At 69.2% G+C, this 56,683-nt stretch carries 50 protein-coding genes; 27 read left to right on the top strand and 23 right to left on the bottom strand.

Annotated elements, in window-relative coordinates:
• The first annotated feature begins 214 nt into the window (after positions 1–214).
• Genes ELQ94_RS00245 through ELQ94_RS00225 form a run of 5 tightly spaced genes read left to right on the top strand, consistent with a single transcriptional unit; the run spans position 215 to position 5,445 of the window.
• Positions 215–1,801 carry an ABC transporter substrate-binding protein gene (locus ELQ94_RS00245; protein WP_127046033.1) on the top strand — a complete coding sequence of 529 codons (1,587 nt, stop codon included), beginning with the start codon at positions 215–217 and terminating at the stop codon, positions 1,799–1,801.
• Positions 1,802–1,806: 5 nt separating this feature from the next.
• Positions 1,807–2,904, top strand: coding sequence for an ABC transporter permease (locus tag ELQ94_RS00240; protein ID WP_127046031.1), 1,098 nt, complete (start codon positions 1,807–1,809; stop codon positions 2,902–2,904).
• Positions 2,901–3,824: an ABC transporter permease gene (locus ELQ94_RS00235; RefSeq protein ID WP_243696797.1), complete on the top strand. Its 924-nt coding sequence runs from the start codon at positions 2,901–2,903 to the stop codon at positions 3,822–3,824. Before ELQ94_RS00240 ends, ELQ94_RS00235 begins: the two co-directional genes overlap by 4 nt.
• The gene (locus ELQ94_RS00230; protein WP_127046029.1) at positions 3,821–4,609 is read left to right on the top strand and encodes an ABC transporter ATP-binding protein; all 789 of its coding nucleotides are present in this window, start codon (positions 3,821–3,823) and stop codon (positions 4,607–4,609) included. The genes ELQ94_RS00235 and ELQ94_RS00230 overlap by 4 nt, the downstream gene beginning before the upstream one ends.
• Positions 4,606–5,445 (top strand): ABC transporter ATP-binding protein, encoded by an 840-nt coding sequence (locus tag ELQ94_RS00225; protein ID WP_127046027.1) that lies wholly within the window; start codon positions 4,606–4,608, stop codon positions 5,443–5,445. Before ELQ94_RS00230 ends, ELQ94_RS00225 begins: the two co-directional genes overlap by 4 nt.
• Before the next feature lie 131 nt (positions 5,446–5,576).
• On the opposite strand, the gene ELQ94_RS00220 is transcribed toward ELQ94_RS00225, so the two are convergent.
• Positions 5,577–6,035 (bottom strand): DoxX family protein, encoded by a 459-nt coding sequence (locus ELQ94_RS00220; protein WP_243696796.1) that lies wholly within the window; start codon positions 6,033–6,035, stop codon positions 5,577–5,579.
• Between the two features lie 85 nt (positions 6,036–6,120).
• Positions 6,121–6,795, bottom strand: coding sequence for a GntR family transcriptional regulator (locus tag ELQ94_RS00215; protein ID WP_127046025.1), 675 nt, complete (start codon positions 6,793–6,795; stop codon positions 6,121–6,123).
• Positions 6,796–6,996: 201 nt separating this feature from the next.
• On the opposite strand from ELQ94_RS00215, the gene ELQ94_RS00210 reads away from it, so the two are divergent.
• From ELQ94_RS00210 to ELQ94_RS00195, 4 genes are all read left to right on the top strand, one after another.
• Positions 6,997–8,247: an NRAMP family divalent metal transporter gene (locus ELQ94_RS00210; RefSeq protein WP_127046023.1), complete on the top strand. Its 1,251-nt coding sequence runs from the start codon at positions 6,997–6,999 to the stop codon at positions 8,245–8,247.
• An 87-nt stretch (positions 8,248–8,334) separates the two neighbouring features.
• Positions 8,335–9,144: a LamB/YcsF family protein gene (locus tag ELQ94_RS00205; RefSeq protein ID WP_127046021.1), complete on the top strand. Its 810-nt coding sequence runs from the start codon at positions 8,335–8,337 to the stop codon at positions 9,142–9,144.
• The gene (locus tag ELQ94_RS00200) at positions 9,141–10,886 is read left to right on the top strand and encodes a 5-oxoprolinase subunit B/C family protein (RefSeq protein ID WP_243696795.1); all 1,746 of its coding nucleotides are present in this window, start codon (positions 9,141–9,143) and stop codon (positions 10,884–10,886) included. Before ELQ94_RS00205 ends, ELQ94_RS00200 begins: the two co-directional genes overlap by 4 nt.
• Positions 10,883–12,646 carry an acetyl/propionyl/methylcrotonyl-CoA carboxylase subunit alpha gene (locus ELQ94_RS00195; RefSeq protein WP_127046018.1) on the top strand — a complete coding sequence of 588 codons (1,764 nt, stop codon included), beginning with the start codon at positions 10,883–10,885 and terminating at the stop codon, positions 12,644–12,646. Before ELQ94_RS00200 ends, ELQ94_RS00195 begins: the two co-directional genes overlap by 4 nt.
• A 130-nt stretch (positions 12,647–12,776) precedes the next feature.
• On the opposite strand, the gene ELQ94_RS00190 is transcribed toward ELQ94_RS00195, so the two are convergent.
• Together ELQ94_RS00190 and ELQ94_RS00185 are read right to left on the bottom strand one after the other, a co-directional pair.
• Positions 12,777–13,814 carry a Gfo/Idh/MocA family protein gene (locus ELQ94_RS00190; protein WP_127046016.1) on the bottom strand — a complete coding sequence of 346 codons (1,038 nt, stop codon included), beginning with the start codon at positions 13,812–13,814 and terminating at the stop codon, positions 12,777–12,779.
• Between the two features lie 209 nt (positions 13,815–14,023).
• Positions 14,024–14,842 (bottom strand): SDR family oxidoreductase, encoded by an 819-nt coding sequence (locus ELQ94_RS00185; RefSeq protein WP_127046014.1) that lies wholly within the window; start codon positions 14,840–14,842, stop codon positions 14,024–14,026.
• A gap of 48 nt (positions 14,843–14,890) precedes the next feature.
• On the opposite strand from ELQ94_RS00185, the gene ELQ94_RS00180 reads away from it, so the two are divergent.
• The 3 genes from ELQ94_RS00180 (at position 14,891) to ELQ94_RS00170 (ending at position 18,159) form a co-directional block, all read left to right on the top strand.
• Positions 14,891–15,565 carry a TetR family transcriptional regulator gene (locus ELQ94_RS00180; protein ID WP_127046012.1) on the top strand — a complete coding sequence of 225 codons (675 nt, stop codon included), beginning with the start codon at positions 14,891–14,893 and terminating at the stop codon, positions 15,563–15,565.
• A gap of 286 nt (positions 15,566–15,851) precedes the next feature.
• Positions 15,852–16,874, top strand: a complete 1,023-nt coding sequence (locus ELQ94_RS00175; protein ID WP_127046010.1) for a LacI family DNA-binding transcriptional regulator — start codon at positions 15,852–15,854, stop codon at positions 16,872–16,874.
• 154 nt (positions 16,875–17,028) lie between these two features.
• Positions 17,029–18,159 carry an N-acetyltransferase DgcN family protein gene (locus tag ELQ94_RS00170; protein WP_127046008.1) on the top strand — a complete coding sequence of 377 codons (1,131 nt, stop codon included), beginning with the start codon at positions 17,029–17,031 and terminating at the stop codon, positions 18,157–18,159.
• Positions 18,160–18,296: 137 nt separating this feature from the next.
• On the opposite strand, the gene ELQ94_RS00165 is transcribed toward ELQ94_RS00170, so the two are convergent.
• From ELQ94_RS00165 to ELQ94_RS00140, 6 genes are all read right to left on the bottom strand, one after another.
• Complete coding sequence (locus tag ELQ94_RS00165) at positions 18,297–18,566, bottom strand: hypothetical protein (protein WP_127046006.1); 270 nt, start codon at positions 18,564–18,566, stop codon at positions 18,297–18,299.
• An 82-nt stretch (positions 18,567–18,648) separates the two neighbouring features.
• Positions 18,649–19,446 carry a sugar phosphate isomerase/epimerase family protein gene (locus ELQ94_RS00160; RefSeq protein ID WP_127046004.1) on the bottom strand — a complete coding sequence of 266 codons (798 nt, stop codon included), beginning with the start codon at positions 19,444–19,446 and terminating at the stop codon, positions 18,649–18,651.
• A 2-nt stretch (positions 19,447–19,448) separates the two neighbouring features.
• Positions 19,449–20,492 (bottom strand): zinc-dependent alcohol dehydrogenase, encoded by a 1,044-nt coding sequence (locus ELQ94_RS00155; RefSeq protein ID WP_127046002.1) that lies wholly within the window; start codon positions 20,490–20,492, stop codon positions 19,449–19,451.
• 101 nt (positions 20,493–20,593) lie between these two features.
• Positions 20,594–21,514 (bottom strand): carbohydrate ABC transporter permease, encoded by a 921-nt coding sequence (locus tag ELQ94_RS00150; protein WP_127046000.1) that lies wholly within the window; start codon positions 21,512–21,514, stop codon positions 20,594–20,596.
• On the bottom strand, positions 21,514–22,497 hold the full coding sequence (locus ELQ94_RS00145; protein ID WP_127045997.1) for a carbohydrate ABC transporter permease: 984 nt from the start codon (positions 22,495–22,497) through the stop codon (positions 21,514–21,516). The genes ELQ94_RS00150 and ELQ94_RS00145 overlap by 1 nt, the downstream gene beginning before the upstream one ends.
• A 3-nt stretch (positions 22,498–22,500) precedes the next feature.
• Complete coding sequence (locus ELQ94_RS00140) at positions 22,501–23,754, bottom strand: ABC transporter substrate-binding protein (RefSeq protein WP_127045995.1); 1,254 nt, start codon at positions 23,752–23,754, stop codon at positions 22,501–22,503.
• Between the two features lie 189 nt (positions 23,755–23,943).
• Here ELQ94_RS00140 and ELQ94_RS00135 point away from each other — a divergent pair, with 189 nt between their 5' ends.
• A complete protein-coding gene (locus tag ELQ94_RS00135; RefSeq protein WP_127045994.1) occupies positions 23,944–24,963 on the top strand; it encodes a LacI family DNA-binding transcriptional regulator in 1,020 nt (339 codons plus the stop codon).
• Positions 24,964–25,233: 270 nt separating this feature from the next.
• On the opposite strand, the gene ELQ94_RS00130 is transcribed toward ELQ94_RS00135, so the two are convergent.
• Positions 25,234–26,490, bottom strand: a complete 1,257-nt coding sequence (locus ELQ94_RS00130; protein WP_127045992.1) for an NAD(P)/FAD-dependent oxidoreductase — start codon at positions 26,488–26,490, stop codon at positions 25,234–25,236.
• Between the two features lie 352 nt (positions 26,491–26,842).
• Positions 26,843–29,356 (bottom strand): ATP-binding cassette domain-containing protein, encoded by a 2,514-nt coding sequence (locus tag ELQ94_RS00125; protein ID WP_127045990.1) that lies wholly within the window; start codon positions 29,354–29,356, stop codon positions 26,843–26,845.
• Positions 29,357–29,436: 80 nt separating this feature from the next.
• On the opposite strand from ELQ94_RS00125, the gene ELQ94_RS00120 reads away from it, so the two are divergent.
• On the top strand, positions 29,437–29,646 hold the full coding sequence (locus ELQ94_RS00120) for a TetR-like C-terminal domain-containing protein (protein ID WP_127045988.1): 210 nt from the start codon (positions 29,437–29,439) through the stop codon (positions 29,644–29,646).
• Between the two features lie 362 nt (positions 29,647–30,008).
• Here the strand turns inward: ELQ94_RS00120 and ELQ94_RS00115 are convergent, their stop codons facing one another.
• Together ELQ94_RS00115 and ELQ94_RS00110 are read right to left on the bottom strand one after the other, a co-directional pair.
• Positions 30,009–30,452: a helix-turn-helix domain-containing protein gene (locus ELQ94_RS00115; RefSeq protein ID WP_166404604.1), complete on the bottom strand. Its 444-nt coding sequence runs from the start codon at positions 30,450–30,452 to the stop codon at positions 30,009–30,011.
• On the bottom strand, positions 30,449–30,658 hold the full coding sequence (locus ELQ94_RS00110; RefSeq protein WP_127045984.1) for a type II toxin-antitoxin system HicA family toxin: 210 nt from the start codon (positions 30,656–30,658) through the stop codon (positions 30,449–30,451). The genes ELQ94_RS00115 and ELQ94_RS00110 overlap by 4 nt, the downstream gene beginning before the upstream one ends.
• 117 nt (positions 30,659–30,775) lie before the next feature.
• On the opposite strand from ELQ94_RS00110, the gene ELQ94_RS00105 reads away from it, so the two are divergent.
• Together ELQ94_RS00105 and ELQ94_RS00100 are read left to right on the top strand one after the other, a co-directional pair.
• The gene (locus ELQ94_RS00105) at positions 30,776–31,603 is read left to right on the top strand and encodes a MerR family transcriptional regulator (protein WP_127045982.1); all 828 of its coding nucleotides are present in this window, start codon (positions 30,776–30,778) and stop codon (positions 31,601–31,603) included.
• Positions 31,604–31,674: 71 nt separating this feature from the next.
• Positions 31,675–31,998 carry a nucleotidyltransferase family protein gene (locus ELQ94_RS00100; protein WP_127045980.1) on the top strand — a complete coding sequence of 108 codons (324 nt, stop codon included), beginning with the start codon at positions 31,675–31,677 and terminating at the stop codon, positions 31,996–31,998.
• A gap of 16 nt (positions 31,999–32,014) precedes the next feature.
• Here ELQ94_RS00100 and ELQ94_RS00095 read toward each other — a convergent pair whose 3' ends face one another.
• Both ELQ94_RS00095 and ELQ94_RS00090 read right to left on the bottom strand, forming a co-directional pair.
• Positions 32,015–33,373: an SNIPE associated domain-containing protein gene (locus ELQ94_RS00095; RefSeq protein WP_127045978.1), complete on the bottom strand. Its 1,359-nt coding sequence runs from the start codon at positions 33,371–33,373 to the stop codon at positions 32,015–32,017.
• Entirely contained in the window at positions 33,370–34,614 is a 1,245-nt protein-coding gene (locus tag ELQ94_RS00090; RefSeq protein WP_208007471.1) for a hypothetical protein, read from the bottom strand. Before ELQ94_RS00090 ends, ELQ94_RS00095 begins: the two co-directional genes overlap by 4 nt.
• 172 nt (positions 34,615–34,786) lie before the next feature.
• On the opposite strand from ELQ94_RS00090, the gene ELQ94_RS00085 reads away from it, so the two are divergent.
• The 5 genes from ELQ94_RS00085 (at position 34,787) to arfA (ending at position 40,673) form a co-directional block, all read left to right on the top strand.
• Complete coding sequence (locus tag ELQ94_RS00085) at positions 34,787–35,671, top strand: exonuclease domain-containing protein (RefSeq protein ID WP_166404603.1); 885 nt, start codon at positions 34,787–34,789, stop codon at positions 35,669–35,671.
• 137 nt (positions 35,672–35,808) lie between these two features.
• Positions 35,809–37,149 (top strand): extracellular solute-binding protein, encoded by a 1,341-nt coding sequence (locus ELQ94_RS00080; RefSeq protein ID WP_127045974.1) that lies wholly within the window; start codon positions 35,809–35,811, stop codon positions 37,147–37,149.
• On the top strand, positions 37,146–38,126 hold the full coding sequence (locus tag ELQ94_RS00075) for a carbohydrate ABC transporter permease (RefSeq protein WP_127045972.1): 981 nt from the start codon (positions 37,146–37,148) through the stop codon (positions 38,124–38,126). The genes ELQ94_RS00080 and ELQ94_RS00075 overlap by 4 nt, the downstream gene beginning before the upstream one ends.
• Positions 38,123–39,025 carry a carbohydrate ABC transporter permease gene (locus ELQ94_RS00070; protein ID WP_127045970.1) on the top strand — a complete coding sequence of 301 codons (903 nt, stop codon included), beginning with the start codon at positions 38,123–38,125 and terminating at the stop codon, positions 39,023–39,025. The genes ELQ94_RS00075 and ELQ94_RS00070 overlap by 4 nt, the downstream gene beginning before the upstream one ends.
• Before the next feature lie 112 nt (positions 39,026–39,137).
• Complete coding sequence (arfA, locus tag ELQ94_RS00065) at positions 39,138–40,673, top strand: arabinosylfuranosidase ArfA (RefSeq protein WP_127045968.1); 1,536 nt, start codon at positions 39,138–39,140, stop codon at positions 40,671–40,673.
• 125 nt (positions 40,674–40,798) lie between these two features.
• Here the strand turns inward: arfA and ELQ94_RS00060 are convergent, their stop codons facing one another.
• The 4 genes from ELQ94_RS00060 to ELQ94_RS00045 all read right to left on the bottom strand — a co-directional run bounded on the left by ELQ94_RS00060 (position 40,799) and on the right by ELQ94_RS00045 (position 46,701).
• Positions 40,799–41,059, bottom strand: a complete 261-nt coding sequence (locus ELQ94_RS00060; protein WP_127045967.1) for a YbdD/YjiX family protein — start codon at positions 41,057–41,059, stop codon at positions 40,799–40,801.
• Positions 41,059–43,428 (bottom strand): carbon starvation CstA family protein, encoded by a 2,370-nt coding sequence (locus tag ELQ94_RS00055; RefSeq protein WP_127045965.1) that lies wholly within the window; start codon positions 43,426–43,428, stop codon positions 41,059–41,061. The genes ELQ94_RS00060 and ELQ94_RS00055 overlap by 1 nt, the downstream gene beginning before the upstream one ends.
• 182 nt (positions 43,429–43,610) lie before the next feature.
• Positions 43,611–45,386, bottom strand: coding sequence for a glycoside hydrolase family 15 protein (locus ELQ94_RS00050; RefSeq protein WP_127045963.1), 1,776 nt, complete (start codon positions 45,384–45,386; stop codon positions 43,611–43,613).
• A gap of 274 nt (positions 45,387–45,660) precedes the next feature.
• Complete coding sequence (locus ELQ94_RS00045) at positions 45,661–46,701, bottom strand: NAD(P)-dependent alcohol dehydrogenase (protein WP_127045961.1); 1,041 nt, start codon at positions 46,699–46,701, stop codon at positions 45,661–45,663.
• A 97-nt stretch (positions 46,702–46,798) separates the two neighbouring features.
• Here ELQ94_RS00045 and ELQ94_RS00040 point away from each other — a divergent pair, with 97 nt between their 5' ends.
• Both ELQ94_RS00040 and ELQ94_RS00035 read left to right on the top strand, forming a co-directional pair.
• Positions 46,799–47,386 (top strand): TetR/AcrR family transcriptional regulator, encoded by a 588-nt coding sequence (locus ELQ94_RS00040; RefSeq protein ID WP_127045959.1) that lies wholly within the window; start codon positions 46,799–46,801, stop codon positions 47,384–47,386.
• A gap of 236 nt (positions 47,387–47,622) precedes the next feature.
• Positions 47,623–48,663, top strand: coding sequence for a Gfo/Idh/MocA family protein (locus ELQ94_RS00035; RefSeq protein ID WP_127045957.1), 1,041 nt, complete (start codon positions 47,623–47,625; stop codon positions 48,661–48,663).
• On the opposite strand, the gene ELQ94_RS17165 is transcribed toward ELQ94_RS00035, so the two are convergent.
• Positions 48,660–48,977, bottom strand: coding sequence for a hypothetical protein (locus tag ELQ94_RS17165; RefSeq protein WP_166404602.1), 318 nt, complete (start codon positions 48,975–48,977; stop codon positions 48,660–48,662). The genes ELQ94_RS00035 and ELQ94_RS17165 overlap by 4 nt on opposite strands.
• A 118-nt stretch (positions 48,978–49,095) precedes the next feature.
• Between ELQ94_RS17165 and ELQ94_RS00030 the strand changes: the two genes are divergently transcribed.
• Together ELQ94_RS00030 and ELQ94_RS00025 are read left to right on the top strand one after the other, a co-directional pair.
• Positions 49,096–50,457, top strand: coding sequence for an alpha/beta hydrolase (locus ELQ94_RS00030; RefSeq protein ID WP_166404601.1), 1,362 nt, complete (start codon positions 49,096–49,098; stop codon positions 50,455–50,457).
• The gene (locus ELQ94_RS00025) at positions 50,454–52,010 is read left to right on the top strand and encodes a GMC family oxidoreductase (protein WP_127045953.1); all 1,557 of its coding nucleotides are present in this window, start codon (positions 50,454–50,456) and stop codon (positions 52,008–52,010) included. Before ELQ94_RS00030 ends, ELQ94_RS00025 begins: the two co-directional genes overlap by 4 nt.
• A 75-nt stretch (positions 52,011–52,085) precedes the next feature.
• Here ELQ94_RS00025 and glgX read toward each other — a convergent pair whose 3' ends face one another.
• Together glgX and ELQ94_RS00015 are read right to left on the bottom strand one after the other, a co-directional pair.
• Positions 52,086–54,119 (bottom strand): glycogen debranching protein GlgX, encoded by a 2,034-nt coding sequence (gene glgX / locus ELQ94_RS00020; protein ID WP_127045951.1) that lies wholly within the window; start codon positions 54,117–54,119, stop codon positions 52,086–52,088.
• A 200-nt stretch (positions 54,120–54,319) separates the two neighbouring features.
• The gene (locus ELQ94_RS00015; RefSeq protein ID WP_127045949.1) at positions 54,320–55,093 is read right to left on the bottom strand and encodes an SDR family NAD(P)-dependent oxidoreductase; all 774 of its coding nucleotides are present in this window, start codon (positions 55,091–55,093) and stop codon (positions 54,320–54,322) included.
• Positions 55,094–55,421: 328 nt separating this feature from the next.
• Between ELQ94_RS00015 and ELQ94_RS17160 the strand changes: the two genes are divergently transcribed.
• Complete coding sequence (locus ELQ94_RS17160) at positions 55,422–55,928, top strand: septum formation family protein (RefSeq protein ID WP_166404600.1); 507 nt, start codon at positions 55,422–55,424, stop codon at positions 55,926–55,928.
• A gap of 403 nt (positions 55,929–56,331) precedes the next feature.
• A partial coding sequence (locus ELQ94_RS00005) for a hypothetical protein (RefSeq protein WP_133447503.1) occupies positions 56,332–56,683 on the top strand: 352 nt, incomplete at its 3' end.

The raw sequence follows: 56,683 nt of genomic DNA, 5'->3' as shown, positions 1-56,683 counted from the left end.
CGTCGAGGGCCGCACTTCGTCCAGGTGCGGCGCCGCTATCCGGTGATTTATTGGACATTCTGGGCTCCGATCGGCGTCCGCGTCGGGCTACGTGTCGGGCCCGCGGATGTTGGCTGGACAGATCGTCGCCGTCCGTGTCAATCTGATCACGGTCGTCCACAGCTATTCAAGACCTCCCACCCGATTCGTCATCCTCCCTCCCTCAGGAGTTCACATGAACGCTCCGCGCCGTCTTGCGCCCATCGCCATCGGGGCCGCCGCCCTTCTCGCTCTCGCGGGATGCTCCGGCGGAAACTCCGCGAACACCGACGACTCCTCCGAGAGCGGCGGATCGCTCGTCATCGACACCGCGTTCTCGATCGAGACCACCGACCCCGGCCACACCTACGACCCCACGGGCAACATGGTCGCGAAGGCGCTCTACGAGACCCTCGTGGACTTCGAGGGCTCCGACGTGACCACCCCCGTTCCCGGCCTGGCTTCGTGGGAGCAGAACGACGACGCGACCGAGTTCACCTTCACGCTCGAGGACGGCCGCACGTTCTCCGACGGCAGCGAGATCACGGCCGACGACGTCGTCTTCTCCCTCCAGCGCATCCAGGGCATGGCCGAGGCGAAGCCGAACTTCCTCCTCGCCGGCCTGACGGTCGAGAAGGTCGATGAGAGCACCGTGTCGATCACGAGCGAGACCCCGCTCCTCCAGCTCCCCGCGATCCTCGCCAACCCGGCCCTCGGCATCGTGAACGCCGACGTGGTGCAGGAGAACGGCGGCTCGACCGACGGCTCCGACTCGGCGCAGTCCTTCCTCGACGGCGAGTCCGCGGGCTCCGGCCCGTTCGTGCTCGACACCCTCGACCTCACGTCGCAGGTCGTGCTCACGAAGAATCCCGAGTACTCGGGCGACGAGGAGCCGGCCTACGACCGTGTCGTGATCCGCAACGTGACCGAGAGCGCCACGCAGCTCATCAACCTCCAGGGCGGCGACACGATGGTCGCGATGGACCTGAACGGCGACCAGGTCGAGGGCCTCGCCGACGGCTTCACCGTCGAGTCCGTGCCCAGCGGCCAGACGATCTTCCTCCTGCTGAACCAGTCCGCCGACGTCGCGGGCGACCTCGCCAACGTCGACATCTCCGAGGCGATCCGCTACGGCCTCGACTACGACGCGCTCCTCGAGCTCGCCGGCGCCGGTTCGACCCAGGCCACGGGCGTCATCCCGACCGGCTTCGAGGGCGCTCTCGACGAGGGTGTCACGCAGGACCTCGACCGCGCGAAGGAGGCCCTCGCGGCCTCCGGCTACAACGGTGAGACCCTGCGCCTGCAGTTCCCGAACGACTACCCCGTCGGCGGCGTGGAGTTCACGCCGCTCGCCGAGCGCATCCAGGCTCAGCTCGCCGAGATCGGCCTGACCGTGGAGCTCGCGCCCGCGCCCTTCGCAACGGAGCTCGACGCATACGTCGGCGGCACGGAGGCCTTCGGCCTCTGGTTCTGGGGCCCCGACTACGCCGACTCCGCGAACTTCCTGCCCTTCGGCCCCGGCCTGAAGGTGGGACTGCGCGCCGGCTGGGACGCCTCCGCCAACCCGGAGATCGCCGACCTCGCGGCCGCCGCGGCGAGCGCAACCGACGTCGACGCTCGCACCGAGGACTTCACCGCATTCGCCGAGGCGATGCAGGAGCAGGGCCCGTTCGTGCCCCTCATCGTCCCGGGCCGTAACATCGCGACGACGGACGCCGTCACGGGCGCCGTCTACAACTCGGTGTGGGACGTCGACATCGCCGAGATCGCTCCCGCCGGCTGACACGGGTGAGCACTGCGACAACGACGACCGGAGCCCGGGGTAGCGACACCCCGGGCTCCGGGGCGCGTCCGCGCCGGTCGAGCTCCCCGCTCGCCCGGTACCTCCTCCGGCGGGCGGGCACGTCCGTGCTGCTGCTCATCGGTGTGACGATCGTCACCTTCACGCTGACGAACCTCGTGCCGGGCGACCCGGTCTCCGCCGCCCTCGGTGAGGGCGCCTCCCAGAACCCGGCCACCCGTGAGGCATTCATCCAGGCGCGCGGGCTCGACCAGCCCTTCGTGATCCAGTACTTCCTCTACATGGGGAATCTGTTCCGCGGCGATCTCGGCACGTCGCTCGTCACCGGCCGCGCCGTGACCACGGACCTCGCGTCCGCCGTGCCCGCGACCGTGGAGATCGCCCTCGCGGCGATCGTCGTGAGCCTCGCGGTGAGCATCGTCCTCGGCACGCTCGCCGCCTACCGCCGCGGTCTCGTGACGGACCAGGTCGTGCGCGTCGTCACCCTCATCGGCCTCAGCGTGCCGACGTTCTGGCTGGCGCTCGTGAGCTTCTATCTCTTCTTCCTGCAGCTGCGCATCGCCCCCGGTTCCGGTCGCATCTCCCCGTCGATCACCCCGCCGCCGCGCGTGACCGGCTTCTACACGATCGACTACCTGCTGAACGGGGACGGCGTGGGCTTCGTCGACGCCGCCGCGCACCTCGCGCTGCCCGTCATGGTGCTCTCCCTCGTGACCATCGGACTCCTCACGCGCTTCATCCGCACGTCCGTGCTCGAGGTACTCGCGAGCGACTACGTGCGCGCGGCCCGCGCCAAGGGGCTCAGCGGCACACACGTCGTGATCGACTACGTGCTCCGTGGAGCGTCGCTGCCGATCCTCACCGTCGTGGGCGTCGCCTTCGGCGCGCTGCTCTCCGGCACCGTTCTCGTCGAGTCCGTGTTCTCATGGCCCGGACTCGGCACCTACGCCTACAACTCGGCGTCGAACCTCGACCTTCCGGGCATCATGGGCGTCGGCCTCGTCGTCGGCGTGATCTACCTCGGCATCAACTTCGCGGTCGACCTGCTCTACGGCGTGCTCGACCCGCGGGTGAGGCTCGCATGAGCGCCGAACGTCGCGGCGACGCCCTCGCCGCAGCAGGTTGGCGGACGCGCATGCGCTGGCCCCGTGCGTGGCGCTCGCCCCTCGGCATCGTGGGCTCCGTCATCGCGCTCGCGTGGGTGATCGTCGCGTTCACCGCCTCGTGGTGGGTTCCCTTCGAACCGAATGCCCAGGTGCTCCCGCGGCTGCAGGAGCCGGGCATCGACACGCTCCTCGGCACCGACGGAACCGGTCGCGACATCTTCTCGCGCCTCATGACCGGCGCGACGGTGACGATCCCGCTCGCGCTCATGCTCGTCGTCGCCGCCATGGTGATCGGCACCGTCGTCGGTGCTGTGGCCGGCTACTTCGGCCGCTGGGTGGACGAGACGCTCATGCGCCTCACCGACCTCGTGATGGCGTTCCCCACGGTGATCCTCGCGATGGTGATCGCGGCGTCCCTCGGACCGTCGCTGTTCAACGCGGTCATCGCGGCGATCGTGGTGTCGTGGCCGCAGTACGCCCGCGTCACCCGCAGCCTCGTGCTGGGGCTGCGCGGCCAGAACTACGTGATCGCGGGCCGTCTCCTCGGGCACTCGCCGTTGCGGAGCCTCACGGTGGACATCCTCCCGAACATCATCGGACCGGTCCTTGTGCTCGCGACCCTCGACATCGGCGCGGCCATCCTGCTGCTGTCCGGGCTCTCCTTCCTCGGCCTCGGCGCTCAGCCGCCCACCGCGGAGTGGGGGTCGATGATCTCGTCGGCGATCCAGAACTTCGACGCCTGGTGGCTCGGCGTCTTCCCGGGGCTCGCGATCCTCACGGTCGTCGCCGCGTTCAACTTCCTCGGTGACGCGCTGCGCGACGTGCTCGACCCGACCGCGGAGGTCTCGAAGGAGAACCAGGCGGATCGGGCCGCTTCGGCGACGGGAACCCCGGCATGAGCGCCATCCTCACGATCGACGACCTGACCGTCGACATCGGCCGCCCCCTCGTGAAGGGCGTCTCGCTCGAGCTGCAGCCGGGCCGCATTCAGGGCCTCGCGGGCGAGTCCGGCTCGGGCAAGACGCTCACGTCGCTCGCCGTGCTGGGACTCCTGCCTCGGCAGGCGCGCACGGGTGGATCCATCCGCCTCGGCGACACCCAGATCCTCGGAATGAAGCGACGGGAGCTGAACCGCATCCGCGGACACCGCGTCGCCATGGTCTTCCAGGACCCATCGTCGGCGCTGCACCCCCAGCTCACCGTCGGGCATCAGCTCACCGACCACATGCGCACCCACCTGGGACTCAGCCGGTCGGCGGCGCGCGATCGCGCCGCGGAGATGCTCGAGCGCGTGAAGGTGCCGGCGGCCGCCGAGGCCCTGGGCCGCTACCCCCACCAGTTCTCGGGAGGACAGCGGCAGCGCATCTGCATCGCCATCGCGCTCGCCTGCGACCCGGATGTGCTGCTCGCGGACGAGCCGACGACGGCGCTCGACGTGACGGTGCAGGCCGGGATCCTGCAGCTGCTGCGCGACCTCGCCACCGAACGCGAACTCGCCGTGCTCCTCGTGACCCACGATCTCGGCGTCATGAGCGCGGTCGCCGACGACGTGGCCGTGATGCGCGACGGCCGGATCGTCGAGGCGACGGACCGCGCGAGCCTGTTCTCCGCGCCGCAGCACGAGTACACCCGGAGCCTCCTCGCGGCACTCCCGGGCTCCCGACTCGAGGAGGACGGATCATGACCGATCGGATCGTGCTCGACGCCCGCGACCTCGTGGTGCGCTACCCCGGATCGCCGCCCGTCGTCGCCGTCGACGGGGTCTCCCTTCGCATCGGCGCGGGCGAGACCGTCGCCCTCGTGGGCGAGAGCGGGAGCGGGAAGTCCAGCGTGGCGCGCGCCGTCGCGGGCATCGACCGGCCGGCGGAGGGCGAGGTGCTCTTCGACTCCGCGCCCGTCTCACCGCTCGGCATCCGGCGACGCGCTCGATCGCTCACGGCGATCCAGATGGTGTTCCAGGACCCGTCCACATCGCTCAACCCGCGGCGCCGCGTCGGGGACCAGGTGTCGGACGGGATCGCGGCGGCTCGGGCCCGCGGCCTCGCCGCCTCGCGTCCCGAGGAGTGGTTCGAGCGGGTCGGGCTCGACACGTCGTGGGTATCGCGCTTCCCCCACCAGTTCTCTGGCGGGCAGAAGCAGCGCGTCGCGATCGCGCGGGCCCTCGCCGCGCGGCCCCACCTGCTCGTGGCGGACGAACCGATCTCCGCACTCGACGCCTCGACGCAGACGAGCGTCGCCGCCCTCATGCGCGACCTCGTCGCGGAGCTCGGCGCGGGCATGCTCTTCATCTCGCACGACCTCGCGGTGGTGCGACGCATCGCCGACCGCACCCTCGTGATGTACGGGGGCCGTGTGATGGAGACCGGTCCCACGGCCGAGATCTGGGACAGCCCGCGCCACCCGTACACACGGTCGCTGCTCGCGGCGATCCCCGTGCCCGACGGCGCTGGCCGCATCCCGGTCGCACCGACGGCCGACGAGCGCGCTTCGTGGACCGCCATCCCCCCGATCGAGAACTGACCCCCCTCCCCCCTCACCCCTCACCGCCACCTGAGGCGTTTGAGCGTCTTCCCTGCGGTGTACCGCCGCAAAGACGCTCAAACGCCTCACGTGGCGGGTGGGGGTGGAGGGGGTGGCGGCGCGGGGGCGGGTCAGCGGCGGGTGCGGAAGGCGTGCCAGGCGCCCGTGGACCAGAGGGCCCAGAGCACGAGGATCGGCTGGAAGATCAGACGGACGCCGCGCGCGGTGTCCGAGGTGAGACCGAACGCGTCGACCTTGTTGACGAACTGCGAGATGTTGCCGGGGAAGATCGCGACGAAGAACGCCGCGACGGCCCAGCCGACGAGGGTGCGCTTCTTCTTCGCGAAGAGCAGCGCCGTGCCGAGCGTGATCTCGACGACGCCGGAGGCGAGGACGGTCGTGTCCTCGCTGAGCGGGACGAAGTCCGGCACCTGGGCCGTGAACTCGTCGCGCGCGAACGTGAGGTGGCTGATCCCCGCGAACGCGAGGAACGACCCGAGCACGATGCGCCCGATCGTGCGCCGCGTGCGCGACCCGCTCGAGATCCGCTTCGTGCTGCGTGACCGTGACTGCTTCTTCCGTGCCGACATGTGCACCTCCGCGCGCCAGCCTACGCGCGGCACCCGGAGACGACGTCCCGGTTGACCACATGTGCGCGGCCGGACAGCGACCGGGTCAGTGGACGTCGCGGTCGCCGCGGGCGTAGGCGGCGAGAAGCGTGCGCTCGGACTGGATGAGGTAGGCATCGAGCTCGTCCGCAGCGTCACCGGAGCGCCCCTCGGCGTGTGCACGGAGCACGCTCGCATTGCGGTCGACGTACGGGGCGTGCAGGTACTCCGGGTCGTCGATGATGCCGAAGGCGAGCCGGAGTTCCGCCGAGATGTTCGCGTAGACGCGGTCGAGACGGGCGCTGTCGGCGAGCGCCACGATCGCGCGGTGGAACTCCATGTTCGCCGTTCCCACGGCAGCCCAGTCGCCGGCCTCCCGGGCGGCGACGGCCGTGTCCACTGCTGCGGCGAGCGCGCGGCCCGCCGGGTGTCGCGGCGGCGCGCCCCGCAACGCCTGTCCTTCGATCATGCGGCGCACGCGATAGATGTCGATGATCGAGGCGAGAGAGGGGACGGCCACGATGACGCCGGCGTGCGGGCGTCGGACGAGCAGCCCCTCCTGGGTGAGCATGCGGAACGCTTCGCGGAGCGTGTTGCGCGAGACGCCGAGGGCGACACCGAGCGCCTGCTCGGACAGTCTCGAGCCGGGTGTGAAGTGACCGGAGATGATGGACGACCGGATGTCCGCCGCGGCTTTCTCCGCACGGTCGAGCACCTCGTCGTCGTTCGCGCGTTCAGCCACCCTCGGAGCCTACCCGCCGCCCGCACGGTGCGATCGGTGGACGAAACACCCCTGTAACGAATTTTTTACACGAAAGATCGTTCAACAACTTCCCCTGAACTGTTCGACAGTCCTAGTCTGGGTCGCACCCCCCGGCCGGCACGCACCCGTCCCACCTTCGGCCACCATCGGCACCACCTCTTTCGAACAGGATCTGGACCCATGACCGAACAGACGACACCGGCCCCGGCCACCCCCGAGGAGCTGAAGGCCTTCGCGAAGTCGCGACGCCGCTCGCTCCTCGGAGCCCTCTTCCTCATGGCCACCTCGGCCATCGGACCGGGCTTCATCACACAGACCGCCACGTTCACCGCACAGCTCGGGGCCGCCTTCGCCTTCGGCATCCTCGCGTCCGTGCTCATCGACCTCGCCGTGCAGCTCAACATCTGGCGCATGGTCACCGTGACCGGCAAGCGCGCGAGCGTGCTCGCCAACGACGCGCTCTTCGGCAGCGGCTACGTGCTCGCTGTGCTCATCGTGCTCGGCGGCCTGGTGTTCAACATCGGCAACATCGCGGGCGCCGGCCTCGGCCTCAACACCCTCTTCGGGCTCGATCCGAAGATCGGCGGCATCATCAGCGCCGCGATCGGCATCGCGATCTTCCTCGTGAAGCGCGCCGGCGTGGTCGTCGACCGCGTGGTCGTCATCGCCGGCCTCATCATGATCGTGCTCACGGTGGTCGTCGCGATCATCTCGCAGCCGCCCGTCGGTGACGCCCTCCGCCAGACGGTGTGGCCGGACGAGATCAACTTCGCGACCATCACCACGATCGTCGGCGGAACGGTCGGCGGTTACATCACGTACGCCGGCGCGCACAAGCTTCTCGACAGCGGCACGGCCGGCGTCGAGAACATCAAGGAGGTCAACCGCGCGGCCCTCAGCGGCATCCTCGTGACCGGCGTCATGCGCTACGTCCTCTTCCTCGCGATCCTCGGCGTCGTCGCGAGCGGCGTGGTCCTCGACACCACGGGTAACCCCGGCGCCCAGGCATTCCAGTCCGCGGCCGGTGAGGCGGGCCTCCGCATCTTCGGCGCCGTGTTCTGGATCGCCGCGATCACGAGCGTCATCGGCGCCGCGTACACCTCGGTGTCATTCCTCCCCGTGTTCTCGAAGAAGATCACCGGTCGCGTGGCCGACTACTGGACCGTCGGCTTCATCGTCGTCTCGCTCGGCGTGTACCTCGCCCTCGGCACCGCACCCGCGACGCTGCTCGTCTTCGTCGGCGGCCTCAACGGACTCATCCTGCCGATCGGCCTCACGCTCTTCATGTACATCGGCTGGTTCCGACCGAAGGTGCTCGGTGGGTACCGTTACCCGAAGTGGCTGCTCATCATCGGCACCCTCGCCGCTGCGGTCACCTGGTACATGGCCGTGAACGCGGTCGGCCCGATCTTCGCTCTCGTCACGGGCTAGACCCGGGCGACACCGCCCGACGCACCACCTGCACCACCGCACCACCGCACCACCGCACCACCGCACCACGACCCATCGGAGGACATCATGACCGTCGACCTCAACAGCGACCTCGGCGAAGGCTTCGGTCGCTGGTCGCTCGGAGACGACGCCCGGATGCTCGAGATCGTGTCGAGCGCCAACATCGCGTGCGGCTTCCACGCGGGCGATCCGGTGGGCATCCGTGAGACGGTGCGCGGCGCGGTGGCCTCGGGCGTCACGATCGGAGCCCACGTGGGCTACCGCGACCTCGCGGGCTTCGGTCGACGGAACATGGACGTGGCGAGCGCCGACCTCGTGGCCGACGTGATCTACCAGATCGGTGCGCTGCAGGCGATCACCCGGGCGGAGGGCGGCGAGGTCACCTACGTGAAGCCGCACGGCGCCCTCTACAACACGATCGCGCACGACGAGCGCCAGGCGCGGGACGTCGTCGAAGCCGTGGCCGCCGTCGACGCGCGGCTCGTGCTCCTCGGGCTGCCGGGCAGCGTCGTGCTGCGCGAGGCCGAGGCGCGCGGACTTCCCACGGCCACGGAGGCGTTCGCTGACCGCGCCTACACCCCGGAGGGCGCACTCGTATCGCGGCGCGAGCCCGGGTCCGTGCTGCACGACGCCGAGGACATCGCCCGCCGCATGGTGACCCTCGTGACCGAGGGCACGGTGACCGCGATCGACGGCAGCATCGTCGCCGTGCGCGCCGACTCCCTGTGCGTGCACGGCGACAGTCCGGGCGCCACCGACATGGCCGCGCGGGTGCGCGCCGCGCTCACGGAGGCCGGGATCGGGATCGAGTCCTTCGCTCCGACCCTCGGCGGCTCCGGGCTCGCCCCGGCATCGGGGAGCGTCGTCTCCTCGTGACGGTGCGCGTCCTCCCGGTCCGCGACGACGCGGTCCTCGTCGAACTCGCCGACCTCGACGAGACGCTCGCGCTCGCGGCGTCGCTCGAGACGAATCCCCTCGCCGGGGTCGTCGACGTGGTGCCGGGCGCACGGACCCTGCTCATCACCTTCCGCCCGAGCGCGGCCTTGGCGGAGCGGGTGGCCGCAGAGGTGCGCACGCGTCCGCTCGACGCGATCGACGCGGGCGATGCCCCGCTGCGGCGGATCCCCGTGCGGTACAACGGCGAGGACCTCGCGGAGGTCGCGAAGCAGCTCGGCATGACGGCCGACGAGGTCGTGCGTCGCCACACCGCGGCGGAGTGCACCGTGGCGTTCGTGGGATTCGCACCCGGCTTCGCGTACCTGACCGGCGGTGATCCGCTCCTCGACGTACCGCGGCGCTCGTCGCCGCGGACGCGCATCCCCGCCGGATCCGTCGCCCTCGCCGGCACATACAGCGGCGTGTACCCGCGGGAGAGCCCGGGCGGCTGGCGGCTCATCGGCACGACGGACCTTCCCATGTGGGACCTCGGCCGCGAGCGCCCCGCCTTCCTCGAACCGGGCGATCGCGTGCGTTTCGACCTGGTGGACGCCTCGCGCGCGACCGTCACCGCGGCGTCAGACTCCGACCACGCGGTCACTGAGCCGGTCGAAGCGCCTAGCCACCCGGTCGCTGAGCCCGTCGAATCGTCTCGAGCTCTCGAGGACTCAGCACCCTTCGACGAGCTCAGGGACCCTACGGTCGGCCTCGAGGTGGTGAGCGCCGGACTGCAGACGGTGTTCCAGGACCTCGGCCGCACCGGCTACACGAGCATGGGGGTGTCGGCGTCCGGTGCGCTCGACCCCGCCGCACTCCGCGCCGCGAACCGACTCGTCGGGAACGACTCGGCCGAAGCCGCACTCGAGGTCGTCGTCGGCGGGCTGCAGCTTCGCGCGCACGGGCCCCAGGTGACCGCCGTGGCAGGCGCCCCCGTGCCGCTCACGGTCGTGCGCGCGGACGGCGAGCGCCGCCCGGCCGCGTTCCACTCCGCGATTCCCCTCGATGACGGCGACGAGCTCCACCTCGGCATGGCGAGCGAGGGCGTGCGTGCGTACCTCGCCGTGCGTGGCGGATTCGCCGAGGAAGCCGTGCTCGGCAGCCTCGCGACGGACGCCCTCTCGGGCGTCGGACCGGAGCCCGTCGCCACCGGGCGGGTGCTCGACGTCCGCGCAGCGGCCGCCGGCTCGATCGTCGCCACCGAGGCCGCACCCGAGCACCCGCTCCCCCGCGCGGGCGAGGAGACGGTGCTCGACATCGTGCTCGGCCCGCGCACCGACTGGCTCACGGCCGACGCCGTCGAGACCCTCACGGGCCAGGCCTGGGACGTGACCCCGCAGTCGAACCGCGTCGGCGTGCGGCTCTCCGGCACCCCCGTGGATCGTGAGCGTACGGAGGAGCTGCCGAGCGAGGGCTGCGTCGCCGGCGCCCTGCAGATCCCACCGAACGGACAGCCCGTGCTCTTCCTCGCCGACCACCCGCTCACGGGCGGCTATCCCGTGATCGGCGCCGTCGTCTCCGATCAGGTCGCGATCGCCGGGCAGCTCCCGGTGGGCGCGCGCGTGCGGTTCCGCGTCCGCAGCCCGTTCGCCGAGATCCGCGACCCACTCCCGAGCCCCGCAACCACAGCCGACTCCCCCGACTCCCCCGACTCCCCCGACTCCATTGGACGTGACCCCCGATGACCGCACACGCTCCCCGCAAGGTCCTCATCGCGAACCGGGGCGAGATCGCCGTGCGCATCGCGCGCGCGTGCGCCGACCACGGTTACGCGTCCGTCGCCGTCTACGCCGACGGCGACGCCGACGCGCTGCACGTGCGCCTCGCCGACGAGGCCTACGCGCTCGGCGGCGTCACCGGAGCCGAGACCTACCTCGACGCGGAGAAGATCATCGCGGCCGCCCGCGCCTCGGGAGCCTCCCTCGTACACCCCGGCTACGGATTCCTCAGCGAGAGCGCCGACTTCGCGCGCGCCGTGCGCGACGCCGGTCTCACGTGGGTGGGCCCGAGCCCCGAGAGCATCGAGCTGCTCGGCGACAAGATCTCCGCGCGCAAGCTCGCCGAGTCCGTGGGCGCCCCCCTCATCGCCGGCACGACGGATCCCGTGTCCGACGCGGCCGAGGCCGTCGCGTTCGCCGAGGAGCACGGGCTCCCCATCGCGATCAAGGCGGCGTTCGGCGGCGGCGGGCGCGGGATGCGCGTGGCGCGGCGCCTCGATGAGGTCGCCGAGCTGTTCGAGGCCGCCGGCCGCGAGGCCGTCGCCGCCTTCGGCCGGGGCGAGTGCTTCATCGAGCGCTACCTCGAGCGCCCCCGGCACGTGGAGGCGCAGGTCCTGGCCGACGGCCAGGGCAACGTCGTCGCACTCGGCACACGCGACTGTTCCCTGCAGCGCCGCAGCCAGAAGCTCGTGGAGGAGGCGCCCGCCCCGTTCCTGACGGACGAGCAGACCGAGCGCGTGCTGTCCTCCGCGCGCGACATCTGCGCCGCCGCCGACTACCGCGGTGCGGCGACGGTGGAGTTCCTGCTCGGCGCCGACGGGCTCCTCTCCTTCCTCGAGGTGAACACGCGCCTGCAGGTGGAGCACCCGGTGACCGAGGAGACGACGGGCATCGACATCGTGGGTGAGCAGCTGCGCATCGCCGCCGGCCTCCCACTGTCGGTCACCGAGACCCCCGCGGTGCGCGGCCACTCCATCGAGTTCCGCATCAACGCCGAGGACCCGGCGCGCGGCTTCCTGCCCGTGCCCGGCACGATCTCGCTCTTCTCGCCGCCGACCGGTCCGGGCGTGCGCCTCGACACGGGCGTCGAGTCCGGCTCCGAGGTGTCCGGTCGGTTCGACTCGATGATGGCGAAGCTCGTCGTCACGGGCGTCGACCGGGACGCGGCCCTCGCCCGCGCCCGGCGCGCGCTCGCCGAGTTCCGCGTCGAGGGCGTCGCGAGCGTGCTGCCGTTCCACCGTGCGGTGCTCGACGACGCCGACTTCACCGCGGGCGACGGCTTCGCCGTGCACACGCAGTGGATCGAGACGACCTTCGCGGATCGCACCCCGCCGCAGGCCCTCGCCGAGGAGCCCGCGGAGCCCGACGTCGTGTCATCGTGGATCGAAGTGGACGGCCACCGCCTCTCGCTGCGGCTCCCCGCCGCGCTGGCCGGGTCCTTCGCGGCGGGAGTCGGGACGACATCCGCCTCCGCCGCGGGATCGACGACGCCCGCCGCGCAGGACGGAGACGTCCTCGCCCCGATGGCCGGGACCCTCGTCCGGTGGGCCGTCGACGACGGTGACGCCGTGGAACAGGGCGACACGATCGCCGTCGTCGAGGCCATGAAGATGGAGACGACCGTCACCGCACCCGTCGCCGGCACCGTCGAGCGCGCCGACGACGCCCCGGCCGCAGGCGACCCCGTCTCCCCCACCACGGTCCTGGCGAGGGTCACCGCCGTCTGAACCCGGCCTGGCCGCCCGTTGCGCTGCAGTTCTCGGTGAGCGCGGCAGCAATTTCTGTCGCGCTCGCTCACCAAGAGCCGCATCGCCTCACGCAAGGGCGCAGTGCGTCGAAGCCGGCCCCACGCGCCGATCAGACCGTCGGGATGACGACGCTCTCCGTACGACCCGAGACCGCCGAGCGCGCCGCCGCCTCCATCAGGGCGAGGCTCCCCAGGTTCCCGGCTCCGGCTGTCTCCGGCGTGGTGCCCGAGGCGATCGCCTGCGCGAAGTGCTGCAGCCCGGCGGACCGCCCCCACAGCGGCATGTCCTCGAGGTCGACCGCGACGGGCTTCCCCTTCGGACGGCGAAGCGACACCCGGTCGCCGGCGGGATTGTCTCCGAGCCGGCTCGTGAACTCGATCTGACCCTTCTCGCCGTCGATGGCCCATTCCCCGGCCCACGCGGTCGGCACACCACGGCTCACCCAGCTGCCGCGGTAGCTCACCACGAGGCCCGACTCCAGCTCGATGATGATGACGGCGGAGGCCTCCTCGTCGAACTTGCTGAAGGACGGGTCGCCCACCTTCGCGAAGACGCTCACCGCCTCCTGGCCGGTCACCTTGCGGAGCAGGTCGAAGTGGTGGATCGCCATGTCGTTGATCAGCGGGTGCGGGAACTTGTAGTGCCGGTTCGCCGCGTAGGCGGCGTCGTTGTCCCACTGGCGGAAGTCGATGTTGATCGCGGAGAGCTCACCCAGCTCGCCGGCCGTCAGCAGTCGCTGCACGGCGCGCGGAGCCGGGTAGAACCGGTAATTCTGGCTGACCTGCATGACGAGGTCCTTCTCCGCCGCCCGGCGCACGGCGACAGCGGCCTCCTCCGCGGTGTTGGCGAAGGGCTTCTCAACGAGAACGTGCTTACCGGCATCGAGCGCCTCGAGCGCGAGCGGCACGTGGGTCACCGCCGGCGCCGTGATGACGACGGCGTCCGCGTCGACGGCACCGAGTGCCTCGCCGAGCGACGCGAAGCCCGGCAGGCCGGGACGCTTGATGGCCTTCAGGACGCTCGCTCGAGTGTCCGCATCGATGTCGACGACGGCGACGACCTCGACCTCCGGCACCCTCGGGATGGCGATCTGAGCCCAGTTACCTCCCCAACCACCGAGGCCGACATGGATGACGTTGAGTGGCACGAAGAAGCTCCTGAGGTTCGAGGGATGCGGTTTCCCGTCACGCTCGACCGGACTGTCGGCGCGGTCGCCATCGAGGCCGCGCGTTCAACGCTAGCACCGGAGTTGACGCGGGGCGCCGGGCGGCTTCCCGACACCGAGTACCCACGCGATGTGGTCGAAAGCGCGCGGGGGCGGGCAATGGGCGCCGGCCCCCGTGGAGCGGGTTGGCGCTACTTGCCTTCGGCTTCGCGGGAGACCGGGGCCCATTCGGCCCACTCGGCGAGTCGCTGCTGGTAGATGTACGAGGCGATCTGTACGGGCTGCTCGCCGAAGAACACGCGCAGCGGCGCCTTCTCGGCGTCGACGACCTTGAGGATCGCTGACCCGAATCCGACCGGCTTGGGGCTCGCGTTGTTGGCGCGCTGCGCGGCCATGCCATCGTGAAGCGCCTTGTACTGCGGCTGCGCCTCGGCGATGGTTGCGGAGGCTGTACCCCAGTCGGTGTCGAACCCGCCGGGCTCGACCAGGGTCACCTTGATGCCGAATCCGGCGACCTCCTGAGCGAGCGACTCGGACATTCCCTCGAGTGCCCACTTGGAAGCGTGGTAGCCGCCGAGGGTCGGGAATGCCCCGACGCCGCCGATGGTGGAGATCTGGATGATGTGCCCAGAGCCCTGCTCGCGCATGATCGGCAGAACCGCCTGGGTGACGTTGAAGACGCCGAACAGGTTGGTCTCGAGCTGGTCGCGGAGCTGCTGCTCCGTGATCTCCTCGATCGTGCCGAACAGCCCGTAGCCGGCGTTGTTGATGACGACGTCGAGACGGCCGAAGGTGTCGTGCGCCGACTTCACGGCCGCGTACACCTGGTCGCGATCGGTGACGTCGAGCTGCAGCGGGAGGACGGCGTCGCCGTACTTCTCGACAAGGTCACCCAGGGTGTCGGTGTTGCGGGCGGTCGCGGCGACCTTGTCGCCCCGCTCCAGCGCGGCGAGAACGAACTCGCGGCCGAAGCCCTTCGACGAACCGGTGACGAACCAAACCTTGCTCATGATGCTCCTCCCGAGGGCGGCGCCTCTCTGACGCCTGAGGGAAACTATATGCCTGATGTGTCACTCGGTGTCAAGTTTGCATCCTGGGGATATGATGGGTGTGTGACTGAGACATCCCCCGTGCCGATCAGAGAGCGCACCCGCCGCCTCGCCCAGACCGAGCTGACGTCGGTGGCGCAGGATCTGTTCGTCACCCAGGGATATGACGGCACGACGGTGGATCAGATCGCGGCCGCCGCGGGCATGTCGAAGCGCACCTTCTTCCGGTACTTCCCGTCTAAGGACGACCTCGTGATCGGCAAGTACGACCTCTTCGCGGACCGGATGGCTGAAGCGCTCGATGAACGGCCCGCCCACGAGCCGGTATGGGAGTCGCTGCGCCGCGTCTTCGACATCACCCTCGACTATGTGCAGGACGATCATCAGCGCGCCCGGAACGAGGCGATGGATGAGATCGTTCGCAGCACTCCTCAGCTCTATGCCCGCTACCTCGAGAAGATGCAGCGCGTTCAGGAACTGCTCACCGGCCGCGTCGCTGCGCGTCTCACCGGCCGCGACGACGACCCCTCCGACCCGCGTCCGGCGGCTATCGTCGGCGCCGCGTTCGCCTGCATGCAAGCCGCTCGACAGGCCTGGTTCGCCTCCGATCGCAGTGAAGCGTTCGGGAGCTATCTCGACACCGCGATGTCGACGCTTCAGGTCGGGCGAGCCCACGGCTCCTAATGGCGAAAAGCGTCGATCGTCTCCCCCGCCCGTGAACGGCGCGAAACCGCTGTGGCACGGAGGGTGAGCCGTCGCCCGAACCGACGTCAGCGACGGGGTCGGGGGCGCTCCTGTCTGCGCCCACCGCTACTCATTTCGCCGAGCGCCGCACGAATTCGTGTGGTGCTCGGCGGAACCTGGCGCGCTCGGCGCAACGCGACGGAGGACCCGCGGGCGGGCAGTGCCGGCGGGCGGGCACGCGTACGGGTGAACAGCACCCCCTGGACCGCTCCCCTATCCTGAGCACATGGCACGAACGGCGCGAGCGACGATGAAGGACGTCGCCGCCCTCGCGCAGGTCTCGCCGAAGACCGTCTCGAACGTCGTCACCGGCACGGTCTTCGTCCGGCCCGAGACGGTGGAACGCGTCGAGGCCGCGATGGCCGAGCTCCACTTCGTCCCGAACCTCAGCGCCCGTGGCCTGCGGAACGGGCGCTCGGGCACGATCGCGGTCGCCCTCCCCGACCTCGCGACCCCGTTCTCCGCCGACCTCCTCCACCACATCGTGGACGTGGCCCACGAGCGCGGGTTCGCCGTGCAGATCGAGGAGACGGCCTCGGAGCCGGGACGCGAGGAGGAGCTCGTCTCGCGCGCACGCGCGCACCTCATCGACGGGCTCATCCTCAACCCGATCCGCCTCGAGGACAGCGTCATCGAGCACGCCGACCACCTCCCGCCTGTCGTCCTCATCGGAGAGGTGGAGCAGCAGCTCACCGACCGTGTGCTGATCGACAGCCGGGGCGCTGCCCGGGACGTCACGCGTCACCTGATCGAGCGGGGCGCGCGACGCATCGCCGCCGTGGGAGGCGACGATCGCGCGGACATCGCCACGGCGACGAGCCGGCTCCGGCTGGCGGGTTACCGGGACGCCCTCGCCGAAGCGGGGATCGACCATGACCCTCGCCTCGAGGTCAATCCGTTCCCGTGGACGACGGCCGCTGCAGCCGCCGCGATCGACGCGCTCGACGCCCGCGGGGCCTCGTTCGACGCCGTCGTCGCCTTCACCGACTCGCTCGCCCTCGGCGTGCTCCACGTGCTGAACGCCCGGGGGACGCGCGTGCCCGAGGACGTACTCGTGACGGGCTTCGACGACGTGGAGATCGCCGCGTTCGCCTCACCTGCCCTCACGACCGTGCGCCTCGATCGCCGCGCCTTCGCCGAGGAGGCGTTCCGACTCCTCGAGGAGCGGATGACGGAGCGTTCCGCTCCACCGCGCGCGGTGACGGTGCCGTACGAGGTCATCGTGCGCGCGAGCACCGGCGGCTCTTAGCACGAGGCGCCCCGCACGCAGCCACCTCGGGCTGCTATGGTTCTGGCGCCGGCAGCAGCCGGTATTCAGGGAAGACTTCTCGTCGGCCGTTGGGCCACTCGGCCTCGCGACGATTCCGTCGCCTCCTCTGACCTATCAGAGGAACACACCGACCATGTCCATTCCCGTCTTCTCCCTCCCGACCCCCGCGACCGAGGTCCCCCGACTTCCCGCGGGCACCACCGCCGTCGTCTACTGCGAGGGCCAGTTCGGCGAACAGGACGGGAAGACCGCGAACGGACTCGTCCGCCATTCCGAGAAGTACGAGATCCTCAGCGTCATCGACGGTCGGCACGCCGGGGTGGACGCCGGCTTCCTCCTCGACGGCACGGCGAACGGCATCCCCGTGGTCGGAAGCCTGAGCGAGGGAATCAGTGCGGCCGGATACGTGCCCGACTACCTCATCTTCGGCATGGCTCCGTCGGACGGTCTCCTCTCGGATGCGCAGCGCACCGCTCTGCTCGACGGCATCGCCCGCGGGATGCACCTCATCAACGGGCTCCATGAGTTCCTCAACGACGACGCCGAATTCGTCGCCGCGAGCCTGCGCGCCGGCGTCACGATCACCGATGTCCGCCGACCGGCGGACAAGAAGGACCTCCACCAGTTCTCCGGGCGGATCTTCGACGTGACGTGCCCGCGGATCGCGGTCCTCGGCACCGACGGCGCGATCGGCAAGCGCACCACGGCGACCCTCCTCGTGGAGGCGCTGAACGCGCAAGGCATCACGGCCGTACTCGTCGGCACCGGCCAGACCACGATCATCCAGGGCGGGAAGTACGGCGTCGCACTCGACGCCCTCGTTCCGCAGTTCTGCTCGGGCGAGCTCGAGAATCAGGTCGTGGCGGCGTGGGAGGGGGAGGACCCCGACGTCATCGTGATCGAAGGGCAGGGCGCGCTCAGCCATCCCGCCTATCTCACCTCCGCCTACATCCTGCGCGGGAGCAGGCCGGCCGGGGTCATCGTGCAGCACGCCCCACGCCGCGCCGTCCGGGGGGACTTCCCGATGATGGCGATGCCCACCGTGGCGAGTGAGATCGCCCTCATCGAGGCGTTCGCCGACACGACGGTCATCGGGGTCACCATCAACCACGAACTCATGACCGACGCGGAGGTCGGAGAGATGATCGAGGAGTACGAACGCGAGCTCGGACTCCCCGCGACCGATCCCCTCACGCGTCCCCTCGACCGCCTGGTCGACATGGTGCTGGAGGCGTTCCCCGCGCTCTCCTCGCCGGGCGCCTGACGGCTCGGCCCGACGGCTGAGCACCGGCTCGGCCAGATGGCTCGGTCGCCGCTGCCGGATACGACGACGGCCGGTCCCTCCCCTCGGGGCGGGACCGGCCGTCGTCGTTCAGACCGGGAGCGGGGCTCCGGGCCTCGTCAGCTCCACATCAGATCGAACTCCTGGGCGGCCAACGAGTTCTCCGGTCCGATGAACGGGATCGGTTCCTCGAACTCCTCCGACTCGAAGATCACCGACATGCGGTCGGTCACGAGAACACTCATGGTCCGCTCTCCCGCGACGTCCACGTCGACGAACCCGACCCCGGACGTCACACTGGCGACCACCGCCCGCTGCAGGTCGGCAGGATTCGATGTCGGGCATAGCAGGTACGTGTGATCGTCGAACGTCACGGTGTTACGGCGCATGTGGATCTCCTCCATTGCTCCGTCGCGACGCTACGCCCCCGGAAGGCCCCTGGCGAGGGGGTCGGCGACATTGGTGCGCTCGTCACCCCCTCCGGAGGAGCGAGGCGACGCGCGGCAGCACGTCGCGGGCGGGACCGCTGAGACCGCACTCCATGGCGAGCCAGCCCTCATACCCGATGTCCTCGAGCGCATCGAGCGTGTCATTCCAGTCGTAGTGGCCGGCACCTGGTTCGAGACGGTTGCTGTCGCCGAGCTGCACGTGTCCGATCCGTGCACCGGCCGCGCGGATGGCCGCGCCCGTGTCCGACTCCTCGATCGACATGTGCCATGTATCAGCGACCACGGCGAGGCCGGACGAACCGATTTCGTCGACGTACCAGCTCGCGTCGGCGAGCGTGTTGACGACGAAGTCCTCGAAGCGATTGAGCGGCTCGAGGTAGGCGACAACGCCGAGACCGGCGGCGTGCGATGCAACCTCGTCGAGCGCCTCGAGCAGCAGCTGCCGCGAGTCCTCGTCGTCCCGTGGCGGCGTGAACGGCGGGAGGTGCCGGGAGAAGAGGCCGAACGCGTGCGGCGTCACGAAACCATTGCCGCCGGCCGCGGCGATCGCGCCGAGGAGGTCCTTCAGCTCGTCGATCGCCCCGCGGCGGATCTCGGGGTCGAAGTCCCCGATGAAATGATCGGTGTGCGCGACGGCGCTCGGCATGACGACCCCGGCCGCCTGCGCGGCCTGGAGCTCCGGGATGCGGGAGACGAACACGCCATTCCCGCGTCCCGAGAGTTCGATGCCGTCGAAGCCGACGGATTTTGCGAACGCGAACTTCTCCTCGAGGGTGTCGCCCTCGCACGTGGACTCCTGAGCGGCGAGCTTGAAGGCCATGATCACACCGCCTTCGCGTCGAGCACGACCTGGAGCACGTCGCGTGGGGCGCCGTCGAGGAGTTCGAACGCCTCGCGGCCCTGCTCGAGCGGCATCGTGTGCGAGATGAGCTCGGTCACTCGGAGTTTCCCGGAGACGGCGAGGTCCACCGCGGTGCGCTGCAGTCGGTACTCGTCCCAACGATGCCGAAGCACCGGCGCGACGCCCGAGATCTGGGAGGCGATCACGGCGACGCGGTTGTGGTGGAACTCCTCGCCGAGGCGGAGGCCCGTGCCCTCGCCCTGCATGAAGCCGGCGACGCACACACGCGAGCTGTACGCGACGGAGCGGATGGCCTCATGCATGGCCGCGTAGTTGCCGGAGACCTCGAGGCACACGTCGGCACCGAGACCGCCGGTGAGCTCGCGGATGCGCTCCGCGACGCCCCCCGCGGTGGCATCGACGACCTCGTCGGCGCCCAATTCCTTCGCGAGCTCGCGTCGGGACGCGACACCGTCGACCGCGATCACCCGCGCCCCGTTGAGTCGCGCGAGCTGCGCGACGAGTTGCCCGGGGACACCGAGCCCGAACACCGCGACGGTCTCGCCCACGTGGATGTCGGCGTCGAGGATCACGTTGAGGGCGATGGCCCCGATGTGGGAGAAGATGCCGATGCGGGGGTCCGCACCCGTCGCGAGGATGCGTTTCTCCGCGCGTTCCACCTTCTGGATCGTCTCGGTTCGGTGGCCCCACGTACCCCAGATGACGTCGCCGACGGCCACGGTCGATACATCCGATCCGACCTCGACGACCTCGCCGACCTCCTCGTAGCCCCAGCCGTTGACCGGGTACTCGAAGCTCGTCGATCCGTCGACGAACAGGCGCCGATCCTCGTCCCACCTCTTGGTGAGATACGGGTTCGTACCGCGGTAGGCCGTCAGCTCCGTTCCGGCGGAGATGCCGGAGTACAGGGTGGAGATGCGGACCTCGTCCGCCGCGAGCGTCGGCGACTCTTCGTCGACGACCTCGGCGACGCGAGGGGAGGTGAAGCTGATCATGCGACCCATGGGTGGCGGTGTCCTTTCGAGAACGGTGGTGTCGTGCGGGTGCACGGGGGAAGAGAGAGGAAGTCGGGCGCGAGAGTCGAACGGCAGGGTGGGCGGATTCGTCACCCCTTGACCGCCCCGGAGAGGAACCCCTGCGTCACCTGGCGCTGCAGGACGATGAAGAGCACGATGATCGGCAGGATCGTGATGAGCGTGCCGGCCGCGAGCGGTCCGATGTCGAGCGAGCGCCCGCCGGTGAACATGTAGAGCCCGGAGGTGAGGGGACGGAAGTCGCCTCCCGGTAGGTAGAGCAGCGGGATGAGGAAGTTGTTCCAGTTGCCGAGGAACGTGAACACGGTGAGTGCACCCATCCCCGATCGCGCGAGCGGCAGCATCACCCGGAGGAAGATCTGGAGCTCGGACGCCCCGTCCACGCGCGCGGCCTGTTCGAGCTCCACGGGGAGGTCGGAGAAGAATGCCCGCATGAAGAACGTGCCGAACGACAGCCCGCCTGACGTCAGCAGGAGCACCGCTCCGAGGAGCGTGTCCAGCAGCCCCATCGATCGCAACTGGAAGTACAGCGGGATCATGTAGGTGAAGAACGGAACGAGCAGGCCGAGGACCACGAGGTAGAAGAGCGGCGTGCGACCGCGGAACGGCAAGCGGGCGAATGTATAGCCGGCCATCGTGGAGAACACGACGACGAGGATCGTGCTCGGCACCGTCAGCAGGATGCTGTTCAACAGATAGTCGCTGAACCGCCCGACCGTCCACGCATCGATGATGTTCTGCGGCGAGATCGTGGAGAAGAACCCGAACGGATTCACCCGCACGTCCTCCGGCGTCTTGAGCGTCGTGGAGATCACGAGCAACACGGGGAAGAGCGTGAAGAGCGCGAGCACCGCGAGAAGGACGTGTCGCCCCACTTGCGGCTTCGGCTTCCGCAACCGACGCATCCGCGCAAGGTCCGTCCGCTCGTCGGTGGCGGCCGGGCGGGTGTCGGTGCGGCGCTTCGTGGCCGAGCCGAGGGTCGTGTTCGCCATCAGGCACCCGATCCGTCGAGGGAGAGCCGTCGTTGCAGACGGTTGAGGAAGACCGCGACCGGTACCGAGAGGACGGTGATGAGGAGCGCGAGCGTGGTGCCGTAGCCGATGCGGCTCAGTTCGAACGCCTGGCTGTACGCGTACGTGCCGATGGTGTTCGTGGCGCCGGCGGGGCCGCCCCCGGTCATGATGAAGATGATGTCGAAGACGCTGAACCCGCCCACGAGGGTGAGGGTCAGCACCATGAGGAACACCGGCATGATCTGCGGGAGGATCACGTACCAGAGTCGCTGCGCCGGGTTCGCGCCGTCGATCCGCGCGGCGTCGACGAGCTCGATGTCCACGTTCCGCAGCGCCGACAGCAGGATGACGATCACGAAGCCCGTGGACGCCCAGACGGCCGTGGCGAGCACCGCGTAGAGGGCGAGGTTCGGGTCGCCGAGCCATCCACGGGCGAGGTCGCCGAGCCCCACGACCGTGAGCGCCTGGTTGAGCCACCCGCTCACCGGGTCGTAGATCCAGCCCCAGACGATGCCGATGGCCACGCCGGGCAACACGTAGGGGAGGAAGAAGATGACACGGTAGGGGGAGGTCCCGGCGCGGGTGGTCCACAGGAGCACCGAGACCAGGAGTCCGATGACGAGCGGCGCCGCCGTGCCGATGATGATCCAGATGAGATTGTTACCGAGCGCGTGCCACACCTCCGGGTCGAGGAACATCTCCTGGAAGTTGGCGAGACCCACGAACTGCGGGTTGGGGTCGATCCCGTCGAAGTCCACCACCGAGTAGTAGAGCGCGTTGGCGAGCGGGAAGACGAAGAACACCACGGTCATGACGATGACCGGGGCCACGAGGATGAGCCCGAGTCGGGTCTGCGCCCGGCGGGTCACGGGCGGGGACGAGTTCACGGGCCCCTGAGAACCGCGGCGACGACGTTCGGGGGTCGTCGCCGCCGCGGCGGCCGGGAGGGATGCGGTGGTCATGGATCAGTAGTTCTTCTCGAGGTCCGCGGCCACCTGGTCGGGCTTCTTCTGGCCGGTGAGCAGTGCCTGGACCCCGTCCCACATCGCCTCGTTGAAGGTGTCGGACATGAGCACGTCGACGTTGTAGCCGAAGTCGCCCGTTCCGTCGGCGATCTTCGCCGCGTCGGCGAGGATCTGCGTGAAGAGCGGCGATGCCTCGATGTCCGTCGTGTCGACAGGGAAGGCGGGGATGCTCTGCTGCTTCTCGACCTGCCACTTGCCATGCTCCTCCGTGAGGTTCCAGTCGAGGAACTGCACTGCGGCATCCGCCTTCGCGGTGGACTTCGAGATGAAGAGCCCGGAACCGAGACCACCACTGAAGATGCCTGGCGAACCGGAGGCGGGGAAGGGCATGTAGCCGACCTCGAAGTCGACGTTGCGCTCGATGTCCTGGGCGAGCCAGCTGCCCGTCGGATTGATCGCGGCCTTGCCCGAGTAGAACAACGCGTTGGCGTTGTCGTAGGTCACGGCGGTCGCCGACGGGGTGAAGAACTCGTCGGCGTTGTAGTCGGCGAGCACGGAGAGCGCGTCGACGACCTCCGGCGAGTCCCAGGCGGCGTCGCCCGCGATGAGCTCCTCGATGGCGTCGCCGCCGATCTCGCTCGAGAGCACCATGCTCAGGAGGTGACCGCCCTGCCACCCCTCCTTGTCGCTCACCGCGAAGGGGATCACGTCGTTGTCGCGGATAGTCTCCGCCGCTGCTGTGAGGTCGTCGATCGTCTGCGGCTGCTCGATGCCGAGGTCCGCGAACAGGGTCTTGTTGTAGAACAGGCCGACGCTCTCGATCTCGTTCGGGATGCCGACGAGCTTGCCGCCGAACGTGACCCGCTCCTGCGCGAAGTCGTAGATGGGCCAGTCGTTCTCGGCGTACGCGTCGGTGAGGTCGTAGAGGAGCCCGGCCTTCTCGAGCGCGCCGGCGAAACCAGGGCCGGTGTCGTAGCCGAAGACGTCGGGCCCCTCCCCCGAGCGCAGCTGCGTCTGGAGGACGGTCCGCATGTTCTCGGAGGGGACCACGTCGAGCTTCACGGAGATCCCGGTCTCCTCCTCGAACGCTTCGAGGTCCTCCTTCACGAGGTCGAGGTCCGCAGTGTCCTCCGGCTGGCCGATCAGAAAGCGGATCGAATCCGGATCGGTGTCGCCCTGCGGGGCGCCGCCCGTGCAGGCGGAGAGGGTGAGGGCGATGATCGCCGCGGTGCCGAGCACCAGTCGTTTCCTCATTGTGACTTCCTTGTCAGCGTGTAGGAGCCCCGTCGTCGGAGCGGCTCCGTCCTTGGAGCGATTGGCCCGACTCTACAGCGCTGTAGATTTCGAAGTAAAGAGGAATCTCCAGCGCTGTAGATTTTGTGGGGGTAAATTTCTCCAGCGCTGTAGATTGCCGATAGATTGTCGGGAATCGAAGGAGGTCCCATGCACGTACGTCCACGGCTCGTCGACGTCGCGGCCCGGGCCGGGGTGTCCCAGAAGACGGTCTCGAATCTGCTGAACGGCTACCCCCATATCTCGGCGACCACCCGCGAGAAGGTCGAGGCCGCCATCAGCGAGCTCGGCTACCGACCGAATCTCTCCGCCCGCAGCATGGGGCGCGGTCGCACCGGCTTCATCGCGTTCGCCGTCCCGAGCCTCTCGAACCCGCACTTCGCCGAGCTCGCCGGACGCGTGATCAGCGCGGCGAAACGCCAACACTGGACCGTCCTCATCGAGGAGACGGGCGGGCGGAAGGTGTCCGAGGACACCGTCGTCAGCACGATGCCCTACCTCGTGGACGGCATCATCCTTCATCCCGAGTCCCTCACCGACGACGATGTGGAGGACCGCGCGCGCGACACCCCCATCGTCCTGCTCGGCGAGCGAGGCCTCGAGCTCGTCGCCGACCGTGTGGTCGCCGACAACGTCGCCGCCGCCGAGGACATCACCGAGCACCTCATCGAGACCGGCCATCGGCGCATCGCCACGGTCGGGATCCGTTCCGACGCACACCTGCAAGCGAGCCAGTTCCGCGACCAGGGGCTCCGGCTCGCACTGGCTCGCCATCGCATCCCGTTCGACGACGCCCTCGTGATCGACGTGCCCGACTACAGCCGCGCGGCCGGCGTGCTCGCCGCGCAGTCCCTCGCGAAGATGACCCCTCGGCCCGACGCCGTGCTGTGTTTCAACGCGGCCGTCGCGGCGGGCGTCCTCAGCGGACTGCACGGGCTCGGCGTCCGAGTGCCCGATGAGATCGGGGTGGCTGGGTTCGACGACATCGACGAGGCCGAGTTCACCTCGCCCCCGCTCACGACGATCGCATGGGACATCGACGGCATGGCCGAGGCTGCCGTGCGACTCCTCGCCGAGCGCTACGAATCCCGCGACCTGCCGACCCGCGACGTCACCCTGAAGCACACCCTCAAGACCCGAGCGAGCACAACGCCGCGCCGGAGCGTCTAGGGGATCCCGAGCGGGGCCGAGGGCCCGGTACGGGTGACCCGAACACCGGTCCCAGGCCCTCGCCTGCGTCACACATGGTCCTTACATGTCGAGCTCCCGAACGCCATGACTGCCGGGACCCTGCGGAGCGGTGCCAGCGTACGCTCGCCGGCAACGTGGCCTAGAGGTCGAAGGTCCCGTGGGACCGAGGACAGCCCCGTCATCTCCTGATCGGGCCCATCGAGTCACTCCGGACGCGTCGTCGAGCACGGATACACACGAACGGTCTGCTCAGGCGCGACCTGCGAGGATGAGGTTCCAGTACACCCACGGCAGGACGAAACGATCGGCGATGAAGGTGCCGCGGCTCTCCTTCGCGAGTCCCGTCCAGAACGGGATCGACGGCTTCGGCCGGTAACGGTCGTCGAACTCGGAGAGCACGACGGTCGAGCGGGAGACGGTGAACGGGCAGACGGAGTAGCCGTTGTAGACCTGCGGCAGCGGCTTCCCCGCGACGGCGGCGACGAGGTTCTTCGCGAGTACCGTCGTCTGCTGGCGGAGCGCGCCGCCCGACTTCGAGTTGATCGTCGCGGCGGCGTCACCGAGCGTCCACACGTCGGGGTAGCGCGGGTGGCGGAGCGTGAGCGAGTCCACCTCGACGAAGCCGCCCGGGTTTCCGGGGTCGGCGAGGGCGGTGGCCGCGAGCCAGTCGGGCGCAGACTGAGGCGGCACGGCGTGGAGCACGTCATACGCGATCGTCTCGCGGTCGCCAGAGACCGTTCCGTCCTGGCCCCGGTCGGGGCCGTCCTGCGGTGGAGCGTCCGCGATCGTGACGGTCTTGCCGTCCGCATCGACCTCGACGAGCTCGCGCCCGTAGTGCACCTCGATCCCGTACTCAGCGACCTTCCGTTCGAGCTCCGCGTCGATCAGCGGCATGCCGAAGAGCGTCGGGGTCGGCACGACGAGCACCACACGGATGTCACCGAGCACGCCGGCCTCGCGCCAGTGGTCGCACGCGAGGTACATCGGCTTCTGCGCGGCGCCGGAGCATGTCGCCGGGCCGGACGGCTGGGTGAAGACGACGGTGCCGCTGCGCATCGAGCGGAGCACGGGCCAGGTCTTCTTCGCGTAGTGGAATTCGTAGTTGGAGACACCGCTCGGCGACTCCATCGCCTCGACGAGGCCCGGGACGGAGCCCCAGTTCTTCTGGATTCCCGGACACACGATGAGCTGCCCATAGGTCATTGTCCGGCCGGAGGTGAGGCTGACCGTCTTCCCGTCGGGGTCGATCGTCTCCACGCGGTCACGGATCCACGTCACGCCCGCCGGGGTGACGGAGGCCTGCGGCCGCGTGGCGAGCATCGCGGGCGCGGTGCCGCCTGCCACGTGGGAGAACATCGGCTGGTAGAGGTGCGTGTCGCTCGGCTCGACGACGGCAACGTCCTCCATCCCGTAGCGGCGCAGCCGTCCGGCGACGGACAGCCCCGCGTTGCCCCCACCGATGACGAGGACGTCGTGATGCCCGCTCGAGGTGTTCGTGTCGCTCATGCGTCGTCCGCTCTGCTCATCGTGCCCGTCCTGCGACCGTACGTCGTCCGGCCGCACGTCCGGGGGGCTTTGCGCTTTCCCCGTCGGGCTGCAGGGGCGGCTCGATTCGACGGAATCGGTCCCGCGCTGAGGCGGGACCGACTCGGGGTCGGACCTCCGTCCAGCCCTGTGAGGGACGAAGATCACCTGGCGGTGGGCCGCGGGGCCGGTTCGGGACGTCCCCGCCAGCGCCTCCGGCTGACGTTATGCGACGCGGCGTCTCCTGGAAAGGGACCCGGGCATACCGGGAGAAGACTCATCGGCCGTGACGACCATGCCCCAAATGGGGAACGCCCGTGTCTTTCCGGCGGAGTCAGCGGCCGCTGAGTTGCAACGCGAGGTATGGCGCTGTCCGGCTGCCCGATGCCGCGGCCACCTCGCGCGGAGTTCCTGAGGCGACGACGCGTCCGCCCTCGTCCCCGCCGGCCGGTCCCATGTCGATGACGTGGTCGGCGGCCGCGACGACGCTCATCGAGTGCTCCACGAGCACGACGGTGTTCGCGGCGTCGACGAGGCGGCCGAGCTGCGTCACGAGCAGCTCCACGTCGGACGGGTGCAGTCCCGTCGTCGGCTCGTCGAGCAGGTAGACCGTGTGGCCGGTGCGGGCGCGCTGCAGCTCGGTCGCGAGCTTGATGCGCTGCGCCTCACCGCCCGAGAGCTGCGGCGCGGGCTGCCCGAGCCGCAGGTAGCCGAGACCCACCTGGCGGAGCGTCTCGAGACCGCGGGACGCGATGGGCACGTCGGCGAGGAACTCGGCCGCCTCGTCCACGGTGAGGCCGAGCACGTCCGCGATCGACGACCCGCGCCACGTCACCTCGAGGGTCTCGGGGTTGTAGCGGGCCCCGTGGCACTCGGGGCACGGCGCCCAGCTGCCGGGGAGGAACAGCAGCTCGACCGAGACGGAGCCCTCGCCCTGGCACACCTCGCAGCGACCGCCCACGACGTTGAACGAGAACCGGCCGGCCGTCCAGCCGCGGGCGCGCGCCTCGTCCGTCGCGGCGAAGACTTGCCGGACGGCGTCGAAGAGCCCCGTGTACGTGGCGAGGTTCGAGCGCGGGGTCCGGCCGATCGCCTTCTGGTCCACTTGCACGACGCGGCTGACGAGCGGATGCTCCGTGGCACGTTCGGCGAGGACTCGCCCGACGAGCGTCGACTTCCCGGAACCGGAGACACCCGTCACCGCGGTGAGCACACCGAGGGGCACGTCGACGTCGAGGTGGTCGAGGTTGTGCAGCGACACGTCGCGCAGCTCGAGCCAGCCGGACGGTTCGCGGGCCGGCTGCTCCTGCTCCTCCGTCTGGGACGGCTGCAGGAAGCGGCGCGTCACCGAGGAGTCGACCCCGGCGAGCCCGTCGACCGGGCCGCTGTAGAGCACGTCTCCTCCGCCCGCTCCGGCGCCCGGCCCCACGTCGACGATCCAGTCGGCGCGGCGGACGATGTCCATGTTGTGCTCGACGACGAAGACGCTGTTGCCGCCCGCGCGGAGCCCTTCGAGCACCTCGATGAGCGGCTCGGCGTCGGCGGGGTGGAGGCCGGCGCTCGGTTCGTCGAGCACGTAGACAACGCCGAAGAGACCGCTGCGCAGCTGGGTGGCGATGCGCAGGCGCTGCATCTCGCCCGGCGAGAGCGTGGGCGTCGCACGGTCGAGGCTCAGGTAGCCGAGGCCGAGGCCCGCGAGCACCTCCACACGGGCGAGCAGGTCGCTCGAGATCGCGACGGCGACCTCGCTGCCCTCGCCGGACGACGCGCGCGAGATCGCGGCGGTCGCGTGCTCGGCGGTGGCGATGGGGCGCAGTGCGTCGGCCAGCTGCGTGAGGGGCAGCCGATTGAACTCCGCGATGGTGCGGCCGGCGACCGTCACGGCGAGCGCCGCACGCGTGAGTCCGCTCCCGTGGCACAGCGAGCAGGGCCCGGATTCGACGAACTGCATGACCTTGTTCCGGGCGCTCTCGCTCTGCGAATCGGCGAGGGTGTGCATGACGAACTGACGCGCGCTCCAGAACTTCCCCTTGTACGGCTTCGCGACGCGGTCGCGCTGCGGTGTCACCTCGACGACGGGCTGCTCCTCGGTGAAGAGGAGCCAGTCGCGGTCCGCTCGGGACAACTCCCGCCAGGGGCGCTCGATGTCGTAGCCGAGTCCGGCAGTGACGTCGCGGAGGTTCTTGCCCTGCCAGGCCCCGGGCCACGCGGTGATCGCGCCGTCGCGGATGCTGAGCGAATCGTCCCGAACCGCCAGTTCCTCCGTCACCTCATGGGCGACGCCGAGCCCGTGGCAGCGGGGGCACGCGCCGGCGACGGTGTTCGGGGAGAAGGAGTCGGATTCGAGGCGCTCCGCCCCGTCCGGGTATGTGCCTGCCCGCGAGTAGAGCATCCGCGTGGAGTTGGAGAGCGTCGTGAGCGTGCCGACGGTCGAGCGGGAGCTCGGCGCGCCGCGCCGCTGCTGCAGCGCGACCGCCGGCGGGAGCCCGGTGATGGATTCGACGTGCGGGGTGTTGCCCTGCGCGATGAGTCGGCGAGCGTACGGCGCGACGGACTCGAGGAACCGACGCTGTGCCTCCGCGAAGATCGTGCCGAACGCGAGCGATGTCTTCCCTGAGCCGGACACCCCGGTGAAGGCGACGATGCTGTCGCGCGGCACGTCCACGTTCACGTCGCGCAGGTTGTTCTCACTCGCGCCGCGGACGCGGATGAACCCGGGACGAATCGCGTCCGTGTCTGTTCCTGCCACCACGTCTGCGCTCACGCCGCGCCCCGCGCCGGCGCCCGACGGCGATCCCGCGGGGTCGACGGACGTGGACGAGGTAGCGCGATTTCCGGGAGTGGGCATTCGACCGAGCCTACCCGCGACACCTGCACGAACGCGGGTGCTTGCCATCCGCCCAGCGGTCCGCCCTTACCTCCCCTGAGGTGTCGCCTTCTGTTGCCATCCGCACCTTCCGCTCCTCCCTCCACGGCTTCGTCCTCTACGAGACCGCGGGCGCGTTCCAGTGGGGCGCCGACGTGGACCGGAGCTTCGACCGCCTCGTCCGCGGCTTCGTCGGCTCCCTCGACCGGTGGGCCGAGGACGCTGCCCCTCGCGACGACTCAGCCGGAAAGGGACGCGAGACTCACCGATAGCGAAGATGGTTCGCCATACTCGGAGCATGGCGTCGACGTGGCAGTGGCAACGAGTACCGCGACGCTTCTTCGTGCTCTTCGCGATCTGGGCGGCTCTCCTCGTCACGAGTATCGTCGTCGCGATCATGGGCGAATGGGACGCGTGGTGGCCCTGGCTCAGTCGGCTTTCCATCCCACTGAACCTCGCGACTCTCGTCGTCACCTTCCGGCACATGTGGACCATCTCCGAGCCACGGCGCACGCGTTCGTCTTCACCCGAGATTCCTGACGGCGACTCAGCCGAGCGAGAGACAAACCACTAGCCCATACGAGCCTGCCGGGCACCTGCGTCGCCCGTCGGCCGTGAGGGGCTCGTGTCAGATTCAGGAAGCGTCGCGGTGCGGCCGACGCGACGCCTCTGCCTCGACGGCATCCCGAGACGCACTGGACGACTGCAACTGCGACACACGCCCGGGCGAGATGCCCAAGAGTCGCGCGATATCGCGCACCGAGTGGCGCTCTGCGGCGAGAAGGACGATCTGCTCGCGAGTGCGCTCGGCAAGCGCACGAGCGTGTACGTCGGCTTCCGCCCGAAGAGCGCCGACGGCCGCTGCGGTACGGACGGCGTCGGAGGCCCCCGAGTAGTCCCAGTCGAGTTCGAGAGCAGGTTCCGTACCGTCGGGAAGGTTTTCGACGAGTGCGATGACCTCACGAACGGCGGCGTCGAGCGACGGCAGGTTGCCGGCATAGGTGTGGGCCCCGTCCAGATCGACCACATCCGCGATCCACTGACCGTGCTCACGCGTGACCTTCACTGAGTAGCTCATCGCAGCCATCCCTTCCCGAAGACCGGCTCGAGGTCTCGTTGAATCTTGCTCAGCAGACCCTTCGGTATGTCACCGGAGTGCTGCGGAACGGTCGTGTGGCCCTTCACCCCGTTGAACTCCGCCTCGAAGAAGAGGTGAGAGCCGCGCTGCCGAAGAGGCCGCCCGCCCAGCTTCTCGATCCTGCGATTCACCTCGTACGCCCTCATCCTCGCAGTTTAGGTAGTGAACATCTAGTGTTGAGCGACTAAACGCAAACCTGTGGAGAGCGTCGCGCCCAAGCCCGGTCTCGACTCTGCCACCGTGTCAGCCACCACGATGGGGTCATGACCGAGTCCCCGAACCTCATGACGATCGGTCGGTTCAGCTCCCTGACCCGACTGTCGGTGCGGATGCTGCGGCACTACGACTCCCACGGAGTACTGGTGCCTGCGGACATCGATCCGTCGACCGGGTACCGGCGCTACGCGCCGCATCAGCTCGCCGACGCAGCCGATATCCGCACGCTCCGCGATGTGGGGTTCGGCGTCTCCGCCATCGGCATCCTCCTTGCTGCCCGCGGCACCCCGGCCTGGTCTCACGCCCTGCAGCTGCAGCGCGAGAGCCTGACCGAGGATCTGCACGCAGCCCAGGCGCGGGTGTCCATGATCACTCGATTGCTCGACTCTGGAGAAGAGAACATGTCCATCACCATCAACCGCACCGTCGTCCCCGCCCTGTCCGTCGTCACCCTTCGCGGCACGGTTCCGACCTACCGGGACGAGCATCAGCTCTGGGACCGGCTCCTGCCGATGCTCACCGCTCAATCCGTCACGCCCATCGGCCCGTGCGGCGTCATCGAGCACGACGACCAGTTCACCGAGCGCGACGTCGACCTGTCGATCTTCCTCCCCATCGCACCCGGCACCCGCGTCGAGGCGCCACTGGCGATTCTCGAGCTGCCCGAGCGCGACTGCCTCGTCGCGCAGGTGCGGGGCTCCTACGACCAGATCAGCGAGGCGCACGACCTCATCAACGCGCGAATCGCGTCGGAAAACCTGACCGTCCGGAACGACGACACGATCGCCAGCAAGGCGTTCAATCGGTACCTGACAACGCCGGATCAGGTCAGCGAGGACGAATTCCTCACCGAGGTCTACGAGCCACTCGCCTGAGACGGGTCGGCGGCTCATGAAGACTCGGAGCGCAACTGACCGCAGTCCGACCGCGCGAGTACCCTGAAACCATGTCCACTCTCAGTCCCGATTCGGTCGCGGTACGTGAGCTCGTGGCCGCGCACCGGGACGAGCTGGACGCCGTTCTGCGGAAATACGGCGCGACGAATCCGCGCCTCTTCGGATCGATGGCAAGCGGCGACGCTGAGGACCAGAGCGACATCGATCTGATGGTGGACCTCCTGCCAGACGAGCGAGACAGCGAACTCCTGAGGATCAGCGGCCTCACCGTCGGACTCACCCGGATCCTGGGGCGTCCCGTCGATGTCGTCGTTCCGGGCCTCCTGCGCGCACCCGTCTCACACACCGCGATGAGAGAAGCGATCCCTCTGTAAGGCAGATTCAAGCTCCCTAGAGGCCGCCGAGTCGACGCTCCCTCGACGTGGATGGCCAGCCCGCAAGCGACTGTCGATATTCTGTGGCCTCCGCAGATTCCGAGAACTCGAGGATGTTGCCCACCTTTTCGAGGAGCACATCACGAACTTCGGCAGGGCTCGCAAAGAAGAACTCCTTGCGGGAGTTCGCTTGATTCAACGCGCGGTGAGCAAAGTGCTTGTGGAGCTCGTTCTCGAGCGTGACAGCATCCTCGGAAAAGAAGAGCGTGTGGGTGTCAAAACGGAACGGAACCGACGCGCCACTGAGCTCACTGATGCGTTCGGTCGGCGCCAGTCGTCGAGTCAGGCCGATCTTCACGACGTCGCGGCCAAAAGCACCTTCGTTGGAGATGACGTAGATGTAGCCAGCGCGGATGTTGGCGGCCCGGAAGTCATTCTCGACGATAGCCTCATCAACCTCACTGAGCCTGCGAAGGAGATCCTCATCCGTTTGCCCCTGCGATTCGAGAGCAGCGAGGGCGTTGAGAAGGTGAGCCCGTTCTTTGTCGAGGCGACCCCTCTCATCGTCGAGTTCCTTCTGGACCCGCTGTTCTTCGCGAAGTCGGGCACGTTCTTCACGAGCCTCTTCGCGTTCCACCTGCTTCATCATGAGCCAATCCGCAGTGAGCTCAACCTCCTCCTCCCTGAGGCGGTGATACGCGTCACTGATGCGCATCTCCATGAGCGCACCTAGCCTTGCAATTGACGCACGAGAGGTCTCGAGCCGGCGCTTTGCCGTGATCGCGTTGCCCGCACGTAGCGTTCGGATCGCGTTGTCTGCCTCGGAGTTGTAAGCACGGAGCATCAACTTGGCGAGGTCCGACGTCATTCTTCGACCCTGCGCCAGCGAGTTATTGAAGGTGAACAGCTCCGACTTCTCGATCGCTCGCTCCTCTCGGACGACGGTCGCTATCGCAGCTTCTATCTCCTTGAGGCGGTCCTGGTACGCCGCCGCAGTTTCCAACGGGTGGTGGAATCGATAGATGCCGACCTCCTGCAGCACCCGGGCATCGTCAAGGTCGACTAGACCGCCCGATTGGGAGTTTGCGAGCCGCTCTCTGAGCGCGGCATTTTCACGTTCAAGTTCGACGACTCGGTCGATTGGTGCTTCGGCAGCCGCATCGTCGGTGGTTGGAGCATCCACCTGAGCATCATCTGCGACATCACTGGAGACGTTGGCGCCCTCCGATCCACCCACTTCAATCCACAGCACCCACCCCTGCGGAACGGCTGGCCACGACGGTTCCGGCTTCCATCCAGAGGGAGGTCGCCATCCCGCCGGAGGCTTCGGCCATCCAGGAGGAGGATTGAAGATCATCTCCGGCAACTCAGTCATACCTTTCGAACACCGCCGGGAGTGATCGCTGCCAAGGAGAACGGATTCTTCGACACGACGGCACCGAGGTGCTCCAAGGTTGCCGATGGCACAACAGCGGACAGATCAAGCTCCATGAACAGGTCACGCGTCACGGCTGCAGCCACGAAGGGGACGTAAGTCTCTCGGCCGGTGGCCGGATTGGTCGTCTCTGTGCCGAGTTCCAATGAGATAGCTCGAATGAGGCCCCGGCGGTCGGCTTCGAAGATCTCGTGCATGCTGCGGAGCGCCACGTTGTGGACGACTCCGGAGTATCGCTCCTTCAGATCCTTCTGCGGCAACGGCGACGACGTTACTTCGTCGGAGGCTCGCACGTAGCGATACGCCTTGACCGTGGGCACTTTGTCCGGGCCCGGGATAGAGACGCGGAGGCTCAGCTCGGCAGATGACGGATCGAAGACGGCCGAGTGCGAAACCGGGAACCATTCGGGGTACACCGAGTTCGCGAGGACGATGCTCACGTATTCCTGAACTGCGTCCACCGCACCGTATGCCAGGCCCGAGATCAGCTCGTCAAGTTCGGCGTTCTGCGCGGCTGCCGCGGCATCCCGCTCAGCGGATTCTTGTGCGTACCTTGTCTCTACTCGAGAAAACTCAAGCTGGCGCTGTTTTTCTGCGGCGGCATACTGGTCCGCCTGCGCTGCACGCCGTTGCGGAAGGGATGCCGTGGCGGCTTGCCAGACGTAATAGTCCTGCGCGTACTGATGTGCTGCGGCGGCCTGCGCGTCGGCCCACTTCTTCTTCTTGCCAAAAAGCCCGGTGGGCGCCGCGGGCTGGTGCTGCACTGGAAGAGGAGGGTCGGGGATGGGCGCGGGTACCGGAAGAGGCGCACGAAGATCGGGCCGAGGGAAGGCAGGGTGTTGCACTCGCACGCGAAGTTGCTCGAGATCTACGAAGTCGTCGACCGCGAGAGTCGCGGAGAGAAGCCCATCGATCTCGGCATACTGCTCTTGTAGATCAGCGTTCCGCTGTTCGACGCCAGCTTGCATAGCGGCGACGTACGCTGCGATTGCTTCCTTCTCGAGCCGCTTGCGATCCGCCTCCGACGCTCGCGTCGCCGCAGCCTGCGCACGCTCGGCCGCTCGGTTCGCCTGCTCTACTGCACGGCGCCGCGCCTCGTACTCCCGCGATGCCGCGCGCTGTCGCTGCTCAGCAAGCTTCGCCTGATGCTGCATCTCCGCCAAGAATCCGCGACGAGCCATCTAATTTCCCCTTTGATTGGCCACATCCTATGCGTCTGCATAGACCATGTGACACCTACCCCATTGTGGCGTCCACGGGACAATCAGGCCAGCAGCACACCGACGGGCTGTATCCGCGTCAGCCCCGCTTGGGGGAATGAACACTCGACCCCTACTCCATAGGCTTCACCCCATGCCCTTGAGCTTCGTCGCCATCGATTTCGAGACCGCCAACTTCGATCGCGGCTCCGTCTGCGCCGTCGGGCTGACGAAGGTCACGGACGGCCGAGTGGTCGCCACCGACTCCTGGTTCGTCAATCCACCGACCGGCTTGGACTTCACGAACACGTACATCCACGGCATTGGGCCGGAACATGTCGCGGATGCGCCGTCTTGGCCTCTGATGCTGGAGCACATCGGACGCTACTCCGGAGGACTCCCGCTCGTCGCCTACAGCCCATTCGACAAGGGTGTCTACAACGCCGCGAATCGGCTCACCGGAACCGCGGACGCCGGCCTCGAGTTCCGAGACGCGCTCGCGGTGGTCCGGCACCACTGCAAGCTCCCCAGCCACAGACTCCCTCTCGTGGTCGAGCACTTCGGCCTCCCCGACTTCAACCACCACGAAGCCGGCGCCGACTCGCTCGCGTGCGCTCTCATCACTCTGCGAGTGGCCGAGGAGCGAGGCGCAGAGACCCTGGACGCCCTGTTCGAGTCGATGCCTTCCCGCATTCGCACCCGCGTCGGCGCGTACACGAAGAAGTCCGATCTCCCACAGGCGAGTATCTCGGCAGATCCGGCCCATCCGCTGTTCGGCGAAGTGGTGTGCTTCTCGGGCGATCTCGACAGCTACTCGCGCACGAAGGCCCAGGACATCGTCGCCTCGTACGGCGCGAGTATCTCGGGGGGCGTCACGAAGAAGACGACCCTCGTCGTGATGGGCGGGTTCGATCCCGCCACGCTTCGTCCCGGCGCCACGCTGAGTTCGAAAATCCTGAAGGCGCAGGAGCTTGCATCCAAGGGCCAGTCCGTGGAGATCGTCACCGAGCAGACGTTCTTGGAGATCCTGGCGTACTGAACGAGCACTCTCACGGTGCCCAGTGAGAGCACCGTCACGCAATTGGGCCCGGACCGTGATCTCAAGCCTCTTGCGAACCCATTACATCGATGTAATGCTATCCTCAATCCGGTCGATACAAGTCACGAAGGAGTGACATGAATCCCTCACCTCAACTCTCGCGACGGCAGATGCTCGCGGGGACGGCAGCGGCCTTAGCCGGCACCGCCTTCCTCTCGGGCTGCGCCCCAACTCTCGGCGGCTCGCCCACCGCGCAGACGCTGCAGTTCTGGCATCTGCTCTCCGGCGGCGACGGCGTGACGATGTCGGGGCTCCTCGACACCGCCAACGCCTCCCAGAACGCCTACGCCGTGCGCCCCACGGTGCTCGCCTGGGGCACGCCGTACTACACGAAGCTCGCCATGGCGGCGGCGGGCGGGCGCGCCCCCGACGTCGCGATCATGCACGCGACGCGCGTCGCGGGCTACGCCCCCGGCGGCCTCCTCGACCCGTGGGACACGGACAAGCTCGCGTCCCTCGGCGTCGACGAGTCGACGTTCCCCGCCCCCATCTGGGAGAAGGGCAACGCGGGTGGCAGCCTCTACAGCGTCGCCCTCGACGCCCACCCGTTCGTGATGATGTTCAACACCGACATCTGCGACGCGGCAGGCGTGCTCGACAGCGACGGCAACCTCAACGCCACCTCGAGCCCCGAGGAGTTCGTCGACCTGTCGCGCGAGGTCGCCGCGGCTGCGGGAGGCCACGCGCTCTCCTTCGGCTACCTCGGTGACGGCGCGCAGATGTGGCGCCTCTTCTACACGCTCTACACGCAGCACGGCCTCGAGATGGAGACGCCCGAGGGCGGGAAGAGCGTGCTGGACGACGACGCCGCCATCGAGTCGCTCACCTACATGCAGACGCTCCTCGACGGTGAGATCGCGGCGGCCCAGTCCGATTACGGCACCGCCGTCGCCGAGTTCGCCACCGGCAAGAGCGGCATGCTCCTCACCGGCGTGTGGGAGCTGCGCACCATCCAGGCCGCTGGCTTCGACTTCAACGCCTCCCGCATCCCCACCCTCTACGGCACGGACGCGGTCTACGCGGACTCGCACTCCTTCGTGCTCCCCCACCAGGCGAACCCGGACGAGGAGAAGCGGGAGCTCACATACGAGTTCGTCGCCGACCTCCTCAAGGGCTCGTTCGACTGGGCGGAGGCCGGCCACATCCCGGCCTACCTGCCCGTCACCGAATCGCCCGACTACGCCGACCTCGTGCCCCAGGCGAACTACGCCGACGCCGCCGAATTCGTGCGCTACGACCCGGAGGCCTGGTTCACGGGATCCGGCTCCAACTTCCAGAGCGAGTTCGGTGCCGCCGTGCAGGGCGTGCTCCTGAACGGCAACGACCCCGCCGCCGCCATCACGGACTTCCGCCGCCGCGTCGACGGGCTCCTCGCCAAACCGAACCCCGCCGACCCCGAAGGGACGTTCGGATCATGAGCACCGCACCCCAGACCGCTCGCGCCACCGGCACGGGACCCGCCACCGGCGCAACGACGCGCTCCATCGTCACCGGCTCGAGCCAGCCCGGACGCCGCAGCTCCGGCGGGCGCCGCGAGCAGCTCGTGACCTGGGCGTTCCTCGCCCCGTTCATGATCGCCTTCATCCTCTTCCTCGTGTGGCCGATCATCCACGGCATCTACCTGAGCTTCACCGACCAGTCCCTCACGGGTACCGGCGGCGGCTTCGTCGGCATCGCGAACTACGCCGAGGCGCTCTCCGACCCCACGATGTGGCGTTCGATGGGCAACACGCTGTGGTTCACCGTGCTCTCCACGGTGCCGCTCGTTCTCATCGCGCTCCTCATGGCCGTGCTCGTCGACCGCGGCATCCCCGGCCAGTGGCTGTGGCGGCTGTCGTTCTTCATGCCGTTCCTGCTCGCCTCCACCGTGATCTCGCAGATCTGGGTGTGGATCTTCAACCCGCAGATCGGAGCGGCGAACGCGATCCTCGCGAACTTCGGGATCGAGCCCATCGCGTGGCTGCAGAACGCCGACACCAACATGTACGCGATCGTCATCGCGACCGTGTGGTGGACCATCGGCTTCAACTTCCTGCTCTACCTCGCGGCCCTGCAGAACATCCCGGCGCAGCAGTACGAGGCCGCATCGCTCGACGGCGCCGGCCCGTGGCGCCAGCTCTGGTCCATCACGATCCCGCAGCTCGGCCCGGCCACGGTGCTCATCGTGATGCTGCAGGTGCTCGCCTCGCTCAAGCTCTTCGACCAGGCGTACCAGATGCTCGGCGGAGTCTCGAGCGACACCACCCGGTCCATCGTGCAGTACATGTACGAAGCCGGATTCGTGGGATACCGGTTCGGCTTCTCCGCCGCCATCTCCTACATCTTCTTCGCCCTGATCGTCATCATCGGCGTCGCCCAGGCGACCGTCGTCTCCCGGAGGAGGAACCTGCGATGACCGCCACCGCAACCCGCAGCGTCACCGTCCCTGTCACCAAAGAGAAGGCCCACCCGCGCAAGCCGGGCGACCGACCCTTCGGCCCCTTGCGCATCGCCGCGTTCCTCGTCCTCCTGCTCATGGCCATCGGCTGGCTGCTCCCGTTCCTCTGGGCGGTCGCCACGGCGTTCAAGACGGAGAACGACGCCGCCTCCGGCGCCCCCACCTGGATCGGCGAGAGCGGACCCACCGCCGAGGCGTTCACCGCGATCCTGTCGCAGGGAAACGTCTGGCTGTGGGCCTGGAACAGCCTCGCGACGTCGATCGCGATCACCGCGATCACGCTCGCGATCTCGGCCCTCGCGGCCTACGCGTTCTCGCGCCTCGACTTCAAGGGTCGCAAGTGGTTGTTCGCGATCGTGATCGCGGGGATCGTCGTGCCGCCGCAGGCGCTCATCATCCCGCTCTTCTACCAGATGCTCGCGTTCAACCTCGTGGACACGTACTGGGGCCTCATCCTGCCCCAGGTGGTGGTGCCGGCGATGGTGTTCATCCTCAAGCAGTTCTTCGACGGTGTGCCGATCGAGCTCGAGGACGCCGCTCGCGTGGACGGCGCCGGACGGTTCCGCATCTTCTGGTCGATCGTCCTGCCGCTGTCGCGTCCGATCCTCGCGGCCGTCGCGATCTTCGTGTTCATCGGCGCCTGGAACAACTTCCTGTGGCCGTTCCTCGTGATCAACGACACGACGCTCATGACCCTGCCCGTTGGACTGCAGACCGTCATCAGCGCCTACGGCGTGCAGTACGCCCAGGTCATGGCCCAGGCTGTGCTCGCCGCGCTGCCGCTCATCGCCGTGTTCCTCGTGTTCCAGAAGCAGATCGTGAAGGGCGTCGCCACCACGGGCTTCGGCGGCCAGTAGCCGCTCGTTCGTCTCTGGGTCGGCGGGAACAGGATCGGCGCGGGCACCCGCCCGCGCCGATCCGTCGTCCGCGCGCCACACACCCACCACCCCCTCGCCAGCTAGGAGAGTCATGACCACCGCCCGCATCACCATCGACCGCGACTTCACGATCGGGGACGTGCCCCGCCGCCTGTTCGGCTCCTTCGTGGAGCACATGGGTCGCTGCGTCTACACCGGCATCTACGAGCCCGGCCACCCGCAGGCCGACGCGCGCGGCTTCCGGAAAGACGTGCTCGCGCTCGTGAAGGAGCTCGGCCCCACCGTGGTGCGGTACCCGGGCGGAAACTTTGTCTCCGGCTACCTGTGGGAGGACGGCGTGGGCCCGGTCGAGAAGCGGCCCCGCCGCCTCGACGGCGCGTGGCACACGATCGAGTCGAACGCCTTCGGCCTCCATGAGTTCGTGGAGTGGGCGAAGGAGGCCGACGTCGAGATCATGGAGGCCGTGAACCTCGGCACCCGCGGCGTGGAGGAGGCGCGCGCACTCGTGGAGTACGCGAACCACCCGAGCGGCACCTACTGGTCCGACCTGCGCCGCACCAACGGCGCGGCCGACCCGTTCGACATCAAGCTGTGGTGCCTCGGCAACGAGCTCGACGGGCCGTGGCAGATCGGCGGCAAGACGGCGCAGGAGTACGGGCGTCTCGCGCAGGAGACGGCGAAGGCGATGAAGTTCGTCGACCCGTCGATCGAGCTCGTGGCCGTCGGCTCGTCGAACCGGCAGATGCCCACCTTCGGCTCATGGGAGCACACCGTCCTCACCCACGCGTACGACGAGGTGGACTACATCTCGATGCACGCCTACTACCAGGAGCACGATGGCGACGCTGCGTCGTTCCTCGCCGAGGCCGTGGACATGGACGCGTTCATCGACGGCGTGATCGCCACCGTCGACGCGGTGAAGGCGGCCGGCAAGCACACGAAGCAGGTCGACATCTCGTTCGACGAGTGGAACGTCTGGTACCAGAGCGGCCTCGAGACCGAGGACCAGCCGCACCAGGTGGCGAAGGGCTGGCGCGAGTACCCGCGCCTCATCGAGGACACCTACAACGTGACCGACGCGGTCGTCGTCGGCACCTTCCTCCACAGCCTCCTGCGCCACGGCGACCGCGTGAAGATCGCGAACCAGGCGCAGCTCGTGAACGTCATCGCGCCGATCCGCTCGGAACAGGGCGGGCCCGCGTGGCGCCAGTCGATCTTCTGGCCGTTCGCGCGCATCGCGTCGCACGCGCGTGGTCGCATCCTGCGGCTCGCGATCGATTCCACGCAGATGGCGACGAAGCGCTACGGCGACGTGGATGTGGTGGACGCGGCCGCGACGTGGGACGAGGAGAACGGTACGATCGCGCTCTTCCTCGCGAACCGCTCGCTCACGGATGCATCCGACCTCACCGTGGACCTGCGGGGCCTCGGCGCCACGACGGTCCGCTCGGCCGAGGTGCTGACGGTGCCGGAGGGCGGCGACCGCCTCGTCGCGAACGTCGTGGACGACCAGGACCGCGTAGGCCTCACGCCCCTGCGTGGAGTCGACGTGGTCGACGGAGCCGTCCGCGCGACGCTCCCCCCGCTCTCGTGGTCCGTCGTGATCCTGGACACCGCCCGCGCCTGACCCCGCACCCTCTCCCCCACCACGAAGTAGCCCATTTGCGCGTTTTCATGTCAGCCCGTTGGCATGAAAACGCGCAAATGGGCTACCTGGCCGAGTGACTCGCGGTCGTCAGCGCAGTGAGGCCGTCAGCAGCAGCGGGAGCCGGGGGTGCGGTCCTGCTCGGCGAAGCGTTCGCGCCAGAACGTGCGCTCGTCGGGCACGGGCGTGTCCGGGTGGGTGCGCGTGTGGTGCTCGACGTACGTCGCGTAGGCGGTGTCGCCCATCATCGACGTGACGAACCAGCGCAGCGACGACCAGCCGCGCCCGGCCGCGCGCACCGCGAGCCCCCCGAGGGTCGCCGCCGGGCGACCCTCGGGCGCACGCAGCGCGTCGCTATCCGCGGACATCAGTGGCCGGCCTTCGCGGGACGCTTGTCCGCATCCACTCCGGCCCACTCCTTCTCGAGCGCCTTCTCCGCCTTCGTGGCGATGAGGCCCGACGGCGCGAAACGACGCGACGGGAGCGCCGGATCCTCAGAGCTCGGCCCGCCACCCGTGCGGTAGGACTTCACGGTGTGCCACACGGCGAATCCGATCACGATGATCGCGAGCGTCACGAACACGATGGAGAGCACACCCTGCACGGTCGTGTTGCGCACGACGGCCTCCATCGCAGCGCGGGTCGGCGCGTTGCCGAAGCTCTCCTCGCCCGTGGCGAGGGCGTTCCGGAACGCCGCGTTCTGCGCCCAGTAGCCCACAGCCGGAACCGGCGAGAAGATCTTGTACATCGACGCCGTGATCGTGACGACCGACGCGAATGCGAGCGGTACCGCCACGATCCACAGCCACCGGAAGTTGCCACGCTTCGCCACGATCGCCATGCAGATCGCGAGCGCGATGGCCGCGAGCAGCTGGTTCGCGATGCCGAACAGCGGGAACAGTGTGTTGATGCCGCCGAGTGGATCGGTCACACCCATGATGAGGATCGCGCCCCAGGCCGCCACCATCACGGCCGTGCAGATCCACGCTCCGAGACGCCAGTCGGGGTCGCGGAACTTCTTGTTGATGTTGCCGAAGGTGTCCTGCAGCATGAAGCGGGCCACGCGCGTTCCCGCGTCCACGGCGGTGAGGATGAAGAGCGCCTCGAACATGATCGCGAAGTGGTACCAGAACGACATGAGCGCGGTGCCGCCGATGAGCTGCTGCATGATGTGCGCGAGCCCGAGGGCGAGCGTCGGGGCGCCACCCGTGCGGGAGACGATCGACTCCTCCCCCACGTTCGCGGCGGTCGAGGTGAGCATGTCGGGCGTGAGGTTCACTCCCGCGAGGCCGAGCGAGTTCACGAACGCGACCGCACCTTCCACGGTTCCGCCTGTGGCCGCGGCCGACGAGTTCATCGCGAAGTAGATGCCGCGGTCGATCGAGAGGGCCGCGACGAGCGCCATGATCGCCACGAACGACTCCATGAGCATGCCGCCGTAGCCGATGAAGCGCGTCTGGCGCTCCTTCTCCACGAGCTTCGGTGTGGTGCCCGAGGCGATGAGGGCGTGGAAGCCGGAGAGGGCGCCGCACGCGATCGTGACGAAGAGGAACGGGAAGAGCGATCCGCTCACGACGGGGCCGGCGTCGCCACCGGCGAACTCGCTGAACGCGGGCACCGTGATCTCCGGACGGACGAGGATGATCGCCCCGGCGAGCATGACGATCGTCCCGATCTTCATGAACGTGGAGAGGTAGTCGCGCGGGGCGAGCAGCAGCCACACGGGGAGGATCGCGGCGATGAAGCCGTAGACGATGATCCCGACGGCGATCACGGTGCGGTCGAGGGTGAACGCCGCGGCGCCCCACTCCGTCTCGGCGACCCAGCCGCCCGCCACGATCGCGAACATGAGCAGGACGAAGCCGATGATGGACACCTCGGTGATCCGACCGGGCCGCAGGTAGCGCAGGTACACGCCCATGAAGAGGGCGATGGGGATCGTCATCGAGACGCTGAAGACGCCCCACGGGCTCTCCCCGAGCGCGTTGACCACGACGAGGGCGAGGATCGCGACGATGATGACCATGATCGCGAGGGTCGCGATGATCGCCGCGGTACCGCCGATCACGCCGAGCTCGTCGCGCGCCATCTGGCCGAGCGAGCGACCGCCGCGGCGCATGGAGAAGAACAGGACGAGGTAGTCCTGCACGGCACCGGCGAGGATCACGCCGATGATGATCCAGATGGTGCCGGGCAGGTAGCCCATCTGCGCGGCGAGGACGGGGCCGACGAGCGGTCCGGCTCCGGCGATCGCGGCGAAGTGGTGGCCGTAGAGCACGCGGCGGTCGGTGGGCACGAAGTCCTTGCCGTTCGCCTTGTACTCGGCGGGCGTCGCGCGCCGGTCGTCGGGGCGGAGGAGCTTGCGCTCGATGAGCTTCGAGTAGAAGCGGTAGGCGATGAGGTAGGTGCAGACGGCCGCGAACACGAACCAGATCGCGTTGACCGTCTCACCGCGCACCAGCGCCAGCATCGTCCAGGCGACACCGCCGAGGAGCGCGATCGCGACCCACAGGATCACTTTGGGCGGCGTCCAGGTGGGTGCGTGCTCGGCCTCGTCGAGCGCGGTGGGCGGCAGCTCCGGGTCCTGCACGAGGACCGGCTCGGCCTCCCCGCCGCCGGCGGGAACGAGTCCGTCCCGCCCGGTCGCTCGGCCACCTCCCCGACGGCCTGCCTGGCCGCTTCCCCGCTGGGGTGCTCGTGCCGATGAGTTGTCCTGTCGCCTGGCGTCGTTGCCCATGACGATTCCTCCCTGAACGGTGGTGCTCGTCCGGCGATGCTAACAGCGAATCCACAGGTGCGCGCCCCCGTCCCACCCACCCCGCCCCGAAGGCGCTAGTGCGGCTCGAGGGCTACACCTCCACATGCCGCCCTCGGGGCGCAACTGGCACCCTCGGCGCATCGACCGCGTGCCTCGGACGTTCAGCCCAGCGCGCCCCCGAGCGCGTCCGCGGCGCGGATGAGCGCGAGGTGCGTGAGCGCCTGCGGGGTGTTGCCCGCCTGCCGCTTCGCGACCGGGTCGTACTCCTCGCTGAGCATGCCGACGTCGTTCGCCACGGCGAGGAGCCGCTCCATGAGCGCTTCACCGTCCGCACGACGGCCCGACCGCGCGTACTGCTCCACGAGCCAGAACGAACAGGTGAGGAACGGGTTCTCGCGGCCGGCCAGGCCGTCCACCCCCGTCTCCGGCCGGTACCGCATCACGAAACCGTCGGGCATGAGCTGCTGCTCGATCCGCTCGACCGTGGCGAGCATGCGCGGGTCGTCGTAGGCGCAGAACCCCACTTGCGGCAACTGCAGGAGCGCGGCGTCCACCTCGTCGGTCCCGAAGTACTGGGTGAAGCCGCCGTGCGTCGCGCTCACCCCGTGGATGGCGATGTCCGCCGCGACCTCATCGCGCAAGCGCTCCCACCGACCCGCGTCACCGGGCAGCCTGTACTCGCGCACCGCGCGGGCCGCCCGGTCGAACCCCGCCCACACCATGGCGCGCGAGTGCACGAAGTGCTGCTGCTCCCCGCGGATCTCCCAGATACCGTTGTCCGGATCTGCCTTCGTGCGCTCGAGCCGCTGCAGCAGGGCGCGCTGCAGCGCCCACGACTCGGGCGGGTCGGCGAGACCGGCGCCCCGCGCGTCGTCGAGGCACACGAGTACCTCCCCGAGCACGTCGGCCTGGAACTGGTCGACGGCGCCATTGCCCGTGCGCACGGGCGTCGCGCCCTCATACCCGGGCAGTCGCGCGAGCTCGCGCTCGGGCAGCTCCCGCTCGCCCGCGAGCCCGTACATGATCTGTACGTCGTCGGGGTCGCCGGCGATCGCGCGCAGGAGCCACGACCGCCAGTGCCCCACCTCGTCGAAGAAGCCGTGCCGCAGCAGGGTCGACACCGTCATGGACGCGTCCCGCAACCAGACGTAGCGGTAATCCCAGTTGCGCGAGCCGCCGAAGGACTCGGGGAGGGACGTGGTCGCGGCGGCGACGATCCCGCCGGTCCGGTCGTGGGTGAGGGCGCGGAGGAGGGTGAGGGAGCGCGCGACGTGGGGACCGTAGGGTCCGTCGTGGGTCGTGTCGGGCTGCCACCCGTCCCAGCGGGCGACGGTCTCGGCGAGCAGCTGATCGACGTTCCCGGCCACCGGGGTCTCCTGCCACGACGGGTACCAGGTGAGCACGACGTCGACCGTCTCTCCGGCCGCCACCGTGAACTCCCCCACGTGCCGGTTGCCGTCGGCGTGCAGCCGCGGCCCCGTCACGAGCACGGCATCGGGACCGCCGATCGCGAGCAGCCGGTGTGCGTCGGCGCGCTGCGGCAGCTGGCGCACCCACGGGATGATGTCGGCGAAGTTCGGCCGCACGGTGAGTTCCTGGCGGAACCGCACCGTCCCGCTGATGCCGGTGACCCGGCGGACGACCGACGAGGTGTCGCCGTCGGTCGGCATGAACTCCACCGTCTCGGCCTCGCCGCCGTCGGTCACCCAGCGGGTGCGGAGGATGATCGAGCCGTCCTCATAGTCGCGTGTCGACGTCGCAGACGCGACGGGGGCGAGCAGCCACCGGCCGTGCTCCGCGTCGCCGAGGAGCGCCGAGAAGACGGCCGCGGCGTCGAAGCGCGGCACGCACAACCAGTCGATGCTCCCGTCGCGCCCGACGAGGGCGGACCCCCGACTGTCGCCCAGCAACGCGTAATCCTCGATCGGCAGCGGCATGTGTTCCTCCTCCGGCCACATTAACCCCGTGAGGTGTCGCAATCTGTCGCTATTCCGGCCCGAATAGCCACACTTTGCAACACCTCACGGCTTTGCGGCGGCCGCCGGACTGGAAGACGAGGCCGAGCAGTACCGTGCCGAGCACCGACGACTCCCGCCGTTGCGCTGCAGGTATTGGTCGGCGCTGCAACGATTGCTGGAGCGCCGACCAATACCTGCAGCGCGGTCGGGAGAACCTGCAGCGCGTCAGTTCGCGGAGTTCGCGAGGCCCACGTCAGTCGGCGAGGTCCGCCAGGTCGAGGACGAAGCGGTAGCGCACGTCGTTGCGGCGCAAGCGCTCGAAGGCTGTGGTGACCTTGCGCGACGGGAGTACCTCCACGTCCGCCGTGATGCCGTGCTCGCCGCAGAAATCGAGCAGCTCCTGCGTGTGCGGGCGTCCGGCGCTGCCACCCGAGCTCACGCTCTTGTGGCCGAGCGCGAGGTCGAGCATGTTCACGGGCAGCGAACCGAGGAAGCCGAGCACGCAGAGCGTTCCGTCGCGGGCCACGGTCCGGAGGTACGGGGAGAGATCGTGCGCCACCGCCACCGTGTCGAAGATGACGTCGAAGCGTGCGGCCACGGCGGACATCGCCGACTCGTCGGTCGACACGACGACATCCGCGGCGCCGAGGGCCCGGGCGTCCGCCTCTTTCCCGGCGGAGGTCGTGAACACGGTGACCTCCGCGCCGAGCGCCACGGCGAGCTTGACCGCGAGGTGACCGAGACCGCCGAGCCCGACGACGCCGACGCGCACGCCCGGCCCCACGTTCCACCGACGCAGCGGCTCCCAGACGGTGGCGCCCGCGCACATGAGCGGGGCCACCCCAGCCGCGTCGAGCGAGGCCGGACGGTGGTAGACGAAGCGATCACGCACCACGTACTCGGCGGCGTACCCGCCGAGGGTCATCGAGCCGTCGTGACGGTCGCGGCCCCCGTAGGTGAGCGTCGGGAACTCGCGGCAGAAGTTCTCCTGCCCGGCGGCGCACATGTCGCACGCGCCGCAGGAGTCGACGATGTTGCCGACCGCCACCGGGTCGCCCACGCTGAACTCCGTCACGTCCTCCCCGATCGCGGTCACCTCGCCCACGAACTCGTGACCGGGCACGAGGAGCGAGCCGTCGGTGTGGGAGTCGACCGCGTGGAGGTCGCTATGGCAGACGCCGCTGAAGGTGACGCGCACGGCGACGTCGTCGGCGCGCAGGTCGCGCCGCTCGATATCCCGAAGCGTAGGGGTCTCTCCGCGGGCGGAGGTGCCGAAGGCTCGTGTCGATCGCATGTGTCGCTGCTCCAAAGATAACCAACTGGTTTGTTATGAGTCGAGCGTACGACGTGACGCGCAATCCGTCAAACGAACCGGTTGGTATCCTGAGCGGATGACGACACAGGCCCCCACCGCGAAAGGCGAAGCCACGCGCCAGCGCATCCTCGACGCCGCGACGGCCGAGTTCGCCGAGTACGGAATCGCAGGCGCGCGCGTCGATCGCATCGCCGCCGCATCGCAGACGAACAAGGCCCAGCTCTACGCCTACTTCGGCAGCAAGGAGGCCCTCTTCGAGACGGTGTTCGCCGCCTCGCTCGAGCGCATCGTGGACGTCGTGCCCATCGATGCGGACGACGTCGGCGACTGGGCCGTGCGCCTCTACGACGAATACCTGAAGCGGCCGGATCTCATCCGCCTCGCCACGTGGCAGCGACTCGAGCGCCGCCCCCACGGGACCCTCGTCGACGAGGGAGACCGGCTCGACGCCGGGAAGCTCTCCGCCATCACGGCCGCCCAGAAGTCCGGCGCCATCACCGCGGGGGGCAACCCCTTCGACGTCATGGCCCTCGTCATCTCGATGTCGATGGCCTGGTCGCCGGTGAGCAACGTCTACGCCGCCACCGCCGACGAGGCCGCCGCGGAGCACGATCGCCGTCGCGCGATCCTGCGAGAGACGGTCGAACGCGCATTCATGCGCTGACCCCGGCCGCCTGACCTGTGGCCCCGGCCGCGGCCGGTTTTGCGTGCGCATTTTCTTTCCGCCGGTGAAATTTCACCCGCGGAAGCGAGTTGCGTGCGCAAAAGCACGGAGCGGGGCCAGGGACGAGGGGGAGCGGGGCCGCGAATGAGGGGAGCGGGCGGCACTGGACGTGGGAGAGGGGTGGCAAAGGGCGAGACGGAGGCGACGCGGTGGCGCGCGCACGCTAGCGTGGAGGGGTGACGGAGCATATACGGACCGGGATCATCGGCTACGGCTTGTCGGGGCGGGTGTTCCACGCGCCACTGCTGAGAGCGGACCCGGACTTCCGGCTGGACGCGATCGTGACGGGTGACCCGTCGCGATCCGACGACGCCCGAGACACCCACCCCCACGCGGACGTGATCTCGAACCCCGACGACCTCTTCGATCGGGCCGACGACCTGGACCTCGTCATCATCGCCACGTCGAACGCGTCGCACGCGGCCCTCGCCCAGCGCGCCATCGAACGCGGCCTCGCCGTCGTGGTCGACAAGCCCTTCGCCGTCGGTACGGCCGAGGGCGGCGAGGTCCTCCGAGAGGCTCAGGAACGCGGCACGCTGCTCTCCGTCTTCCAGAACCGCCGCTGGGACGGTGACTTCCTCACCGTCCGCGAGCTCACGGAACGCGGCGAACTCGGTGAGGTCTTCTCGTTCGAGTCACGCATGGAGCGCTGGCGCCCCACCCTGCGCGCCGGCTGGAAGGCCGAAGCGCCCGTCGAACAGGGCGGCGGAGTGCTCTACGACCTCGGCCCGCACGTCATCGACCAGGCCATCCAGCTCTTCGGACCCGTCTCCTCCGTGCACGCCGAGATCGACACGCGCGGGCAGGGCCGCTCCGCCGACGACGACGTGCTCCTCTCCATCCGCCATGAGTCGGGCGTGCGCTCGCGACTCTCGCTCAGCACGGTCAGTGCGCTGCCGACCGACCGCTTCCGCGTCCGCGGCACGAGCGCCGCGTTCGTGATCGGCGGCACGGACCCGCAGGAGCAGCAGCTCGGCGAGGGCCTCCCGCCCACCGACGAGGGATACGGACGCACGCCCGAGAGTGCCTGGGGCCTCATCGGAGCCGGTGACGAGCAGCACCCGGTGGAGACACTGCCCGGCGACTATCCCGCGTTCTACCGCGGCCTCGCGTCCGCGATCCGCGGCGACGGCCCGCTGCCCGTGGACCCGGCCGACAGCCTCGAGGTGCTCGCGATCATCGAGGAGGCCCACGCCTCCGCGGAGTACTCCCGCTAACCAGCCGCCTCCGCACCCTGCGGCGCCCCGTCCGCAGCACCGCTCCCCCGTTTCGCACCCCGCTCCCCCGTCGCGCGGCAGGTATTGGTGGGCGCTGTCGCACGTGCTGCAGCGCCCACCACGAACTGCAGCGCGGAGCGCGCGGCCGAGTGGCGGATCACGAACAGGCCGAGCACCAACCGCGGGACCGCGGAGTACACGCCGAGGCCCAGCGGGCTCGTCGCGCGCCAGCCGGGCTCGTCGCGCGCCAGCCGGGCTCGTCGCGCCCGCCGCGAGAAGGCGGCGTGCGCGACGTTCCGCGCGTCGCGTGTCACACGGGTGCCGGAATGGCAACGGTCGATCCCGCGTCCCGCTTGCGACGTAGCGTGCACAGGCGGACATCGCACACCGGAGCGCGACCCCCGTCCCCGCCTGCCATCGATCGGAGCGCTCTTGAGCTCGAGCCCGTCCTCCCGCACGACCGCGTTCGCGCTCCATGCGCTCGGATCGAGTGCTCGCGCGTTCGACGGTGTCGCCGAAGCGGTCGCCGACGTCCTCGACGTGCACGCGATCGACCTCCCGGGCTTCGGCGACGCCGCCGGAATGACCGGCACGAGCATCCCCGAGTCGGTCCGCCACGTCGAGCGCGCGATCCGTCGCAGCGGCGCCACGCGGTGGATCCTCATCGGGCACAGCATGGGCGGCAAGATCGCCTCCGTCGTCGCCGCGCGCGCCCTCGCGGGAGAGTCGGAGCTCTTCGGACTGGCCGGCGTCGTCCTCCTCGCCGCGTCTCCTCCGTCGCCGGAACCGATGGAGGAGGAGCGCCGCCGCGACATGCTCTCCTGGGCCGCGGACGGGCGTCTCGACGCCGACGCCGCACGCACGTTCGTGGACGCCAACGTGGGCGCACGGCTCCATCCGGACGCGGACGCGCTGGCGCTCGACGACGTGCAGCGCACCTCTGCGGCGGCGTGGACGGCCTGGCTCGAGGACGGCAGCCGCGAGGACCTCACCGACGCCGTCGGCACGCTCGACCTGCCCGCGCTCATCCTCGCGGGTGGTGAGGACGGCGACCTCGGCGAGGACGCGCAGCGGCGCCTCAACGGGTCGGTGTACCCGCGAGCGAGCGTCGAGGCCCTCGGTGGCACCGGTCACCTCCTGCCACTCGAGCGTCCGCTCGATGTGGCGCACGCCGTCCGGGATTTCTGGGAGTCGACCGCGGGGATCGGCCCGGCCGTGCCAGCGGATGTGGCCGCCGTCATCGCGTCGCCGCGCACGAGTGCACGCACCCGCGGCCTGCTGGCCCGCCGCGCGGTCGCCGACGACCCGCACGCCACGCCGGCCGCACTGACCGACGTCCAGCTCGCGACGCTCCGTGTCCTCGCCGACCGGATCGTGCCGCAGGACGGGGCGGGAATTGACATCGCACTGCGCGTCGACGCACAGTTGGCCGCCGGGGGCGGAGACGGCTGGCGCAACGCCGACCTCCCGCCCGACCGCGAGGCGTATGCGACGGCGCTCGACGCCCTCGCGCCCCTCCGCACGCATTCCCCGCGCGAGATCGACGCCGTCATCACCCGTCTGGCCGCGGGCGAATACGACGAGCACGACGCGTTAAGCGCCGCGCAGTTCGCCGCCTGGTTCGAGGACGCCCGCGTGGACCTCGTGCGCCAGTGGCTCGCCCATCCGGCCACGATGGCCCGCATCGGCTTCGACGGTTTCGCGAACGGCGGCGACGACGTCTTCACCGGCTTCGCAATCCTCGGCGCCGACGAACGAGAGGACTGGGAGATGCTCCCCGTGATCGCCCGATGAACCTCACCGACATGCGCACCTTCGCCGACGACGAGATCGTCGACGCCGTCGTCGTGGGCACCGGGGCGGGCGGGGCTCCCCTCCTCGCGGCCCTCGCGGCCCGCGGACTCCGCGTCGTGGCCCTCGAGGCCGGCGACAACACCGACCCCCACGACCACACGCCCGACGAGATCGCGGCGGCCGACGACATCAACTGGATGGACGAACGCCTGAGCGGCGGGGAGACCCCGACCGCGTTCGGCCCGAACAACTCGGGGCGCGGCGTCGGAGGATCGACCCTCCACTGGGGTGCGTTCGCCCCTCGACCGAGTGCGCATGACCTCCGGCTCCGCTCTGAATCGGGCCTCGGCGAGGACTGGCCGATCGACCATGACGAGCTCGTCGCCTACATCGAGCGCGTTGAGCGATTCGCGGGAGTCTCGGGCCCTTCTCACTACCCGTGGGACCCGGACCGCCGATATCTCTTCCCGCCCGTCGCGCGGAACGCGTCGTCCGACATGATGATGCGCGGCTGCGAAGCCCTCGGCATCCGTGCCACCGACGCCCCGGCCGCCCTCGTCACGCGCGATCACGACCACGACCATGGCGGTCACCGTTCCGCGTGCGCCAACTGCGGAACATGCCACCAGGGCTGCCGCAACGGCTCGAAGGTCAGCATGGACACGACCTACCTGCCGCAGGCCGTCGCCCACGGCGCCGAGATCCGGGCCGGGTCGATGGTGCACGGGATCGAGCGCGACGCGAGCGGCGCCGTGACCGCCGTGGTGTACCGCCGCGACGGGGTCGACCACCGTCAGCGGTGCACCAACCTGTTCCTGTGCGCCGGCGGCATCGAGACGCCCCGACTCCTCCTCCACACGGGTGTCGGCAACAGCAGCGGCCAGGTGGGCCGCAACTTCATGGCCCACGGCGGTGTTCAGGTGTGGGGCCGGTTCGAGCAGGAGATGCGCGGCTACCGCGGCTACCCCTCCTCCATCATCACCGAGGACTTCGTACGCCCGGCCGACGCGGACTTCGCCGGAGGGTACCTCATCCAGAGCCTCGGCGTCATGCCGCTGACCCTCGCGACGACGCTCGTGCGCGGAGCGGGGCTGTGGGGGCGCGAGCTCGTCGACGCGATGGACGACTACCGGTTCATGGCGGGCGTCGGCATCAACGGCGAGTGCCTGCCGAGCGACGGCAACCTGCTCGAGCTTTCTGACGAGGTGGATGACGACGGCATCCCGAAGGCGCGCATCTCCTTCAGCGCGGGCGGGAACGAGGACGCGATCGACCGGCACGCGATCCGCACTCTCACCTCGATCGTCGAGGCGGCGGGGGCGACGTCGACCATGGTCCTGCCGCGCACCGCGCATACCCTCGGGACGGCCCGCATGGGCACCGACCGCGAGCGCGCCGTGATCGATCCGGACGGCCGCAGCTTCGATGTGCCGAACCTGTGGATCTGCGACAACTCGGTCTTCCCGAGCTCGCTCGTCGCCAACCCCGCGCTCACGACGATGGCGCTCTCTCTCCGCACAGCCGATCGCTTCCTCGCCTCACACAAGCCGTGAGGTGTCACAATCTGTTGCCTGGACGGGCCGGATGACAACAGAGTGCGACACCTCACGGGAGGTGGCGAAGGGTGACTAGGCGCGGGAGCGGAGGAGGGTGAAGGACTCGTCGCGCACGATGAGCGTCGTGACGTCGCCCTCCACCGTCTGGTCGGCGTCGCTCGACGCGGCGAGTTCCCACTCGGCGTGAGGGGCAGCCGGGACGGTGAACTCCACGCCGTTGTCGGCCGCGTTCAGCAGCAGCGCAAACGCATCGGCGCCCTCGTGCTCGAAGACGAAGGCGATCGACCGCGCGTCGGGGTTCTCCCAGTCCTCATCCGCGAAGCCCTCGTTGTCGGCGCGCAGCACCCGGACGGTGTGGACCGACTCGGCGCTCTCCGGGCCGTGGCGGAACCACGTGGGACGCAGCGCGGGAGACGACCGGCGCAGCTCGATGAGCGATGTCGTGAACGCGAGCAGGTCGTGGTCGGCGTTCTCCCAGTCGAACCACGAGATCTCGTTGTCCTGGCAGTAGGCGTTGTTGTTGCCGCCCTGTGAGCGCCCGATCTCGTCGCCGCCGAGCATCATCGGGACGCCCGCGGAGAGGAGGAGTGTGGCGAGCAGGTTGCGCCGCTTCCGATCGCGGCGCTCCACGATCGCCTCGTCGTCCGTCGCGCCCTCGGCGCCGCCGTTGGTCGACTTGTTGTCGCTCTCCCCGTCGTTGTTGTCCTCGCCGTTCGCCTCGTTGTGCTTCTCGGCGTAGGCGGTGAGGTCGGCGAGCGTGAAGCCGTCGTGCGCCGTGATGAAGTTGACGCTCGACACGGGTGAGCGGCGCGACGCCTCGTAGACGTCGGGCGATCCGAGCACGCGCTGGGCGAGGGTGCCGAGCACCGCGTCCGTGCTGTTCCAGAAGTCGCGCACGTCGTCGCGGAACTTGCCGTTCCACTCGGACCAACCGGCCGGGAATCCGCCCACCTGGTAGCCCGCGGTGTCCCACGGCTCGGCGATCATCTTCACCGGCGCGAGCACCGGGTCCTGCTGGATGAGGGTGAGGAACGCGCTGTGGATCTCGGCGTCGCCGCCCTGGCGTGTGAGCGTGGTGGCGAGGTCGAAACGGAAGCCGTCGACGCGCATCTCGGTGACCCAGTAGCGGAGCGAGTTCATGATGAGGCCGAGCGCCGTGGGGTGGCTCACGTTGAGGCTGTTGCCCGTGCCGGTGGTGTCGAAGTAGTTGCCCTCGTCACCCTCCACGAGGCGGTAGTACGCCGCATTGTCGATGCCCTTGAACGACAGCGTCGGGCCCATGTGGTTGCCCTCGGCTGTGTGGTTGTAGACCACGTCGAGGATGACCTCGAGGCCCGCCGCGTGGAGGTCCTTCACCATCTGCTTGAACTCGGCCACCTGGCCGCCGCCGTCGCCCGCCGCCGCGTACTCGTTGTGCGGGGCGAAGAATCCGATGGAGTTGTAGCCCCAGTAGTTGCGGAGGTCCTTCTCCTCGAGGTGGCTGTCCTGCACGAACTGCTGCACGGGGAGGAGCTCCACGGCGGTGACGCCGAGGTCGGTGAAGTGCTTGATGGCCGCAGGGTGCGCGAGCCCCGCGTACGTGCCGCGGATGTCCTCCGGCACGTCGGGGTGCAGTTGCGTGAAACCCTTCACGTGGGTCTCGTAGACCACGGTCTCGGCGAGCGGGGTGCGCGGGGCGACGTCGCCGGACCAGTCGAACGACGGGTCGGTGATGATGCAGCGCGGGGTCGCGTCGGCGGAGTCCGTGTCGTCGCGGTCCTCGGGCTCGTTCATGTCGTGACCGAAGACGGCCTGGCCCCAGTCGTAGCCACCCTCGATCGCCGTGGCGTGGGGGTCGAGCAGGAGCTTCGCGACGTTGTGGCGCAGCCCGGCGGCCGGCTCCCACGGCCCGTCGACCCGGATGCCGTAGCGCGTGCCCACGCGCGCGTCGTCGACGAGTCCATGGAACACGTGGCCGGTGCGCTCTTCGAGTCGCGTGCGCGTCTCCGTTCCGTCCTCGTCGAACGTGCAGACGTAGACGGCGTCGGCCGTCTCGGAGGAGAGCGCGAAGTTGTAGCCGCCGTCGATGACGGAGAAGCCGAGCGGGTATGGGAGGGAACGAGTCATGGGGTGGTCCTGTCGGGTGGAGCGGGCGCGCACGACGATCGTCGTGCGACGCGGCGGAGGGAAGAAGAGGGGCCGCCTCAGCGGGGGCCTCTTCGATCATGCGGGATGCCTGGCGACGCGGGAGGGTGTTGACGCTCGCGCGGATCTATGCATTCTCATGTACTGCCGAACCCGTCGTCCACAGGCTCGCTCTTCGCCGGTCAGCTGCGGAGGTTCGAGGCGCCGTTGAGGTCGAGGATGGTGCCGGAGGCCCAGACGGCGTCGGGTGACGCGAGGTAGAGGATCGCCGCAGCGACCTCCTCGGGTGTGCCCACTCGGCCGAACGGGCTCTGGGCGCGGATGGCGTCGCCGGCCTCCCCGGCGAGCTTCGCCTCCTGCCGCTCCGTCGACACGAAACCGGGCGCGACGGTGCTCACGGCGATGCCGTGCGGGGCGAGCGAGAGCGCGATCGACTGCCCGAAGGCATGGAGTCCTGCTTTGCTCGCGGCATACGCCGGGTAGTCCGGCTCGCCGACGAAGACCCCGCGGGACCCGACGTTGACGATCGAACCGCCGGAGCCCTGCTCCACGAGGTGCCGCGCCACGCACCAGGTGAGGTTCGCCGTGCCCACGAGGTCGACGTCGACCATGCTGCGCCACGCCCCCTGCCACGACTCGTACGACGAATCGACGATCGAATGCCGATTGGTCGCCGACGGACCGACCGCCGCGTTGTTGACGACCACGTCGAGTCCACCGAGAGAACGGACCGCGTCGTCCGCGATGCGCCGAGCCTGCTCCGGATCCGCGAGATCCCCCGCGACCACCGCGTGGCCGGTGCCCGCGAGCATCGACACCGTCTCGTCCGCGTCCTTCCGGCTGTGCCCGTGATGCACGGCCACGCGCGCACCCGCCGCGGCGAAGGCGACCGCCACCGCGCGGCCGATGCCGCGGGACGCCCCGGTCACGAGCACGCGTCGCCTGTTCTCCGTCATGCCTTCATCCTCGCAGGCGGGTCGCGGCGCACCACCCCTTGCCCTCGGTCACGGCGGGTTCGGGGCCGAATCCGCCCAGCCCGGCCCCTCCCTTTCCCCGCCCTTCCCCATCCGACCCCGGGCCCGCCGGCCCGCTCGACGGCCTCAGCCCGAAGACCGTCGCCCGTCCACGACTGACGCCCGAAGGAGGGAGTGCGCAGTGAGGCACCGGGCCGATAGCGTCGTCGTCGGCGCATCGCGCGCCGCCCTCACCGCCCCGTCCTCCGATGGAGCACAGCCCCCCGATCCAGCGGACCGAGAACCCGGCCCGCGGAAAGTGATGTCCATCATGTCTCGACGCTCCGTGATCCGCCGACTCGCCCTCGGCGCCGCAGCCGCTACGTCCGTCGTCGCACTCCTCACCGGGTGCAGCGCGATCAACGGCCTCATGGGCGGCGAGACGCGCGACGAGTCGGGAGAGATCGTCGAGGGCGGCGACACCGATATCTTCGCGATCGCCGAGGGCGACTGCATCTCCGACGAGGCGACTGTGGACGGTGAGGTCAGCGACGTCCCCACGGTTCCCTGCGACGACCCGCACACGTGGGAGGTCTTCAAGAACGTCACGATGACGGACGACGAGTACCCCGGCCTCACCGCCGCTCAGGACTTCGCGGAAGGGGAGTGCCTCGCGGAGTTCGAAGCCTTCGCGGGCATCGCCTACGAGGAGTCCGTCCACGAGCTCAACTACTACACGCCCACCGAGGAGAGCTGGGCGATGGACGACCGCACCATCAACTGCCTCATCGGGGGCGTTCAGGAGACCACGGGCACCCTCCGCGGCGCCGGCGAGTAGCTCCCTTCTCCACCCCGGTCCGTCTTTCTCGTCGCGCTCTACGAAAGGCCACTCCCCGACCGAGGGCGCTAGTGCGGCTCGAGGGCGCCACCTAGAAGTGGCGCCCTCGGCGCGGATGTGGCGCCCTCGACAATCAAGCGGCTCACGGCCACACGCATCCCGACGGCGATCGTCCCATTCGAAAGGGCTACTCCCGAGCGAGGGCTCTACCTAGGGGTGGCGCCGTCGGGGCGGATGTGGGGCCCTCGACCATCGCTACAGGACGCCCACGGGTTTGTCTCGCAGCCGCAGGCGGAGGCCCCTCCCTCGGCGACCTGTCGTCCACAGGCGTGTCTCCCACCGAGTTACTCACTCCTTTTTCAGATACCGACCGAATGTCGGTGGTGGCGTGTTCACTTGACGTATGAGCAGACAGGGCGAGGTTCTCCAGGAGCGGATCGGGGACGCGATCGAGCTCCTCACCGACCCCGTCGGCACGCTCGCCCCCTCCCGTCTCACCGCACCGGAATACATCACCGTACTGCGCGATGTGGAGCACCTAAGCCGCCTCGTGGACGCCGCCCGCATCGCCCTCGCCGGAGAAGCAGAGAAGCGCACGCAGGGACCGATCGACACCCTCGGCACTCTCGGCTTCGCGTCCGCGGTCGATGCCGTCGCGACGTTGACGTCCGCCGGTGATCGGGATGCGAAGCGGCGCATACGTATCGGGGGATCGTTGAACACCGGCACGTCGCTCACCGGCGCGGAGACCGGCT

Source organism: Labedella endophytica (genome assembly GCF_003990045.1).
GTDB classification, from domain to species: Bacteria; Actinomycetota; Actinomycetes; order Actinomycetales; family Microbacteriaceae; genus Labedella; species Labedella endophytica.
Note: the sequence above shows the minus strand (reverse complement) of the source record. Positions and strands in the feature narration are given on the sequence as shown.

Coding starts and splice junctions, on each gene's coding strand:
- glgX (WP_127045951.1), bottom strand. CDS start 54,119: ATGACTCGTTCCCTCCCATACCCGCTCGGCTTCTCCGTCATCGACGGC.
- ELQ94_RS00135 (WP_127045994.1), top strand. CDS start 23,944: ATGCACGTACGTCCACGGCTCGTCGACGTCGCGGCCCGGGCCGGGGTG.
- ELQ94_RS00225 (WP_127046027.1), top strand. CDS start 4,606: ATGACCGATCGGATCGTGCTCGACGCCCGCGACCTCGTGGTGCGCTAC.
- ELQ94_RS00180 (WP_127046012.1), top strand. CDS start 14,891: ATGCCTGATGTGTCACTCGGTGTCAAGTTTGCATCCTGGGGATATGAT.
- ELQ94_RS00170 (WP_127046008.1), top strand. CDS start 17,029: ATGTCCATTCCCGTCTTCTCCCTCCCGACCCCCGCGACCGAGGTCCCC.
- ELQ94_RS00130 (WP_127045992.1), bottom strand. CDS start 26,490: ATGAGCGACACGAACACCTCGAGCGGGCATCACGACGTCCTCGTCATC.
- ELQ94_RS00055 (WP_127045965.1), bottom strand. CDS start 43,428: ATGGGCAACGACGCCAGGCGACAGGACAACTCATCGGCACGAGCACCC.
- ELQ94_RS00230 (WP_127046029.1), top strand. CDS start 3,821: ATGAGCGCCATCCTCACGATCGACGACCTGACCGTCGACATCGGCCGC.
- ELQ94_RS00075 (WP_127045972.1), top strand. CDS start 37,146: ATGAGCACCGCACCCCAGACCGCTCGCGCCACCGGCACGGGACCCGCC.
- ELQ94_RS00155 (WP_127046002.1), bottom strand. CDS start 20,492: ATGGGTCGCATGATCAGCTTCACCTCCCCTCGCGTCGCCGAGGTCGTC.
- ELQ94_RS00220 (WP_243696796.1), bottom strand. CDS start 6,035: ATGTCGGCACGGAAGAAGCAGTCACGGTCACGCAGCACGAAGCGGATC.
- ELQ94_RS00235 (WP_243696797.1), top strand. CDS start 2,901: ATGAGCGCCGAACGTCGCGGCGACGCCCTCGCCGCAGCAGGTTGGCGG.
- ELQ94_RS00015 (WP_127045949.1), bottom strand. CDS start 55,093: ATGACGGAGAACAGGCGACGCGTGCTCGTGACCGGGGCGTCCCGCGGC.
- ELQ94_RS00050 (WP_127045963.1), bottom strand. CDS start 45,386: ATGCCGCTGCCGATCGAGGATTACGCGTTGCTGGGCGACAGTCGGGGG.
- ELQ94_RS00165 (WP_127046006.1), bottom strand. CDS start 18,566: ATGCGCCGTAACACCGTGACGTTCGACGATCACACGTACCTGCTATGC.
- ELQ94_RS00160 (WP_127046004.1), bottom strand. CDS start 19,446: ATGGCCTTCAAGCTCGCCGCTCAGGAGTCCACGTGCGAGGGCGACACC.
- ELQ94_RS00070 (WP_127045970.1), top strand. CDS start 38,123: ATGACCGCCACCGCAACCCGCAGCGTCACCGTCCCTGTCACCAAAGAG.
- ELQ94_RS00040 (WP_127045959.1), top strand. CDS start 46,799: ATGACGACACAGGCCCCCACCGCGAAAGGCGAAGCCACGCGCCAGCGC.
- ELQ94_RS00085 (WP_166404603.1), top strand. CDS start 34,787: ATGCCCTTGAGCTTCGTCGCCATCGATTTCGAGACCGCCAACTTCGAT.
- ELQ94_RS00115 (WP_166404604.1), bottom strand. CDS start 30,452: ATGAGCTACTCAGTGAAGGTCACGCGTGAGCACGGTCAGTGGATCGCG.
- ELQ94_RS00145 (WP_127045997.1), bottom strand. CDS start 22,497: ATGACCACCGCATCCCTCCCGGCCGCCGCGGCGGCGACGACCCCCGAA.
- ELQ94_RS00175 (WP_127046010.1), top strand. CDS start 15,852: ATGGCACGAACGGCGCGAGCGACGATGAAGGACGTCGCCGCCCTCGCG.
- ELQ94_RS00045 (WP_127045961.1), bottom strand. CDS start 46,701: ATGCGATCGACACGAGCCTTCGGCACCTCCGCCCGCGGAGAGACCCCT.
- ELQ94_RS00125 (WP_127045990.1), bottom strand. CDS start 29,356: ATGCCCACTCCCGGAAATCGCGCTACCTCGTCCACGTCCGTCGACCCC.
- ELQ94_RS00105 (WP_127045982.1), top strand. CDS start 30,776: ATGACCGAGTCCCCGAACCTCATGACGATCGGTCGGTTCAGCTCCCTG.
- ELQ94_RS00100 (WP_127045980.1), top strand. CDS start 31,675: ATGTCCACTCTCAGTCCCGATTCGGTCGCGGTACGTGAGCTCGTGGCC.
- ELQ94_RS00090 (WP_208007471.1), bottom strand. CDS start 34,614: ATGGCTCGTCGCGGATTCTTGGCGGAGATGCAGCATCAGGCGAAGCTT.
- ELQ94_RS00245 (WP_127046033.1), top strand. CDS start 215: ATGAACGCTCCGCGCCGTCTTGCGCCCATCGCCATCGGGGCCGCCGCC.
- ELQ94_RS00185 (WP_127046014.1), bottom strand. CDS start 14,842: ATGAGCAAGGTTTGGTTCGTCACCGGTTCGTCGAAGGGCTTCGGCCGC.
- ELQ94_RS00140 (WP_127045995.1), bottom strand. CDS start 23,754: ATGAGGAAACGACTGGTGCTCGGCACCGCGGCGATCATCGCCCTCACC.
- arfA (WP_127045968.1), top strand. CDS start 39,138: ATGACCACCGCCCGCATCACCATCGACCGCGACTTCACGATCGGGGAC.
- ELQ94_RS00025 (WP_127045953.1), top strand. CDS start 50,454: ATGAACCTCACCGACATGCGCACCTTCGCCGACGACGAGATCGTCGAC.
- ELQ94_RS00150 (WP_127046000.1), bottom strand. CDS start 21,514: ATGGCGAACACGACCCTCGGCTCGGCCACGAAGCGCCGCACCGACACC.
- ELQ94_RS00210 (WP_127046023.1), top strand. CDS start 6,997: ATGACCGAACAGACGACACCGGCCCCGGCCACCCCCGAGGAGCTGAAG.
- ELQ94_RS00095 (WP_127045978.1), bottom strand. CDS start 33,373: ATGACTGAGTTGCCGGAGATGATCTTCAATCCTCCTCCTGGATGGCCG.
- ELQ94_RS00060 (WP_127045967.1), bottom strand. CDS start 41,059: ATGTCCGCGGATAGCGACGCGCTGCGTGCGCCCGAGGGTCGCCCGGCG.
- ELQ94_RS17160 (WP_166404600.1), top strand. CDS start 55,422: ATGTCTCGACGCTCCGTGATCCGCCGACTCGCCCTCGGCGCCGCAGCC.
- ELQ94_RS00195 (WP_127046018.1), top strand. CDS start 10,883: ATGACCGCACACGCTCCCCGCAAGGTCCTCATCGCGAACCGGGGCGAG.
- ELQ94_RS00080 (WP_127045974.1), top strand. CDS start 35,809: ATGAATCCCTCACCTCAACTCTCGCGACGGCAGATGCTCGCGGGGACG.
- ELQ94_RS00110 (WP_127045984.1), bottom strand. CDS start 30,658: ATGAGGGCGTACGAGGTGAATCGCAGGATCGAGAAGCTGGGCGGGCGG.
- ELQ94_RS00205 (WP_127046021.1), top strand. CDS start 8,335: ATGACCGTCGACCTCAACAGCGACCTCGGCGAAGGCTTCGGTCGCTGG.